The 57,671-nt window shown below is 70.0% G+C and carries 49 protein-coding genes (2 of these 49 only partly in view); 14 read left to right on the forward strand and 35 right to left on the reverse strand.

The annotated features are described in order from the left end of the window. The 14 genes from smc to UG56_RS02890 all read right to left on the reverse strand — a co-directional run. On the reverse strand, positions 1 to 1,967 hold the 5' portion of the coding sequence (gene smc, locus UG56_RS02825) for a chromosome segregation protein SMC (protein WP_071326844.1). Its footprint begins 1,573 nt before the window's first position; the window shows 1,967 of its 3,540 coding nt (coding positions 1–1,967); its start codon is at positions 1,965 to 1,967; its stop codon lies beyond the left edge, outside the window. 198 nt (positions 1,968 to 2,165) lie between these two features. Further along, positions 2,166 to 3,653, reverse strand: a complete 1,488-nt coding sequence (locus UG56_RS02830; RefSeq protein WP_143054884.1) for a glycosyltransferase family 61 protein — start codon at positions 3,651 to 3,653, stop codon at positions 2,166 to 2,168. 5 nt (positions 3,654 to 3,658) lie between these two features. Next, complete coding sequence (locus UG56_RS02835) at positions 3,659 to 5,320, reverse strand: glycosyltransferase family 2 protein (protein ID WP_177191411.1); 1,662 nt, start codon at positions 5,318 to 5,320, stop codon at positions 3,659 to 3,661. A gap of 67 nt (positions 5,321 to 5,387) precedes the next feature. Continuing rightward, positions 5,388 to 7,238, reverse strand: coding sequence for a glycosyltransferase (locus UG56_RS02840; RefSeq protein ID WP_084100385.1), 1,851 nt, complete (start codon positions 7,236 to 7,238; stop codon positions 5,388 to 5,390). Positions 7,239 to 7,245: 7 nt separating this feature from the next. Then, complete coding sequence (locus UG56_RS02845; RefSeq protein ID WP_045548399.1) at positions 7,246 to 9,282, reverse strand: acyltransferase family protein; 2,037 nt, start codon at positions 9,280 to 9,282, stop codon at positions 7,246 to 7,248. Between the two features lie 300 nt (positions 9,283 to 9,582). Further along, positions 9,583 to 9,780 (reverse strand): hypothetical protein, encoded by a 198-nt coding sequence (locus UG56_RS02850; RefSeq protein WP_045548398.1) that lies wholly within the window; start codon positions 9,778 to 9,780, stop codon positions 9,583 to 9,585. Between the two features lie 181 nt (positions 9,781 to 9,961). Continuing rightward, positions 9,962 to 10,756 (reverse strand): DUF6576 domain-containing protein, encoded by a 795-nt coding sequence (locus UG56_RS02855; RefSeq protein ID WP_045548397.1) that lies wholly within the window; start codon positions 10,754 to 10,756, stop codon positions 9,962 to 9,964. 85 nt (positions 10,757 to 10,841) lie between these two features. Further along, positions 10,842 to 12,017, reverse strand: coding sequence for a glycosyltransferase family 2 protein (locus tag UG56_RS02860; protein WP_084100388.1), 1,176 nt, complete (start codon positions 12,015 to 12,017; stop codon positions 10,842 to 10,844). A 444-nt stretch (positions 12,018 to 12,461) separates the two neighbouring features. After that, positions 12,462 to 13,331 carry a bifunctional DNA-formamidopyrimidine glycosylase/DNA-(apurinic or apyrimidinic site) lyase gene (gene mutM / locus UG56_RS02865; protein ID WP_045548396.1) on the reverse strand — a complete coding sequence of 290 codons (870 nt, stop codon included), beginning with the start codon at positions 13,329 to 13,331 and terminating at the stop codon, positions 12,462 to 12,464. Between the two features lie 9 nt (positions 13,332 to 13,340). Continuing rightward, positions 13,341 to 14,039, reverse strand: coding sequence for a ribonuclease III (gene rnc / locus UG56_RS02870; RefSeq protein WP_045548395.1), 699 nt, complete (start codon positions 14,037 to 14,039; stop codon positions 13,341 to 13,343). A gap of 20 nt (positions 14,040 to 14,059) precedes the next feature. Next, a complete protein-coding gene (rpmF, locus tag UG56_RS02875; RefSeq protein ID WP_008358292.1) occupies positions 14,060 to 14,245 on the reverse strand; it encodes a 50S ribosomal protein L32 in 186 nt (61 codons plus the stop codon). A gap of 68 nt (positions 14,246 to 14,313) precedes the next feature. Continuing rightward, positions 14,314 to 14,868: a YceD family protein gene (locus UG56_RS02880; protein ID WP_045548394.1), complete on the reverse strand. Its 555-nt coding sequence runs from the start codon at positions 14,866 to 14,868 to the stop codon at positions 14,314 to 14,316. A gap of 40 nt (positions 14,869 to 14,908) precedes the next feature. Further along, positions 14,909 to 16,291 carry a hypothetical protein gene (locus tag UG56_RS02885; protein ID WP_045548393.1) on the reverse strand — a complete coding sequence of 461 codons (1,383 nt, stop codon included), beginning with the start codon at positions 16,289 to 16,291 and terminating at the stop codon, positions 14,909 to 14,911. Beyond that, on the reverse strand, positions 16,243 to 17,250 hold the full coding sequence (locus UG56_RS02890; protein WP_052693458.1) for a lysylphosphatidylglycerol synthase transmembrane domain-containing protein: 1,008 nt from the start codon (positions 17,248 to 17,250) through the stop codon (positions 16,243 to 16,245). The genes UG56_RS02885 and UG56_RS02890 overlap by 49 nt, the downstream gene beginning before the upstream one ends. Positions 17,251 to 17,344: 94 nt before the next feature. On the opposite strand from UG56_RS02890, the gene UG56_RS02895 reads away from it, so the two are divergent. The 5 genes from UG56_RS02895 to UG56_RS02915 all read left to right on the forward strand — a co-directional run bounded on the left by UG56_RS02895 (position 17,345) and on the right by UG56_RS02915 (position 24,256). After that, positions 17,345 to 18,451 (forward strand): glycosyltransferase family protein, encoded by a 1,107-nt coding sequence (locus tag UG56_RS02895; protein ID WP_045548392.1) that lies wholly within the window; start codon positions 17,345 to 17,347, stop codon positions 18,449 to 18,451. A 23-nt stretch (positions 18,452 to 18,474) separates the two neighbouring features. Next, complete coding sequence (locus UG56_RS02900) at positions 18,475 to 19,230, forward strand: class I SAM-dependent methyltransferase (RefSeq protein WP_045548391.1); 756 nt, start codon at positions 18,475 to 18,477, stop codon at positions 19,228 to 19,230. Positions 19,231 to 19,320: 90 nt separating this feature from the next. Beyond that, entirely contained in the window at positions 19,321 to 22,089 is a 2,769-nt protein-coding gene (locus tag UG56_RS02905) for a YfhO family protein (protein WP_045548390.1), read from the forward strand. Positions 22,090 to 22,235: 146 nt separating this feature from the next. Then, positions 22,236 to 23,288, forward strand: coding sequence for a glycosyltransferase family 2 protein (locus UG56_RS02910; RefSeq protein ID WP_045548389.1), 1,053 nt, complete (start codon positions 22,236 to 22,238; stop codon positions 23,286 to 23,288). Next, positions 23,285 to 24,256 carry a lysylphosphatidylglycerol synthase domain-containing protein gene (locus UG56_RS02915; RefSeq protein WP_071326845.1) on the forward strand — a complete coding sequence of 324 codons (972 nt, stop codon included), beginning with the start codon at positions 23,285 to 23,287 and terminating at the stop codon, positions 24,254 to 24,256. Before UG56_RS02910 ends, UG56_RS02915 begins: the two co-directional genes overlap by 4 nt. Here the strand turns inward: UG56_RS02915 and UG56_RS02920 are convergent. The 8 genes from UG56_RS02920 to UG56_RS02955 all read right to left on the reverse strand — a co-directional run bounded on the left by UG56_RS02920 (position 24,165) and on the right by UG56_RS02955 (position 35,240). Next, on the reverse strand, positions 24,165 to 25,706 hold the full coding sequence (locus UG56_RS02920) for a phospholipid carrier-dependent glycosyltransferase (protein WP_052693455.1): 1,542 nt from the start codon (positions 25,704 to 25,706) through the stop codon (positions 24,165 to 24,167). The two genes, UG56_RS02915 and UG56_RS02920, sit on opposite strands and share 92 nt — an antisense overlap. A gap of 133 nt (positions 25,707 to 25,839) precedes the next feature. Continuing rightward, positions 25,840 to 27,591, reverse strand: a complete 1,752-nt coding sequence (locus tag UG56_RS02925; protein WP_045548385.1) for a hypothetical protein — start codon at positions 27,589 to 27,591, stop codon at positions 25,840 to 25,842. An 84-nt stretch (positions 27,592 to 27,675) separates the two neighbouring features. Further along, on the reverse strand, positions 27,676 to 29,424 hold the full coding sequence (locus tag UG56_RS02930) for a hypothetical protein (RefSeq protein ID WP_143054885.1): 1,749 nt from the start codon (positions 29,422 to 29,424) through the stop codon (positions 27,676 to 27,678). 15 nt (positions 29,425 to 29,439) lie between these two features. After that, positions 29,440 to 30,138 carry a class I SAM-dependent methyltransferase gene (locus UG56_RS02935; RefSeq protein WP_045548383.1) on the reverse strand — a complete coding sequence of 233 codons (699 nt, stop codon included), beginning with the start codon at positions 30,136 to 30,138 and terminating at the stop codon, positions 29,440 to 29,442. Between the two features lie 90 nt (positions 30,139 to 30,228). Further along, entirely contained in the window at positions 30,229 to 30,720 is a 492-nt protein-coding gene (gene coaD, locus UG56_RS02940; protein WP_045548382.1) for a pantetheine-phosphate adenylyltransferase, read from the reverse strand. Positions 30,721 to 30,757: 37 nt separating this feature from the next. Beyond that, a complete protein-coding gene (gene rsmD, locus UG56_RS02945; RefSeq protein WP_045548381.1) occupies positions 30,758 to 31,321 on the reverse strand; it encodes a 16S rRNA (guanine(966)-N(2))-methyltransferase RsmD in 564 nt (187 codons plus the stop codon). 9 nt (positions 31,322 to 31,330) lie between these two features. Next, positions 31,331 to 33,595, reverse strand: coding sequence for an ATP-dependent DNA helicase RecG (locus UG56_RS02950; protein WP_084100400.1), 2,265 nt, complete (start codon positions 33,593 to 33,595; stop codon positions 31,331 to 31,333). 13 nt (positions 33,596 to 33,608) lie between these two features. Further along, positions 33,609 to 35,240, reverse strand: coding sequence for a DAK2 domain-containing protein (locus UG56_RS02955; protein ID WP_071326847.1), 1,632 nt, complete (start codon positions 35,238 to 35,240; stop codon positions 33,609 to 33,611). A 238-nt stretch (positions 35,241 to 35,478) separates the two neighbouring features. Between UG56_RS02955 and UG56_RS02960 the strand changes: the two genes are divergently transcribed. Together UG56_RS02960 and rpmB are read left to right on the forward strand one after the other, a co-directional pair. Continuing rightward, a complete protein-coding gene (locus UG56_RS02960) occupies positions 35,479 to 36,507 on the forward strand; it encodes a class I SAM-dependent methyltransferase (RefSeq protein ID WP_045550406.1) in 1,029 nt (342 codons plus the stop codon). Positions 36,508 to 36,631: 124 nt separating this feature from the next. After that, a complete protein-coding gene (gene rpmB, locus UG56_RS02965) occupies positions 36,632 to 36,817 on the forward strand; it encodes a 50S ribosomal protein L28 (RefSeq protein WP_045550407.1) in 186 nt (61 codons plus the stop codon). 184 nt (positions 36,818 to 37,001) lie between these two features. On the opposite strand, the gene UG56_RS02970 is transcribed toward rpmB, so the two are convergent. Then, the gene (locus UG56_RS02970) at positions 37,002 to 37,958 is read right to left on the reverse strand and encodes a thiamine-phosphate kinase (protein WP_045550408.1); all 957 of its coding nucleotides are present in this window, start codon (positions 37,956 to 37,958) and stop codon (positions 37,002 to 37,004) included. Between the two features lie 154 nt (positions 37,959 to 38,112). Between UG56_RS02970 and UG56_RS02975 the strand changes: the two genes are divergently transcribed. Both UG56_RS02975 and UG56_RS02980 read left to right on the forward strand, forming a co-directional pair. Continuing rightward, the gene (locus tag UG56_RS02975) at positions 38,113 to 38,349 is read left to right on the forward strand and encodes an Lrp/AsnC family transcriptional regulator (protein ID WP_008358330.1); all 237 of its coding nucleotides are present in this window, start codon (positions 38,113 to 38,115) and stop codon (positions 38,347 to 38,349) included. 139 nt (positions 38,350 to 38,488) lie between these two features. Continuing rightward, on the forward strand, positions 38,489 to 39,445 hold the full coding sequence (locus UG56_RS02980) for a D-alanine--D-alanine ligase family protein (protein ID WP_045550409.1): 957 nt from the start codon (positions 38,489 to 38,491) through the stop codon (positions 39,443 to 39,445). A 131-nt stretch (positions 39,446 to 39,576) separates the two neighbouring features. Here UG56_RS02980 and UG56_RS02985 read toward each other — a convergent pair whose 3' ends face one another. From UG56_RS02985 to UG56_RS03000, 4 genes are all read right to left on the reverse strand, one after another. Continuing rightward, positions 39,577 to 40,530, reverse strand: a complete 954-nt coding sequence (locus UG56_RS02985) for a hypothetical protein (protein WP_143054886.1) — start codon at positions 40,528 to 40,530, stop codon at positions 39,577 to 39,579. A gap of 238 nt (positions 40,531 to 40,768) precedes the next feature. Next, positions 40,769 to 41,884 (reverse strand): hypothetical protein, encoded by a 1,116-nt coding sequence (locus UG56_RS02990; RefSeq protein WP_045550411.1) that lies wholly within the window; start codon positions 41,882 to 41,884, stop codon positions 40,769 to 40,771. Between the two features lie 20 nt (positions 41,885 to 41,904). Further along, on the reverse strand, positions 41,905 to 43,395 hold the full coding sequence (locus UG56_RS02995) for a UDP-N-acetylmuramoyl-tripeptide--D-alanyl-D-alanine ligase (RefSeq protein WP_045550412.1): 1,491 nt from the start codon (positions 43,393 to 43,395) through the stop codon (positions 41,905 to 41,907). Positions 43,396 to 43,418: 23 nt separating this feature from the next. Continuing rightward, on the reverse strand, positions 43,419 to 44,156 hold the full coding sequence (locus UG56_RS03000) for an alpha/beta fold hydrolase (protein WP_052693924.1): 738 nt from the start codon (positions 44,154 to 44,156) through the stop codon (positions 43,419 to 43,421). Positions 44,157 to 44,244: 88 nt separating this feature from the next. On the opposite strand from UG56_RS03000, the gene UG56_RS03005 reads away from it, so the two are divergent. Further along, the gene (locus UG56_RS03005; RefSeq protein WP_045550413.1) at positions 44,245 to 45,312 is read left to right on the forward strand and encodes a trans-sulfuration enzyme family protein; all 1,068 of its coding nucleotides are present in this window, start codon (positions 44,245 to 44,247) and stop codon (positions 45,310 to 45,312) included. On the opposite strand, the gene ggt is transcribed toward UG56_RS03005, so the two are convergent. Continuing rightward, complete coding sequence (gene ggt / locus UG56_RS03010) at positions 45,309 to 47,135, reverse strand: gamma-glutamyltransferase (protein ID WP_045550414.1); 1,827 nt, start codon at positions 47,133 to 47,135, stop codon at positions 45,309 to 45,311. The genes UG56_RS03005 and ggt overlap by 4 nt on opposite strands. A 173-nt stretch (positions 47,136 to 47,308) precedes the next feature. On the opposite strand from ggt, the gene UG56_RS03015 reads away from it, so the two are divergent. After that, on the forward strand, positions 47,309 to 48,946 hold the full coding sequence (locus UG56_RS03015) for a glycosyl hydrolase family 18 protein (protein ID WP_045550415.1): 1,638 nt from the start codon (positions 47,309 to 47,311) through the stop codon (positions 48,944 to 48,946). 70 nt (positions 48,947 to 49,016) lie between these two features. On the opposite strand, the gene UG56_RS03020 is transcribed toward UG56_RS03015, so the two are convergent. Beyond that, positions 49,017 to 50,027 (reverse strand): NAD(P)H-dependent glycerol-3-phosphate dehydrogenase, encoded by a 1,011-nt coding sequence (locus tag UG56_RS03020; protein ID WP_045550416.1) that lies wholly within the window; start codon positions 50,025 to 50,027, stop codon positions 49,017 to 49,019. Between the two features lie 79 nt (positions 50,028 to 50,106). After that, positions 50,107 to 50,865 (reverse strand): lysophospholipid acyltransferase family protein, encoded by a 759-nt coding sequence (locus UG56_RS03025; RefSeq protein ID WP_045550417.1) that lies wholly within the window; start codon positions 50,863 to 50,865, stop codon positions 50,107 to 50,109. Positions 50,866 to 50,924: 59 nt separating this feature from the next. On the opposite strand from UG56_RS03025, the gene cofC reads away from it, so the two are divergent. Beyond that, positions 50,925 to 51,566, forward strand: coding sequence for a 2-phospho-L-lactate guanylyltransferase (cofC, locus tag UG56_RS03030; RefSeq protein WP_071326848.1), 642 nt, complete (start codon positions 50,925 to 50,927; stop codon positions 51,564 to 51,566). On the opposite strand, the gene UG56_RS28195 is transcribed toward cofC, so the two are convergent. Then, positions 51,563 to 52,264, reverse strand: a complete 702-nt coding sequence (locus UG56_RS28195) for a hypothetical protein (protein ID WP_052694220.1) — start codon at positions 52,262 to 52,264, stop codon at positions 51,563 to 51,565. The genes cofC and UG56_RS28195 overlap by 4 nt on opposite strands. 251 nt (positions 52,265 to 52,515) lie before the next feature. On the opposite strand from UG56_RS28195, the gene UG56_RS03040 reads away from it, so the two are divergent. Then, complete coding sequence (locus UG56_RS03040; protein ID WP_045551813.1) at positions 52,516 to 53,715, forward strand: hypothetical protein; 1,200 nt, start codon at positions 52,516 to 52,518, stop codon at positions 53,713 to 53,715. A 111-nt stretch (positions 53,716 to 53,826) separates the two neighbouring features. On the opposite strand, the gene leuD is transcribed toward UG56_RS03040, so the two are convergent. After that, entirely contained in the window at positions 53,827 to 54,432 is a 606-nt protein-coding gene (gene leuD, locus UG56_RS03045) for a 3-isopropylmalate dehydratase small subunit (protein ID WP_045551812.1), read from the reverse strand. A gap of 5 nt (positions 54,433 to 54,437) precedes the next feature. Further along, positions 54,438 to 55,850 carry a 3-isopropylmalate dehydratase large subunit gene (leuC, locus tag UG56_RS03050; protein WP_045551811.1) on the reverse strand — a complete coding sequence of 471 codons (1,413 nt, stop codon included), beginning with the start codon at positions 55,848 to 55,850 and terminating at the stop codon, positions 54,438 to 54,440. 143 nt (positions 55,851 to 55,993) lie between these two features. Here leuC and UG56_RS03055 point away from each other — a divergent pair, with 143 nt between their 5' ends. Then, positions 55,994 to 56,716, forward strand: a complete 723-nt coding sequence (locus UG56_RS03055) for an IclR family transcriptional regulator (RefSeq protein ID WP_008358359.1) — start codon at positions 55,994 to 55,996, stop codon at positions 56,714 to 56,716. Positions 56,717 to 56,831: 115 nt separating this feature from the next. Here UG56_RS03055 and UG56_RS28200 read toward each other — a convergent pair whose 3' ends face one another. Together UG56_RS28200 and UG56_RS03065 are read right to left on the reverse strand one after the other, a co-directional pair. Beyond that, positions 56,832 to 57,272, reverse strand: a complete 441-nt coding sequence (locus UG56_RS28200) for a hypothetical protein (protein ID WP_045552163.1) — start codon at positions 57,270 to 57,272, stop codon at positions 56,832 to 56,834. Further along, positions 57,272 to 57,671, reverse strand: partial view of a methylated-DNA--[protein]-cysteine S-methyltransferase gene (locus UG56_RS03065; protein ID WP_045552164.1) — the 3' portion only. 80 nt of this gene lie beyond the right edge of the window; the window shows 400 of its 480 coding nt (coding positions 81–480); its start codon lies beyond the right edge, outside the window; its stop codon occupies positions 57,272 to 57,274. Before UG56_RS03065 ends, UG56_RS28200 begins: the two co-directional genes overlap by 1 nt.

Consider the following 57,671-nt stretch of genomic DNA (forward strand, 5'->3'; position numbering starts at 1 on the left):
TCGATCAGGCTCGGTACGCTGGAGGAGCCGCCGGCGGCGAAGTGGGCGCCGATCAGGTCGCCCTCGCGCGTCACGGCGGTGAGGCCGGGTTCCGCGGCCACGAGCGCCTGAGCGGCGGCAAGATCCTCGACCACCGCGACCTTGTCGAGCAGCCGCGCCACCGCGGGCCGCAGCACCGGCTGGCACTCCACCACGTCCAGGGCGTACGCCGCACCAGCAGGCAACGAGGGCCAGCCGCCGGTCTCCTCGGGCGCACCGCCCAGGAGCAGCCCGGCCCGGCCGAGGTCCTCGGTCTTGAGATGCTCGATCGCCCCGATGGCCTCCTCGGAGGAGGAGACGACGACCGCGTCCGACGCGGTCCCGAGCGCCGCGGCGACCGCGGCCTCGTAGCCGGAGCGGACCGCGAGCAGCGACGCGACCGACCCCAGGACGCCCGGCAGCGACGAGGCGAGCAGTGCGCCGGCGCCGTCCTTGCGGTTCAGCCCCATCTCCAGCGCGTCCTTGCGGGCAGCCAGCGTCGAGCGGTCCCGATCGGCCTGCGACGCCTCGGCCTGGAGCTTGGCCAGCCGCTCCTCGATGTCCTCCAGCGCGGCGGCAGCGGCCTCGTGCTCGGCGTCGAGGCCCTCCTCCCCCGCATCCAGCCCGGCGACCTTGGTCTCCAGGGCGGTGAAGTCTCGCTGGGCCCGCTCCGCGCGCGCCAGCGCCTCCTCGCGAGCGGCGGTCAGCCGCCCGACCTCATCGTCGGCGGCAGCGGCCCGCGACTTGAGCGCGTTGACCTGGCCGGCCAGCCGGGCCAGCCCCTCGCGACGGTCGGCGGCGGCACGCTCGAGCCCCTTGACCCGGCGCTCCTCCTCGGCCGCGGCGTCCTCGGCCTCCTTGCGAGCCTCGACCGCCTCCTCGAGGGAGTAGCGGAGCTCCTCGACCTCGGCGTCGGCGGTCTCCTCCTGCTCGCGCGCGATCTCGGCCTGGGCCTCGAGCTCTTCGGGGTCGCGTCCCTGACGCACCTCGAGGTCCTCGGAGCCGGCCGCGTTGCGCACCCGCTCGGAGGCCAGCGACTGGGTGCCCCGCAGCCGCTCGCGCAGCGAGTTCAGCGCGAACCAGGTCTCCTGCGCGGCCGCCAGGGCCGGCAGGTCCTCGCGCAGCGCGGCCTCGAGCACGGCCTCCTGCTCGCGACCCTCCGCGATGGTCTCCTCGACCTCGGCACGCCGGGCCAGCAGCGCGCCCTCGTCGGCGAGCTCCTTGTCGAGCTCGGTCTTGGCGGTGACCAGGTCGTCGGCGTAGATGCGGGCCTTGGCGTCGCGTACGTCCATCTGCACCGTCTGCGCCTGCCGGGCGACCTCCGCCTGGCGGCCGAGCGGCTTGAGCTGGCGGCGGATCTCGACGAGCAGGTCCTGGAGCCGGTCCAGGTTGACCTGCGTGGAGTCGAGCTTGCGCAGCGCCTTCTCCTTGCGCTTGCGGTGCTTGAGCACACCGGCGGCCTCCTCGATGAAGCCGCGGCGGTCCTCGGGGGTCGCGCGCAGGATGGTGTCGAGCTGGCCCTGGCCGACGATGACGTGCATCTCGCGGCCGATGCCGGAGTCCGAGAGCAGGTCCTGGACGTCGAGCAGCCGGCACGGACTGCCGTTGATCGCGTACTCCGAGCCGCCGTTGCGGAACATCGTGCGCGAGATGGTGACCTCGGCGTACTCGATCGGCAGCGCGCCGTCGGTGTTGTCGATCGTCAGCGAGACCTCGGCCCGGCCCAGCGGGGCGCGCCCGGCCGTGCCGGCGAAGATGACGTCCTCCATCTTGCCGCCACGCAGGCTCTTGGCACCCTGCTCACCCATGACCCAGGCGAGCGCGTCGACGACGTTGGACTTGCCCGAGCCGTTGGGGCCGACGATGCAGGTGATGCCCGGTTCGAGCTCGAGGGTCGTGGCGGAGGCGAACGACTTGAAACCCTTCAGCGTCAGACGCTTGAGGTACATCGACTTCTCCCCCGGCTCAGGACCACGTGGTCGTACACAGTTCGCAACACATCAGCGTGGCTGAGGTGAGCCAGCAAATCTAATCGTCGCTGCTCAGGGGAACCTCAGCGGGTCGAGGATAACCCGCTGAGGGCGCTCAACGACGGACGTCGAGCTCGTGCCTGTCGTCGGTCACCCGTCACAGGTGACGCCGCGCCTTCAGCGCCGCGCCGACCACGCAGCCAACCACGCCGGGGCCCACGGCCGGTCCACACGCCCGACGAGCTGGAGGAGAAGGCCCAGATCGACGGTGTTGTCGGATACGACCATGGCCCGATAGTCGACCCCGAGGTGCTTGGATCTGAGATAGAAGTTGGGTTTCACGAACGTCGAGGGGAAGAGCTCCACGAGCCGGGTGCCCGGTCGGGAGAAGACCAGATTGGTGAGGCCGGCTCCGTGCGGGGCGACGATGACGTCGGCGGCGCCGAAGACATGTGCCTGCTCGTCGACGTCCAGGTCTTCGGCGTAGACGATGTGGTAGCCGAGGCGGGCGAGGGCGCTCTCGACCTCGGCCTCGTTGTCGAATGCGCGTACCGACCGGGCCCGGGAGAGGTAGACGCGGCGGTAGCGGCGGTCGATGTCGCCCGACCCAAGTCGGCCGAAGAAGTCATAGACCCAGCGCGCCCATAGGAACGGCGGCGGGTCCGGCCAGTAGGCACAGGCGACGAGGGTGCTCTCGAGATCCTTGGCCGCGACCAGACGGGACGGGTCGAGCCCGAGCCGCTCGAAGACGAAGGGCAGGACACCGAAGCGGTCCTCGACGTAGACGATCGGGACGTGGTTGGGCACCCGGTGAACGCTACGCAGGCCAGCCGCCGTCTCAGCGATCGCGTGATAGTAGTTCACGTAGTTGTGCGCGAACGGCAAGACGTACGCAGCGGGGATCTGCTCGGTGACGGGCGCCGCGACGTTGAGGCTGCTGGCCTTGGCGTACCGAGAGGCGCGGATCGCGCGGGTACGGCGCTGTCCGGTGAAGGCCGTGGCGACGTCCTCGTCGCTGATGCAGAGACGCACGTCTCGGGCGAGGAAGATCCGCTCGACGTCGGTCTCGGTGTGTCCCCGGTCGAACCCTGCCGCCAGCAGGGCATCGCGCTGGTCGGCCGGCAGGTCGGCGAAGTCTTGGTCGAAAGTGGACGGCTGGTCCGCGATCCTCGACCCGGTCTGGAAGCAGACCAGGTCTGCCTCGGTGTCGAGCGGAAGGCGATCTGGCATCGGACGACGCTCGAACTCGCGCGCTTCGGTGAGCCGGACGAACTCGTAGGCCCCGCTGTCGACGTGCTTGGCGAACTCCTCGAATTGGCGACGCACGCCGTCGATGACGCTCTTGGCGCTCTCCAACCTCTGGTCGCCGGCGGCGAGCAACCCGAGCTGCTCCACCTCGTCAACCACCCCGGTCGCCAGATCCCGCAGGCCGTAGAAGCTGAGGAAGCGGACAACAGCGTTGAACTTGCTTCCGTCAAAGGTTCCGTCCGATCGCACCAGACGATCGGCAACGAGACGACCGGCACCGTGCTGCAGTGCCTCGACGGCGATCAACAGCCCCTCGTCAGGACTGCGCCCGCTCTGCTGGCGCCATTCCTCGAGCGCGGCTGCGGCCCGGCCGACGTCCCTGGCCTCGACGAGCCCTTGGATCTGCTCCTCGGTCATCCCGTTCACGAACGCCGCAGACCGCGCGCAACCCGCCCGACCTTGTTGCGCACGCGACGCTTGATGCCCAGTGCCTCGGCACGCGCCTCGGCGATCTCGGCGCGCTTCCGGTTGGCATGTGCCCGGTTCCTGACGTTCTCGATACGCTGGCGAGCCAACGCCAACTGTTCCCGCAGATCGGCCATGGCCAGATCACTGTCCCCCCGGGTGATCTTCTTGACCGGCTCGGCCGTGCGAAGGTCGATGAGACCGAGCTCCTTGCTGGAGCGCCACTCGACCCCCCACACGGCGTCTAGAGCCTCGATGGGGCTGACCGTCTCGGACGCGTATCGCAACGCCCGGCTGTAGGCGTGGGTCGGCCTGATCGTGAGGACCTCGGACTGCTCGACACCCTCGGGCGGGAAGTAGTTCACCACGCCGAGGTCGTTGCCGTAGACGTCCCGCATGATCTCGTTCAGGGCGCTGGGTCCGAGGCCGAGGGTGACGGGTACGTCGAGGCGGTAGGGCGAGGGGAAGACGTCGTCGACGTCGTCCTCGACCATGGTGACGCGGCCCTCGCATCGGTACCACTCCTGCAACAGGTGAAGCTCGACTGCCGCGTCGGCGAGCACCCGACGCCGCCCGGTCTCCAGCGTCGACCAGGGACCGACAAGCAGCACCTGCAGGTCGGACTCGGTCTGGTTGAGCAGCATGTCGACGCATCGCCGGGCCATCTCGGCGGTGTCGACGTCGACCTTGACCACCGCCGTGACGAACGGCACCTCCCACTGCCGGTTCGTCGCGGCACGCCGGTAGCGCGGGATCGGCATCCGCTGCGCGAAGTGGACGTCGTTGAAGTGAGCGACCTCGCGGCCCTTGTCCTGCACCGTCGCACGACCCAGGTGATAGGTCTGGGCCGACTGCACCGGGATGAAGACCGCGCCCCGCTGCCAGATCTGGTAGGCGATCTCGGTGTCGTCTCCGAGCTTCAGCTCTGGACGCTGTCCGAAGGTCTGCTCGTAGACCGAGCGGGTAACCGTCGCGCACGCCCCCATGTGCGTGGAGTAGTTGCGACCACCGCTGGCGTTGAGGTCGTCGGTCTCCTCGTAGATGTCCAGCGACCAGTGCCGGTGCAGGGTCTCCAGGTCGTGGTGCTTGCGGATCTCGCCGGATCTGACCTCCTCGAAGACCTGCTCGGGAGTGAAGTCCCACTCCTCGACGAAACCCTTGTGACCGATGGTCGCCGCCTCGGGGATGAAGTGCGCCCACTTCGCGTGCTCACGCACGTTGTCGGAGAAGAGGATCATGTCCGAGTCGACCCAGTAGATGATGTCGCCGTCGGAGGCCTCGATGCCGATTCGCAGCGCGTTGGAGCGTCCCCAGCCCTCGCCGAGTTCCTCGTGAACTCGGATCAGTCGCGTGTTCTTCGGGGCGTACTTCCCTATCTCGACCGCCGGCTCACTGCCGTCGTCGATGACGATGACCTCGAGGAGCTCTTCGGGATAGTCCTGCGCCGCGAGAGAGGCGAGGGTGAGATCGAGGGTCTTGGAGTTGAAGGCGGCGGTGACCACCGAGACCTTCAGCGTCGGCTCCCAGCCATCCGGGACGGTGCCGTCGAACACGTCGCGCCATTGGTTCTTGAAGACGACGTCGCTGAGCGCGGGATTGAGGGTCAATGACTTCGGCATGGAGTCCTTCTCTGGGCCTTCTGTGGGGGTTTCGCTAGGAGTTCCGGGCGGTCGAGCGCGTGAACGCTCAACCTTCGACGATCTCGGGCATGAAGCGTGGCCACTGTTCATAGGAGCCGGCGACCAGGCTGGAGTCGTCACGCCGCCAGGTGTGTCCGTCGGCGTGACGGATGTAGATGTAGCCGAGCCCGTGGGTGCGGTAGCCGATCGCACCCGCGTTCCCAGCACGGATCAGCACCGACCGGTCGGTCGAGTTGGGCGTCGGCCGCCACCCACCGATCTCGTTGAGCATCCCGGTGGAGAGCATCATCGCGCCGCCGGCGAGCTGGTAGTGGTACGCCTCGGTCGCGAAGGTGCGGTGGACGGTGTGGTCGAGCGCCTCGAGATAGAGGTACTCGGTCGTCTTGCCGACCATGTCGGCACCGGAGTAGAGGTAGGCGAGTACCAGGTCGCCGATCACCTGCGGGCCGTAGATGTCGTCGTCGTCGATCTTCACGATCAAGTCCCCCGACGCCGCCCGCGCCGCGTCGGCCAGGACGGAACCGAACGCCTTCGCCTTCTCGTGGCGGGTGACGATCGCGCCGGTCGCTGCGATGACCTTCTCCAGCCGCGGCGGAAGCGGCCCCTCGGCACCGTGGACCGCGACGATGATCTCCACGTGCGGATAACGCTGAGCGGCGAGTGCCTCGATCACCCCAGCTACCCGGCCCGGCCGCATGGTGGAGAGGACGGCGCTGACCTTGGGGAGCAGCCTGTGCCCGTGCTCCTGGGTGTGGCCGGCGAGCTCGAAGAAGCCGCCGAAGCGCTCCATCGCCTCGCGTCGCTGGGGCACCGACCGCAGCTCGCGCACCAGGCCGCTGCCCGGTCGGTGCGGCAGGCGCAGCATCGCAGCCAGCTCCTTGCCGAGTACGTCCTCGGCGAGCCGCATCGCGGCGGGGAGCGAGTGCAGGATGACGCCGGTGGCCGCCAGTTCGGCCAGTCGGCGGTAGACCGCGCGCTCCTCGTCGGCGTCGGCGACCTCGAGCCCGGACAGGTCGACCGACTCGATCCGGCGCAGGCTGCGCACGTGGGCGGCGCGCAGCGGCTCGGTCAGCGCCTGAGCGAACCCCGTCGCCGCGGAGCTCGAGGTAGCAGTCGGCTCGAGGCGCAGCTGCCCGCCGGCGAGGGTCGCCGTCAGCCAGCCGTCGGGGTCGTACCAACCCTGGAACCGGCCGACCGGGTTGTGCACGTTGAGGTCGACCAACGGCGCGATGCCGCGGTCGGAGACGACCAGGTGTCCGGTCATGGCATCGACGGCCAGTGGGTGCCGGAAGACCGTGTCGGACGGGTCATCCTTGACTGCGGTCAGCTCCGCCAGCCGCGACCGGTCGCTGACCAGGCCGAAGTCGGCCAGGCTCAGGCCGACGCCGCTGAGGTGGTCGACCGGCAGCTCAGGGATGCCCGGGGCCACCGGCGTGGGCAGCAGCCCGAGCCCGGCGGGCACGAGCGCGTCGGTGCCGAGCTCGACATGCCCGTAGCCGTGCTGCCCGCGCGTGACTGCGAAGAGCGGGTAGACGGCGCGAACGATCGCGGCAAGCGAGATCGGCTCGCGCAGAACGATCTCGACCTCGGCGGCACCGACGCCGCTGCGCGGATAGCGCACCTCGTGGCGAAGCACTCCAGGCGCCCAGCCGAGGCGGCCGTTCCACCGACTGTGCGGGGACTCCCACCGTTCGATCCGCATCGCGAACCGTTGCGCGGTCACCTCCGGGTCGGCGAGCGTCAGGACACGGACCAGGTCCACGTCGGCAACCACGATGGACACCTGACCGGCTGGCCGCGGCAGTTGGGCGAGAAAGGTCCGTACGTCCTCGGTGCTCGCCAGCACCTCGTCCGCACGGGGCTCGGCTGGTGCACTTGTCACGGGATGTGTGGGCATGGGTCCTTCAATTTCCTAGGGCTGCCGTCGTGGCCGCGTCGAGGCGGCCCGTCAGACTCTTCACGTATGTCGCGGTCACGTGCGAGCGGTCGTAGTAGGCCACCACCCCACCGATCGTCGCGTAGCACCTGCCGTCACGGCAGAAGTCGGTGGTGGTGTCGAGCACCTCGACACCGTCCAGGGGCGAGGTGCGGGCGACGGCCGCCATCGGGTCTGGTGAGGCGGTCTGCTTCAGGCTCCCATCGCACGCGCCGAGATCACGCGGGTTGGCGGCGACGCAGTTCGGCGTGTTCGGCGTGGGCGGCGTGGGCGGGTCCTCGATCACCAGCACCCTCTTGTCGGCGGCCACCCAACGCTTCAGCACCCGGCGGGACGCCTTATGGGCCAGCTCGAGGCTCGCGCCCCGATCACCATGGGCGGCAGCCATGGTGCGGTAATAGCGGTTGCTCACCACCACGAGCCGTTCTCGACCACCGGCGACCCGGTCGACGACATGGGTGTTCCAGTCGGCGCACGCTTTCGTCGCCGCCTGGTCTGGCAACTCAATCGGCCGGTCGACGGTGTAGCACTCGTACATCAGATAGGCCGTCACCTGCCAGTTGTGCTCCCGGGCGACGAGCTCCAGCGCCGGCGCCCACATCGCGGCATGCGAGTTGCCCACCAACGCGACCGGGGTCGCGTCGGGTGCGTCGCTCCCGAAGGTGCAGGTGCGCCGGGACGTGTCGTCCATCTGCAGGACGCATCCGTTCTCGAAAAGGCGAGATTTGTCGTCGACCGCAGCCAGCGGCGGCAGGTAGAGGTCCCCCGAGCCGTGCGGGTCGCACGATCCCTGGGACAGGGCTGCCGCCGCGTAGCAGGGGTCCTCGGTGGGCGAGGGCGCAGCGACCTGCCGGGCCTGCGCCTCGGACTCGCGGTGGAGCGCGAACCCGCAGCTGCCGATGACCAACGCCCCGGTCAGTGCGAACACGAAGCTGCGGCGCAGTGGAAGGCCGAGCGGACGCCGCCCACGCAAGGGGTCTTCCACATAGGTCTTGGTCGCCCAGGCGGCCAGCACGACAGCACACAGGCCGAGGAGCTTGACCACGCCTGGAACCGGACCGTCCAGCGCATAGGGCAGCAGGACGACCAGCGGCCAGTGCCACAGATAAATCGAGTAGGAGAGGTCGCCGAGCACCTGCAAGGGGCGCCTTGCCATCAGCCACAGCGGAGACAGGGGACCGCGGCGCACGTCGGCGGCGATGACCAGAGCGGCACCGACGACCGGGACCAGCGCAGCGGCGCCGGGAAACACGGTGGCGTGATCGAACTCCACCGAGGCGTACGTCACCAGCCCCAGCCCGCTCCAGACGAGCGCCAGGCGTACGACGGCCGGCAATAGACTCAGGCGCGGTGCGGCGACCGCGACCAGGCCGCCCAGGCCCAGCTCCCAGACGCGTGTCTGGGTCACGAAGTAGGCCGAGGCGTCGGTGATGAGGACCGAGCAGAGCAGCGAGCCGGCCACGAGGAGCGCCACTGCCACGCCTGCGACGCGGCGGACCGAGATCCCGCGGCGGCGGGCGACCACGCCGACGGCGAGCAGGAGCACGGGCCAAAGAAGGTAGAACTGCTCCTCGACCGAGAGCGACCAGTAGTGCTGCACCGGCGTGGCGGCGTTGTCGGCAGCGAGGTAGTCGACTGCCTCCCTCGCGAGGAACCAATTCTGCACGTAGACGGCGGAGGCGACCGCCTGCCGGGCCGTACCGTCCCACAGCGTCGCCGGAGCGATCCACCACGTGGCCGTCAGCGTCACCGCGATCACGCTCAGCCCGGCCGGGAGAAGCCGCCGGATCCGCCTCCCCCAAAACTCACCGAGGTCGCGCAGCGAGGACGGGGCGTGGTCCAGCAGGTGCGAGGTGATCAGGAAGCCCGAGATGACGAAGAAGACGTCGACGCCGACGTAGCCGCCGGTGAGCCGGTGCGGCCAGAAGTGGTAGACGACGACGAGCGACACCGCGAGGGCCCGCAGCGCCTGGATGTCGATTCGCGGGCCCGGACCGCCCTTCATCGTGCGGCTTCTGGTGGTAGCAGCGCGCACGCCGAGTCCAGGGCATGGCACAACGGGTACAAGGGACGAGCTCCTGTGGGGGAGGATGCGAATGCCCGCCGTCGGCGGCGAACCGCGCGATCTTAACCAAGTCGGTTGTTCCTCGCCACCTGAAGGGTCAATTTCGAGGGCACGCTCCACAACCAGCGAGTGCTCCGCTCGAAAAGGTCGAAACCGACCCTGTCACCAGAGTCGGTTCCCCCTGAACGAGGCCAGCGTCGAAATAGCTCTCGCTCGTGGTGTTGCAGAGTTGCCCGCAGGTCAGGCGGGCTGCATCTCCTGCATCGAGGTGTCGAGGTCCGCGGTGTGGGCCGCGACCAGTGCGTCGTTCTCAGTCTTCAGCGACAGAACGAGATCCTCGAGCTCACGCACACGCGCACGAAGCCGAGCATTCTCGGCCGTGAGGTGGGCGGGAGTCCGCAGGTCGCTGCTCATGTAACCGATCAGCGCCTTCGCCATGAATACGTTTCCTTCGTTGGAATCACTAGAAGTTCCCGCGATACCGGGCCGTCTACAAGAGTGACACCGTAATCGGCGAGCGTCAACGTCGCGCGTCCAAAGCCGGGACCTCCGACCGTGCGATCCGGCGGATTCCGCCGCATTTCCGACAAAACCTGAGTGCATCGCACTCAACTTCGGGTCAGTTGCGGCGGCGGCGCTCACGCAGCTGCATGAGCTCCTTCTTCTCCTTGCTGGTCAGCGAGTCGGCGCCCTCGGCGTGGATCTTCTCGAGGAGCTCGTCCATCCGCTGCTCGTCCTTGGAGACCGTGGAGGACTCCCAGGGTCCGGTGACCACGGTCGGGCCCGACCTGCGCTTCTTGGCCTTGGCCGGCTTGGGTGCCTTCGGGCCGGAGCCGGCCACCTGCGGGATCCAGGCGAACCGGTCGAGCAGCCCGAACTGGCGCGCGACGAACGCGTTGACGGCCAGTCCGACGACGAAGACGAGCAGCATCACCCAGCTGCGGTAGCCCAGGTACTGGATCAGCTGGATGCCGACCAGGATCACACCGAAGAGCCAGGCCGGGATGTTGAACATGAACATCCGGTCGGGCCACTGCGCGATCCACAGCAGCACCACCATCATCTCGAGCATGCCCAGGCCGAAGAGGGCGTAGGAGGGGTCGAGCACCGCACCGAAGAAGACGGCCAGGACCGAGAGCACCGCGGTGAACGCCACCAGCAGCCAGGCGAACCGGACCCGGCCGAGCTCGTTGCGCTCGAGGTCGGAGCCGAAGTACCAGAAGAAGAAGATCGCGAGTACGTCGAAGATGCCGAACTGCGGATAGGCGAACGGCCATGTCAGCAGCGTCCACAGCTTGAGCTCGGCGACGTTGGGCTGGACCAGGGCCAGCCCGGCCACGCCGGCGCCACCGAGGATGGCGAAGAGCACCAGCCCGACGATGCTCGCGAAGACCACGAGCCATGTCGTGGTCACCCCCAAGGAGCCGATGTGGAACCAAGGCTCGTGGGGGTAACGGCCGCCTGGGGTCAACCGGAAACGTTCTCGCACGGGGCCGAGCCTATCCACGCATTGGTTGCCGCGTCAGCAGGGCACTCCCACCGACTTTCTCGATCGCACGCAGTTCGGCGGGCAATGCCGGATCCTCGCGCCACGGATGCTGCCGGAACGCCCGGCCCGCGCCGTACCGGTCGATCATCCCGACCAGCGCGGCGAGGTCCTCGGCCCGGTCTTGCGCGACCAGCCACCCCATCAGCCGCTGAGCAGGCGGAACGGTCGTGGACTCGAACGGCACGCCGGCCTCGGACCAGAACTCCAGGACCGCGCCGCGCAGCAGCTCCCAGTAGCGGCGCGGCTCCTCGGTCTCGGGGTGGACCGCCGCACGGAAGTGCTCCCACATGTCGATCGGCAGGATCTCGGCGAGCAGCGTCTCGATGAGCCTCGCCGACCCGGCCGCACGGACCAGCTCGAGGGTCTGGCGCTTGGTGTCGATCCGCTCGGCGAGGTTGGCGATCTGCGCACGCTTCTGAGTCGCCGAGGACCTGTCGGCGCGAACCTGCCAGTCGTAGACGATCTCGGTCAGGACATCGAAGGAGTCGGCGGCGAGGAACACCTGCGTCAGCGCGACCTGGTCCTGGTAGCGCGTGCGTTCGGGAAAGGCGATGGCGTTCTTCGTCCAGAAGGACCGTCGGAAGATCTTGTTCCACACGAAGATGTCGGCGAGCATCAGCGGCGCGTCCTCGATCCGGGACCGGAGCCGCTCCTCCGCATGGTTGCGACGCATCAGCGGCGTCATGAACCTCCGCTCCACCCCGCCCTCGACGCTGACCCGCTCCGCGGCCCCGACCGCGAAGTCCGAGCCGGTACGCCGCAGCGACCGGATCATCGCGGACCACGCGTCCGGCGGAAGGATGTCGTCGGGATCGACGAACGTCAGCAGCTCACCGGTCGCCGCATCGATCCCGGTGTGCCGGGCCCTCGACACCCCCGAGTTCGGCTGGGTGATGACGGTGACACAGGCTTCCTCGGCGGCGATCCGCTGCAGGATCTGCGCCGACCCGTCGGTCGAGCCGTCATCGACGACGATCACCTCGAGCCTCGAGATCTCGCTCCGTGGCTGGTCGAGAACGCTGCGCAGGCTCTTCTCGACGTACTCGGCGACGTTGTAGACCGGCACGACCACGCTGAGCGTCGGCCTGATGCGGAGCAGCCCTCGCACCCAGCTGGCACCTGTCACCGTCGAAGGTCCTTTCCGGCCGGTCCCATGCCGAAGGTGTCGCTGTCTCCGCGGAGGTGCATGAGGCCCTGATCCTGCGGGCGCTTTGTGGGCGCTTGATCGGATACGGCGAGCTTGTGGGGAGCCACCTGTTGTCCTTGTCGAGCTTTGACCGCCCCGGTGGCTGGGAGTGTGGTTCACGCCGGTGCCGGTGGAGGAGGGCCTTGGTTTTTCATCCCCGAGATCCGGGTGACCACGTCGCCACCCGGCTTGACCGCCCGCCCGAACGCAGCGGTGTGTCGTCCGCCCTGCGGCCGATACAGATCCCTGCCCCCAGGAAGAACGACCCGAACCTTAACCCAGACGAATCCTGAATCCTTAACGAACGATGAGGAAACGCAGAACTGACATGCGCCCGCAACATCTGCGGAGGCCGAAGGGGCCGTGAGCAATAGCCCGAACGGACTATCCGGCCGTGATTCTCCGTACGCGAGGGGCGGGCTGACACTTCGGACAGAAGTAGGAGGAGCGGTTCATGAAGGCGATGCGGCGCATGGGCGTCCCGCACCGGTCGCACGGCTCACCCTCACGTCCGTACGCCGCCAGCGACCGCTCGAAGTAGCCGGACTCGCCGTTCACGTTGACGTAGAGGGCGTCGAAGGAGGTGCCGCCCTGGGCGAGCGCCTCGGTCATCACGTCGCGTACGTGGCCGAGCAGCTCGCGCACCTTCGGGGCGGTCAGCCGCTCCCCCGGCCGTTCGCCGTGCAGCTTCGCGCGCCACAGCGCCTCGTCGGCGTAGATGTTGCCGACGCCGCTGATCACGGTCTGGTTGAGCAGGATGCGCTTGATGCCGCTGGCAGAGCGGCGGACCCGGCGGACGACCGCCTCGGGGTCGTAGGCGGCCTCGAGCGGGTCGGGGGCGATGTGGGCGATCTCGGGCGGGAGCTCGGCTCCCCCGGGGCTGATCGAGAGGCCGCCGAACATGCGCTGGTCGACGAAGCGGAGCTCCCGGCCCTCGGCGGCGCCCTCGAGACGGATGCGGACGCGCAGGTGGCGCTCGTCGGGTGACTCGGGCGGCTGGACGAGCATCTGGCCGCTCATGCCCAGGTGGGCCATCAGGGCATCGCCCGAGTCGAGCGGCAGCCACAGGTACTTGCCGCGGCGCCGGGCGCCGGTGAGCACCCGGCCCTTCAGCTCGTCGGCGAAGGCCGAGGCACCGGCGAGGTGGCGGCGCACGGGGCGCGGGTGCAGGACGTCGACGGCGAGGATCCTCGCGCCGAGTACGTGGCGCTCGAGGCCGGCGCGTACGACCTCGACCTCGGGGAGCTCAGGCAACGACGGACCTCAGGCGGAGGAAGAGGCGGAGGCCTGGATCTCGCCGTAGGCCGTCTCCGCGGCGGCCTGCTCGGCCTCCTTCTTGGAGCGGCCGACGCCGTTGCCGTAGAGCTGGTCGCCGACCCGGACCTTCGCGGTGAAGGTCTTCATGTGGTCGGGGCCCTCGTCGGTGATGACGTATTCGGGAACACCCAGGGCCCGCTCGGCGGCGAGCTCCTGCAGGGAGGTCTTCCAGTCGAGGCCGGCGCCCAGGTCGGAGGCCGCCTCGATGAGCGGGTCGAAGAGCCGGTGGACGAGGACCGTGGAGACCTCGATGCCACCGGAGAGGTGGACCGCTCCGATCACCGCTTCGACGGTGTCGGAGACGATCGACGCCTTCTCGCGCCCACCGGTGGCCTCCTCGCCCCGGCCCAGCTTGATGTGCTGGCCCAGGCCGATGGCCTGTCCGACCTCGGCCAGGGCGCGGGCGTTCACAACCGCCGCCCGCAGCTTGGCCAACTTGCCCTCGGGCAGGTCGGGGTGGGTGCGATAGAGGGTCTCGGTGACCACGACGCCGAGCACCGAGTCGCCCAGGAACTCCAGGCGCTCGTTGGTGGGCAGGCCACCGTTCTCGTAGGCGTAGGACCGGTGAGTCAGCGAACGCTCAAGCAGCTCGGGGTCCAGAATCGGATCCCCGAGCGCTTTGCGTAGCTCGGCGTAGTTGGTCAGGAGACTAACCGCGTGTCAGATCAGAGGACCTGGCGACGCTCGGCGCGAGCGCCGTACTGGCCGCACTCGCCGCACGCACGGTGCGGGATGTGCTTGGCGCCGCAGGCGGGGTTCGCGCACGTCACCAGGGTCGGCGCGACGGCCTTCCAGGCCGAGCGGCGGTGGCGGGTGTTGCTGCGCGACATCTTCCGCTTCGGAACAGCCACTGTTATCTCCTCATAATTCGACCGGCCGGATCTCGACCGGCTACTGAAGCCTGTTGTGCTGGGTGATCTTAGTTGCTGGAGTCGTCTTTCAACGAAGCCAGCCCCGCCCAGCGCGGGTCGACCTTGTCGCCGTGGTCGTGCCCGGGCTCGTCCGCGAGCCGCGCCCCACACTCGGGGCACAGTCCCGGACAGTCGTCCTGGCACATCGGCTGGAACGGCAGCGCGAGCACCACCGCATCCCTGAGCACCGGCTCGAGGTCGATCAGGTCGCCCTCGGTCCGGCTGGTCTCGTCGTCCTCGTCAGGGTCCTGGCCGTCACGAGAGTCGTCGTAGACGTACAGCTCCTGGATGTCGACCTCGACGTCGTCCTCGATCGGCTCCAGGCACCGCACGCACTCGCCCTCGAGGCCGGCGATAGCCGTCCCCGTGACCAGCACACCCTCCATGACCGCCTCGAGCCGCAGGTCGAGCTCGACCGGCGATCCCTCGGGGACAGAGAGGACTTCGATACCAAGATCTGCCGGCGCCGGCACCGTCAGCTCGACGTGACGTTCGGACCCCGGGCGGCGGCCGAGCTCGCGGGTATCGAGCACGAGCGGCGCTCTCGGGTCCAGGCTGGTCACGTTTCACTTCCGGATGAGGGCACGACAGATCAGAGAGATCTTAACGGGATCGGGCGACCGCGACCAAAAGGACGGTCGCCACAGCGGCCACGCACGCGACCCCGGCCACGCCTGTCGCGATCCAGGCCGCCGACTGGAAGACCGGCGCCGTGGCGAGGTCGCCGCCGGAGGGGTTCGGTGGAGCGATGTGGGCGGCGAAGACGGCGAACGAGGCCGCCGCCCAGACCCCGACCGCCGGTCCCGCCAGGCGCGGCGAGGCGGTCAGGCCGAGCGCGGTGATCAGGCTGGTCACGATCGTGAGCGGGATCAGGTAGCGCCAGTACGCTCCCCCGCCGCCGGCCGCGTAGTCGAGCTGGATCGCGACGATGGTCGCGGTGAGGGCGAGCAGCAGGAGCGCCGTCGCGACCCGCACGGTCTCGCGCCGTTCCCCGGAGAAGGAGCGGACGCCGACGACCAGTCCGAGCACGAGGGGCCCGATCGTGAGCACGGCGCCGACGAGAACGTGCTCCTGCAGCGCCGGCGGGATGAGGAGCTGGCGCCAGATGTCGGGATCGGTGGCGACATCGAGCACGGAGCGCACCTCCCGTTCCTGCAGCGGGCCGCCGGGCTTGCCGACGAGGTCGGTCTGCATGCCGGACCAGTTGCCGGTGGCACGGAAGTTGCGGAGGTAGAACCAGGCGTTGGCGGCGACGGCGAGGAGCACGGCGACGCCCAGCCGCAGGATTCCCGCCCAGTCGCTACGTGGGCCGGTGAACAGCCAGACCAGGCCGAGGGTCGTCGCGCACAGGCCGATGAAGACGACACCGGGGAGCCGGGTGCCGAGGGCTGCGGCGGCGTACAGGCCGAAGAGCAGCAGCCCGCGGGTCCGTGGCTCGTGGCGGAGCAACCAGACGGTCTGCCCGACCAGGAGGGTGACCCACAGCACGAACAGGTTGTCGTTGAAGACGACCCCGCCGAGCCTGGTCAGCGCGGGGCTGAGGGCGGTGACCAGACCGGCTGCGATCGAGACCTCGGGGCGGCTCGGGACGATCTGTCGCGTCGTCCACATCACCGCGACCACGACCAGGCAGGTGATCAGCGCCGCGATGCCGCGTGCGGCCATCCCGGCGGCCAGCAGGTGGCCGGCGTCGGTGAGGGGCCCGACCACGGGCGCCAGCAGCAGGTAGAACAGCGGCGGGTGCTGGCCGGTCCAGTCGAAGGGCAGGGTGTAGCCCCAGATCTGCGGCATCCGCATCGGCTCGCCGATGCGGATCAGGATGCCGTGCCAGAGCTGGTAGGCGTGGTCGACGTGGGCCACCTCGTCCTTGGTGCCGTAGAGCGGCGAGGAGAGCGCGTAGCCGGCGCACACGCCGGCACAGGTGATGAGGTTGGCGATCAGGCCTGCGGTCCAGAGCTGCGGTGCGGTGGGCCGTGGGGTGGGCACAGAGATCTCCCTGGTGTTTCGTCGGCTGGGGGCTGGACATCTGGTGGAAGGTCACCGGTGCGGCGGGTCAGGAACGCCGCTACCAGCGCTACCACGACATCGGCCAGGACGGCGATCCCGCGGGCCAGCAGGGCGACCAGGAGCGCCAGCCCGGGCGACAGGACGCCGGAGAGGGCGACCACCAGGACCGCCTCGCGCAGCCCGGCGCCGGCCGGGAGCCCGATCGCGGCCATGCCCAGGCTGAACCCGAGGGCATAGCCGCCGACGCTGGCGAGCAACGACGGCAGCGGGTCGCCGCCCAGACCGACCACGACCACCCAGATCTGCAGGCCGAGCAGGAGCCAGACGACGCCCTGCAGCGCCAGCGCCCTGCCGATCCCCCGCCAGGTCGGCAGGACCTCGAGCGGCTCGCGCCGCACCAGCCGGAGCCCGGTGTCGACGACCTTCGCGAAGACCGGCGGATGCAGGGCCACCAGGATCAGCGGCAGGAGCAGCACCGCCCACCAGTAGCGCGCGAAGGTCTCGCGCCCGAGGAACGGCATCAGCAGCACCGAGACCATCACCCCGGCGCCGACGGCGATCGCGAGCACGAGGACACCCTGGGTCAGGGACGTACGCCGTGGCACCCGCTCCGCGCGGGCGAGCTCCATCTGGCCGACGATCGTCCACACCGAGCCGGGCAGGTACTTCCCCAGCTGGCTGACGTAGAAGATCCTGGCCGCAGGCACCCACGGCAGCGGCGAGCCGAGATCGGCCAGCACCACCCGCCACATCAGCAGCGCGACACCCTGGGCGAGCACGGTCAGCGCGAAGGCGACCCCCAGGACCCACAGCGGCAGCTCCTGGAAGCCCCGCACGAGCGCGTCCCAGTTGCGGTGGACGGCGTACGCCGCCACCACGACGACGATCCCGACGACCACCGCCTTGAGCGGCACCACCTTCGTCCAGCCTCGGCCCACAGGTCCTTCCTGGCAGCACTTTTCGGGTGCGGACATCTCGGTTGCGGGGTGTGCTGCTCGATCTTTCCTTGACTACGACCCTAACGTTGAGGTGATGCACATCGTCGCCTTCGGCACCTACGACGTGGCCTCCCATCCGCGGGTCGCGGTACTCATCGAGGGCTTACGGGCCTGTGGCGCAGAGGTCACCGAGGTCAACCGGCCGCTCGGCCTGGACACCGCGGCGAGGGTGGCGATCCTGCGACAACCGTGGCGGCTGCCGCTGCTCGTGCTGCGCCTGCTGGTCTGCTGGAGCGGACTGGTCGGGGAGTCGCTGCGCCGGCGCCGGGACCGGCGCCCCGACGCCGTCCTGGTCGGCTATCTGGGCCACTTCGACGTGCACCTGGCCCGCCTCCTCCACCCTCGCTCGACCATCCTCCTCGACCACATGGTCTCGGCGGCCGGGGTCGCCACCAACCGGCGGCTGGCCGGCTCCGGCGGCCTGAAGCTGCGCCTGATGAAGGCGATCGACGCGATGGCGCTCAAGCAGGCCGACGTGGTCGTCGTGGACACGGCCGAGCAGCAGCAGGCGCTGCCCGAGGACGTACGCCGGCACTCGGTCGTGTGCCCCGTCGGTGCCACCTCGGAGTGGTTCGACGCCGGCGCAAGGGCCCTCGAGCGGCCGACCGATGCGCCGCTGAAGGCGGTCTTCGTCGGCCTCTTCTCCCCCACCCACGGCGTCCCGGTGATCGCCGACGCGCTCGACATCCTCGCCGACGACGAGCGGATCGAGGTGACGATGGTGGGCCAGGGCCAGCAGTACGACGAGGCCCGGCGCCTCGCGGCCGGCAACCCGCGCGTCTCCTGGGTCGACTGGGTCGACGCCGAGGAGCTGCCCGACTTCGTCGCCGGCTTCGACGTCAGCCTCGGCATCTTCGGCACCGTCCCGCAGGCCCGCCGGGTGGTGCCCAACAAGGCGTTCCAGGGCGCTGCCGCCGGTGCGGTGGTCGTCACCTCCGACACCGCGCCCCAGCGCCGGATGCTGGAGAGCGCGGCCATGCTCGTCTCCCCCGGGAGCCCGGAGGAGCTCGCCTCGGCCCTGACCAAGCTCGCCGACGACCCGGACGAGGCCCAGCGCCTGCGTGAGGCGGCCTATGAGCAGGCGCGGGAGCACTACACCCCGCAGGCCGTCGCCTCTCCCATCCTCGAAGTTCTCAGCTGACCCGACCCCGACCCAGGAACCAGATGTCGCTCACCGCCACCGACCGCCCGCTGCCTCCGCTCGCACCCCGCGCCTGGCTCCGCTACGACGTCGTCAGCCGGATCATCGACCGGCTGGCGCCGACGACGGCGCTGGAGATCGGCTGCGGCCAGGGTGCCTTCGGCGCCCGCCTGGCCACCCGCGCCGACTATCTCGGGATCGAGCCCGACGCCGACTCGTTCGCGGTGGCGTACGAGAGGATCACGTGCATGGGCGGCAAGGTGCTCAACGCGATGTCCTCCGAGCTGGAGCCGGGCGCGACGTACGACCTGGTCTGTGCCTTCGAGGTGCTCGAGCACATCGAGGACGACAAGGGGGCGCTGGCCGAGTGGGTGACGCATGTCCGCCCGGGCGGCCGGCTGGTGCTCTCGGTGCCGGCGTTCCAGGAGCGGTTCGGGCCGATGGACCGGCACGCCGGGCACTTCCGCCGCTACAGCCCCGCAGAGCTCACCGCCCGGCTCGAGGAGGCCGGCCTGGTCGACATCGACATCACCGTCTACGGCTGGCCGCTCGGCTACGCCCTGGAGGCGGTCCGCAACCGGATCGACGCCCGGAAGCTGGAGAAGGTGGGCGATCTCACTCCCGAGGAGCTCACCCGGGCGACGGGACGTACGTTCCAGCCCAGCGGCCGGCTCAAGGGCGCCGCGATCGCGCTCGCGACCAGCCCGTTCATGGCGCTGCAGCGGCTGCGACCCGACACCGGCACCGGGCTCGTGGCCGTCGCGACCAGGCGTGACTGACCCGCTGCCCGGAACGCCCAAAGACAACTTGGCCGACCTCCCGCGCGCGCTACCGGCGCCCGGATCGGACTACTCATAGATTTTCGGCTTGTGTTCTCATCGGATCGGTGGCGCTCGGGCGTCGTACTGGCGCTTCTCGTCCTCTTCGTCGCGGTGACCTTCGGGCCCGCGCTCGTGGGGCGCGGGATGCTGCTCGACACCGGTTGGCTGCACGCGATGATGCCGTACGCCGCCGACGGCCCGATTCCGCAGGGAACGCTGTGGTGCCGCGGCGACACCTGGGACTACTACCTGCCCGGCGTCGAGAACATCGTCGAGGGCGTACGTCACGGCAACTGGCAGACCTGGGCGCCCTACGAGGTGGGCGGCGCTCCCCTGGCCTCGCTGCCGAACCACGCCGTGCTGAGCCCGGTCTCGTGGCCCTACTGGGTGATGCCGCTGTGGCTGGCGCCCGCGTGGGTGAAGCTGACCGAGCTGGTCCTCGTGCTGGCCGGGATGGTCATCTTCCTCGGCCGCCTCGGGGTGCGGCGCAGCATCGCGCTGGTCGCCGGCCTGGCCTTCTTCACCTCCGGGTTCATGATGATGTGGACCAACTGGCCGCACACCAAGGTCGCCTGCCTGGTCCCGCTGCTGCTGTGGGCGCTGGACCGGGCCGTCCACGAGCGCGGCGCGCGTGATCTTGCCGCTGTCGGCCTGGTCGTCGCCTCGATGCTGCTCGGCGGGTTCCCGGCGGTGACGATGTTCGCGCTGACGCTGGGGGCGATCTACGTGGTCGTCCGGGCGCTCGCGCTCCGGGACGTACGGCGGTTCCTGGTCGCCGGCGGGATCGCCGCCGGCGGGGTCGGGCTGGGGGTCGCGCTCTCCGCGGTCCAGGTGGTCCCGTTCGCGCTGAACATGAGCGCGCTCGGGATCGACGAGCGCGTCCCCAACCAGGTCAAGCCCGCCAGCCTCGTGCTCACCACCGTCGCGCCCGACGTCTACGGCACCTGCGTCGACGGTCTCTGGGCGGGCGAGGACAACCCGATCGAGTCGATCGCGTTCGTCGGCGTCGCGGCGCTGATCCTCGCGCTCTGTGCGCTGGTCGTCCGGCTCCCGAGCGGCCGGCGTCCGTCGACGCCGGCGCTGCTCGCGGTCGTCCTGGCCGCGATCGTGTGGCTGCTGTGGATCGGCGGGCTGCCGCTCGAGCTGCTCCAGAAGCTGCCGGGCTACAGCTCCAACAGCTTCGGGCGGGCGAACTCGATCTTCGGGTTCCTGTGTGCGGTCCTGGCCGGGATCGGGCTGGAGCGACTGGTCCAGCGGGCCGAGGCGTCGGAGACGTCGGGGTCGGATCGGGATGACCGGTCCTGGCGACCGAAGCTGGTGGTGTCGCTGGTCGTGCTGCTCGCGGCGGCCGGGGTGGCTGCGTACTTCCTGCATGCGGCGTACGCCTTCGTCGACGGCGCGCAGCGGCCGATCCCGGACATGGCCGCGAAGCTGCGGCTGCCGGTGCTGCTGCTGGTCGTCTCGGTCCTCGCAGTGACGGGGACGCTCCTGCTGCGCGGGCGGCTGCGGCTGCTGGGCCCGTCGGTGCTCGTGCTGGCCGTGGTCGCGCAGAGCACGATGTTCGCGCACGAGGTGCTGCCGCTGACCGACCGCGACGACTTCTATCCGGTCACCCCGGCGCACGAGTTCCTGAAGGGGAACCTCGGTGACGACCGCTACGGCGCCTCGGGCTGGGAGCACTCGGCGGTCGCCGACCACTACCGGCTGCGTACGCCGACGGGCCATGAGTTCACCTCGCCGGAGTGGAAGGCGCTGATCGCGGCGGTCAGCCCGGACGCCCAGCTGTCGGCGACCTACAGCGACTTCCCGGCCGGCATCCCCACCCCAGGGCGCCAGCCGGTGCTCGACCAGCTCTCGGTCCGCTACTGGGTGACCCAGCCGATGGAGGTCATCGGAGCCGTCCAGCCAGCGCCCGTGCCCGCCGCGCGGCGGCAGCTGCTGACCCTCGCACCCGGACGGCAGGCGACGTGCCAGGTGCCGAAGGGCGACCTGCGCGGGATCGAGGTCACCGTGCCCCACGGTCTGAAGCCGCGGGCGCAGACGCCGACGCTCGTCCGGGTGAGCGTCGGCGCAGGTGCCGAGAAGGTCACCTCCGAGCGGGCCATCGCCGTGAACCGGCCGCTCAGGCGCGGTGAGAAGCTGCGCGTCGCGGTGCCCGACCACCGCTTCACCTCCGGGCCGGTGCCGGTGACGATCACGTTCTCGGGGAAGCGGAAGCCCGTCCACCTCGCCGGCCGCAGCGACGGCTCCGCGGTCTGCGGGGCGGTCCGGCCGGAGAAGGGCGACGGGCTCCGGGTGGTGCACGCCTCGGCCGGCGCGGTCGTCTACGAGCGCGCGAGCGCGTTGCCCCGGATCCGCTGGGCCGGCACCAGCGAGGTCGTCACCGACGGTCCCACGCGGGTGCGGCGGCTGACCGAGGGCGTCGCCCCCGGCACCGTCCTCCTCGACGACTCCTCGACACCGGCCGCCACCGGCTCGACGGCCCAGGTCGACGTACGCCGCGACGAGCCCGAGACGATCTCGGCCTCGGTCACCGCGGACGGTGCCGGCTACCTGGTCGTCGCCGACTCGATCGCCCGGCCGGGCTGGTCGGCCACGGTCGACGGTGAGGAGGTCCCGCTCGTCGCCGGCAACCACGCCTTCGCCGCGGTGCCCGTCCCCGACGGCACCCACACGGTCACGCTCCGCTACGACGCCCCCGGGCTGCGTACGGGTGCCGTGGTCTCGCTCCTCGGCGCCCTGGTGACGCTGGGTCTGCTGCTCGTTCCGTGGCTGACGGATCGCCGCCGTGGCAGACGCCGCGTGGACCGGTCCTGAACGCCAGGTTTCCTTAGCACATACGCCGGATGACACCCGCGAGGGGGCGTGGGGCCGCGGAATCCACGCGGTAATGTGGCCGCTCAGAAGCCCCTCACGAACCCCGAATTTCTCTGTTCGGTCCCACTACTTGCCCTGAGGTCCCTGTGAAGCTTGTCGTTCAAGTCCCCTGCCTCAACGAGGAGGAGACGCTCCCGTCCGTCCTGGAGTCGATCCCGAAGCAGATCCCCGGCATCGACGAGATCGTGGTCCTGATCGTCGACGACGGATGCACCGACCGGACGGTCGAGGTGGCCAAGGAGCACGGCGTGCGCGAGTTCGTGCACCACTCCCGCAACCAGGGCCTCGGCCGGAGCTTCCACGACGGCGTGGTCCGCGCGCTCGAGCTGGGTGCCGACATCGTCGTCAACACCGACGGCGACAACCAATACCCGCAGGACCGCATCGCCGACCTGGTCCAGCCGATCATCAACGGCCAGGCCGACATCGTCATCGGCGACCGGCAGGTCGACCAGATCGAGCACTTCTCCGGGCTGAAGAAGAAGCTCCAGAAGGTCGGCTCCAAGGTGGTCAACATGGCCGCGGAGACCGACCTGCCCGACGCCGCCAGCGGCTTCCGCGCCTACTCGCGCGAGTCGCTGATGCTGCTCAACACCGTGACCCGCTTCTCCTACTGCATGGAGACGATCATCCAGGCGGGCAACAAGCGGATGAAGATCGCCTCGGTGCCGATCGAGACCAACGCCAAGACGCGTGAGTCGCGGCTGTTCAAGTCGATGCCCGAGCACATCATGAAGTCCGGCGCGGCGATCGTGCGCAGCTACATGATGTACAAGCCCTACGCCATCTTCGTCTGGCTCACCGCCTTCTTCTTCGTCCTCGGTGCGATCCCGTTCTTCCGCTACCTGGTGCTGTGGCTCAGCGGCGACAACGGCAACCACATCCAGTCGCTGCTGCTCGGCGGCGTGCTGATCAACCTGGCCTTCATGTCCGCGATGCTCGGCGTCATCTCCGACCTGATCCGCACCAACCGGGTGCTCATCGAGGACGACCTGGAGCACACCAAGAAGGCGCGCTTCGGGAAGTCCGGCACCGAGATGCTCCGCGACCAGACCTCGGTCGCCGAGTTCGACCTGCCGCACACGCAGACACGTGCGGCCTCGGCCCAGTCCGGCGAGACGTGGACGACCAGCCTGTGACAGCGACCAGCTCCGACCCGGTCTCCGCCACGGAGGCCGGGTCGTCGGCTACGCCCGGCCCCACGAGACCCAGCCTCGCCAAGCGGCTGCTCAAGATCGGGCTCGCCCTCGTGGTCGTGCTCGGCGGCGCCTACCTCGTCTGGCGCCAGCGCGCCGATCTGGCCACCGCCGTCCAGGAGCTGAGCCTCGGCCGCTTCGCGATCGCCGGGGTCCTCGCAATCGCCGGGACCATGCTGATCGGCCAGATCTGGGTGGCCCTGCTGCACGGCATGAGCATCCGTCCCTCGCTGCGCGACTCCCACTCGGTCTTCTACGTCTCCCAGCTGGGCAAATACCTGCCCGGCTCGGTGTGGCCGGTCGTCGCGCAGATGCAGTTCGGGCTGCGCTGGGGCGTCGCCCGCCGGACCATGCTGGGCGCCAACATCCTCTTCATGGGGGTCGTGGTCGCCAGCGGCATCGGCGTCGGCGCCCTCCTGCTCCCCTGGTCCTCCTCCGAGGGCCTGAGCCGCTACTGGTGGCTGCTGCTCCTGCTGGTGCCGCTGGCCGTGTGCCTGCACCCGCGCGTCGTCCCGGGCATGCTCGACTGGCTCTTCGCCCGGCTCGGGCGCGAACCCCTCGGCGTACGCCTCAGCGCGCGCGGGCTCTTCACCGCGATCGGCTGGGCGGTGCTCGCCTGGGTCGCCTTCGGCCTCCACCTGGCGGTGATGATGCAGTCGTACGCCTCGGTGGGGCTGCTCGAGGTCGCGGCCGCGACCGGTGGGATGGCCCTGGCCTGGGCCGCCGGGATCGCGTTCATCCCGGCCCCGGCCGGCGCCGGGATCCGCGAGGGCCTGCTCGCCCTCACTCTGGGCCCGATCATCGGGGTCCCGGAGGCGCTCACCGTCGCGCTCGCCTCGCGGGTCCTCCTGCTCCTTGCCGATGTGGTGCTGGCTGGTCTCGGAGCGGTCGCCGGGCGGCGTACGTCCTAGCGGGCCAGGCCGCGAGGCAGACGGCGGCCAGCCCGCACACCACGCCCACGGCCACCACCAGGTCGGCGCCGCGAGCGTCGGCGCTCGGAAGCCGGCCCACGTAGGTCGGCGAGTCGATGAACCAGCGGAAGATCAGGAACGCGTAGACACCCAGGGCGAGCGTGGTCGCGGCCGCCGCCAGGTCGGCCCGCGACTCGCGGCGGCCGACCGGGAGGACGTCGACGATCGCCATCACCCCGACCGCGAGCACCGTGGCCAGCAGCGGCATGAGCGGTAGCAGGTAGCGGTCGTTCGGGTTCCCGCCGCCCGCGACGAAGCCGACCAGGTTCGCCAGGACGACCACGGCGTGGACCGCGAGCAGCAGCCATCCCGGCCGGGACCAGGGATCCGCCGACCCGGTGATCCGCCGGCGGACGAGCAGCACGAGGAGGCCGATCGCTGCGACGATGCCGAGCAGGTCGGCGACCACCACGTACCCCTCGGCCAGCAGCGGCACCCACAGCCGCTCGTACCAGTCGACCCAGAGCGAGCCGTCCGTCAGCACCTGCCACCAGGTGCCGTTCGGCTCCCGGTCGAACTTGTCGAGCAGCGCACCCGTGCCGGTCGGGTCGCCGTAGAGGACGATGTTGCGGACGTAGAACCAGCCGGTGGCGAGCCCCGGAACCCCGGTGGCGACGGCCGAGGCCGCCAGCGCACGGACCACCCCGCGCCCGGAACGGTCCTTGATGAGCAGTGCCGCGGCGATGGCCGCTCCGCACAGGACGACGGTCAGCACTCCGGGCGCCTTCGCACCCGCCGCGGCGGCACCGGCCAGCGCGACCAGCGCCAGGCGCCGCGGGGACAGACCGCGGTTCAGGATCCGGATCGTGGCCAGCAGGGTCAGCGACGACGCCGCGACCGCGACACCGTCGTTGGCGATGTGCCCACCCGCGGTCACCAGCACGGCGCACGAGGCGCTGACCGCCGTCGCCAGGAAGGCGGTCGTCGCCCGCCGGGTCACCTCGAAGGCGATCAGACCCACCAGCAGTACGCAGAGCGCGGAGCCGACGGCATTGATCAGCCGCATCCCCACTGTCATCACCTGAGGCGCGTCGAGCGCCCCGGCCGCGGCGACGAACGGCAGCGACATCAGGTAGTAGAGCGGTGGGTGGTTGGCGGTCCAGATGTCGCGGTGCGGCTCGTCCACCATCGTCTCCAGCCCTTCGACGACCTGGGGGTAGCGGCGTGCGTCCGTGGTCACCGGGGTGTCGATCGTCGGCAGCCGTCCCGAGGCCAGCTCCACCGCGTAGCCGGCGTTCGGCCCCTCGTCGCGGGTCTGGTACTGCAGCGACCGGGTGAGAGCGACGTAGCTGCTCAGGCTCAGCGCGAAGAACGCCACCAGCACCATCGCCGCGAGCAGCCGCTTCGGGAGTCGTGCCCCGGCGCGGTCCTCGCGGGTGGAGCGGTGCATTCAGGACCTTCGGATCGGCTTGCAGAGTGATGGCGAGCCTATGTGAGATTCTCCGACGCTCTCGTCCTGTGGATGCGTGTCTCCCGAGATCGTTTGTGTCTTCGGTTGTATGTGCTGTTGTGCTGCCTGACGACTAGGGCAGCCTGCTGGAGGTTCTGCTGCCGTCTGGCCGGACCGTCACAGCCCGCTTCTCGAACGGCTCGAGCGAGCGGTGCGCCCAGATGCGGAAGAGCCGGTGGTCTTCCGCGATCCGGATCTCGGCGCACGGCTCGTAGTCCTTCTCGATCGCGGTCTCCACCCAGCCGCCGCGCGCCATCGCGGTCGTCTGCAGCACCACCGGGACCTCTCCGCCGGTCATCATCGCCGTCAGCTGCTCCTTGTTGCGGTCGAAGTCGTAGTGGAACAGGTAGAACGGCGTCGGGTTCTCCACCTCGAGGGCGTCGTACAACGACAGCTGGTTGCCCAGCACGAAAGCGGTACGGCCACCCTGCAGGCACCGTGTCATCTCGGGTCGGATGGCGTCCGCCCAGACATCGGCGGCCTCGAACTGACGACTGTCCCGGCTCATGTCGTGGACGTGATCGACGGCTGCCGCCAGGGGAACCATTCCCAGAACGACGCCGGCACCCGCAGAGACGGCGATCAGCCTCGCCCGCTGCTTCGCGCCGATCATCATGATGCTGACGAGGAGCACGAGGATCACCGGACCGACGAGGCTGTGGGCACCGAATCCGAAGGCCAGAGCTGCACCCACCCACGCCGCCCCCACCGCGAACCCCACGACGGCGGTCGCCACCTGCCAGCCGGACACGGACCTCGGCCGGATCGGCAACGAGATCTGGTCCCTGCGGTCGTACACGTCGCAGAGGACGAGGACCAGAGCCGCGAACACCAGCGCACTCACGGTCTCGGCATGCCCGGGCCCAGGACGCCGGATGGGGATGGTCGCGAGCAGAAGAGCACACAGCGCGAGGAACCGTGTCGGGTCGCTCGCCAGACGCCAGATGACCGGCACGAACATCAGCAGGAGGAGGAACGGATAGACAGCGACGATCTCGTAGCCCTCCCCGTCGGAAGGTACGTCGAAGAAGGGCCATCCGAAGTGCTTCGGAAACTGCTGGGCCTGACCGAAGACGACCTGGCGGTTGAGCTCGGCGAGGCTCATCCCGTAGCCGATCCGGTAGAACAGCACCTCCGACACGAATCCGGCCAGGATTCCGGCGGCGAGTGCGGCAGATCGTGCCAGTCGCTCCCGCGCCGATGCCTTCTCCCGCCCGACGAGCTCGTACAGCCCCGCCGCTCCGGTCAGCAGGATCGCCAGCTCGACGTGCTGCCAGAAGAGGGCGGCCGGCACCAGGAACCGCACGGCCAGCGACCACCGTCCGGAGTCGAGCCGGCCTCCGGGCAGGAGGATGAACGCGAAGACGACCGGGAGGACGTACTTCACCTGAGCGGGTGACGCGAGCGTCAGGACGGCCAGGGCCATGGCGACCATCGCTGCCGGATGTACGCGTCTGCGCAGCCCGATCGCGGCCACGAGGACGGCAGCCAGGGTGACGGCGAAGAACCGCCCCAGCAAGAACTCCCACCACAGCGGGTCACCGCCGGCCAGGCGATAGATCAGGCTGTTCACCCACCACGAGCCGGCGTTCCAGCCGTGCTGGAAGTCGACCAGCGGAACCGCGCCCTCCGCCGTGAGCTTGCCGAGGTAGTACTGCGCTCCCCTGTCCCCGGTCAACGGCTCCATCTGCGCGGTGAGGGTGTAGGCGGCGTCCACGACGGCGACGACCACGATCACCGCGAAGGTCGCCCACCTGACCGGGCCGACGGGCTCACCCGCTCGACCTCCGTACGAGGGGGTTGCCGTGGTCTCCGCATCGAGCATGGTCCGAAAGTACGCGCTGCCGCAGGCGACCGGGGGCGGATCGCCGGGACGTACGTCCTGAAGCAGTGCTCGACCGGGGCGAGGTCAGCCCTTCGGAGTCGGGATCGCCTCGCCCTGGCGGATCGTGAGGTCGCGCTGGTCGATCGTGCCGCGGGACTTGTGGGTCCAGATGGTGACGGTGGTGGCCTGCTTCTCGATCCTCACGATCGAACAGGGCACGTAGTCGGCGTGGATCGCATCGGTCAACCACGGCTGCGGAGTGTGCAGCGGCATCGTCTCGATGATGACCGGGATCGAGCCGTCCTCGAGCTGAGGCACCAGCACGTCCTCGTACTGCGCGAAGTCGTAGTGGAACAGGTAGTAGGGCGTCGGGTTGGTGATGTCGAGGGTGTCGTAGAGCTGGAGGTAGTTGGGCATCACCAGGGCCTCGCGGGTGCCACCGCTGCAGCGTTCGTACTCCGGGCCCGCCCAGCGGGTGATCGCGTCGGTCACCTGGAAGGACTTCGCGTCGCGGCGCATGTCGTCGAGGTGGTCGACCGAGGCGAGAGCGGGTACGCCGCCGAGCACGACCAGCGCACCGGCGGAGACCGCGGCGGTGGCGCCGCGCAGGAACGCTCCACCCGCGACGGCGCCGGCCACCGCCAGGGCCACGAGGAGCACGGCGCCCGCCATGCTCTGCAGGCCGAAGCCGATCCAGAGGGTGGCAGCCGCCCACAGGACGCCGGCCCCTGCGAGCGGTAGCGCGATGAGGGACCGGGTTGGTTTCGACACCGACTCGCTCGTGCCTCGCGAGTCCGGCTCGACCAGCGGAGGGCGACAGAGCTCGGCGACGACGAGCACGACGGCGAGGAGGACGAGGGCGGAGACGGTGGTGGTGTGGGGGTTGTCGACGCGCCGGATCGGGACGACGACGAGGACCAGCCCGGCCAGCGCGATCAGCCGGGTGGAGTCCGAGATCCGCTGCCACACCAACGGCACGAACGGCAGCAGGAGCGCGAACGGGTAGAGCGCCAGGATGAAGTAGCGCCCCGACTCCGTCGGCAGGTCGAAGAAGTTCCACACGGCATACTGCGAACCCTCGTGCGTCGCCGTCTGGCCGAGGATCACCTGCCGGTTGAAGTCGGCGAAGGAGAGCCCCCACAGGACCTTGTACGCCGCCGCCTCGACGACGAGACCGAGCACGAACCCACCGGCCAGCTGCACGCAGCTGAGGATCCGGGTGCGCCAGGGCGCGCCGCGCCGCGCGAAGAGCTCGAAGAGGCCCGAGGCGCCGGTGAGGAGCACGGCCAGCTCGACGTACTGCCAGAAGACCAGCGCCGGGAGCAGCACCCGCGCGGCCGCGGCCAGGCGCGGCCGCGACTCGAGCCGACCGGTCGGCAGCAGGACGAAGACCCACAGCAGGCAGATCGTGTACTTGATGTGCAGCGGGGTCGCCAGCAGCAGCACCCCGAGCGCGACCGCGACCATGACGGCCGGGTGCAGCCGCAGCCGGAGCCCGATGGCGGCGGCGAGGACGGCGCCGAGGCCCGCGCCGAGGAGGCGGCCCCAGAGGAAGTACCAGATCGTCGGCGACCCGGAAGCGATCGCGTAGAGGACCGCGGAGACCCAGAAGGAGCCGGCGTTCCAGCCGTGCTCGAAGTCGACCAGCGGGATCGCGCCGTGGGCGGTGATCTCGGCGAGGTGGTACTGGGCGCCGAAGTCCTGGGTCAGGAAGGTGCCGTTCTGGGCGCCGACCGAGTAGGCCGACCAGACCAGCGCCAGCACACACACCCCGGCGAAAGTCGCCCAGCGCACGATCCCCACACCTTCGGTCTGCTCCCCCGATGTCGCCATGAGGAGGACCCTAGATCACCCCTTGGTCAGGACCGACGTGCGCTCCGGGTAGGGCAGGGTCGGGGTGAGGCCGGCGTGGATGGCCTCCTTCATCCCCGAGGCGGCGATGGCCTCGATGTAGCGCTTGCGACGGCTGTTGTCGAAGACGATGATCCCGCCGGGAGCGAGCCGGTCCTTGGCCTTCTCCAGGCAGGCCTCGCGGGCGCGCCCGTCGATCACCACGAGGTCGAACTCGCCGTCGACGTCGTCGATGGAGTTGACGTACGCCTCGAAGTCGAGGCCCGCGTGGCCCTCCTTCTGCGAGGGGACGACAGGGTTGTCGCTGGGGACCGGCTCGATCACCCGCAGCGAGATCTTCTCCTCGCCGGCGAGCTCGGCCTGCATCATCTCGCCGAAGCCCTTGTGGTGCTCGACGGAGTGGATCTCGTCGGCGCGGCGGGAGAGCCAGATGGTGGAGGCGCCGGACCCGTACTCGTAGACCCGGATCGGGCGCTCCCGCTCGCTCAGCCAGGCGTCGACGGCGGTGATCGCGTCGTAGGTCCACCACGGCACGTCCAGCTTCGCCATCGCCAGGGAGTCGTAGACCTTGGTGAGCGAGTGGGCCCAGTGGCGCCAGCGCTGCTCGACCGGCGGCGCCGTCTCCTTCGCGAGCCCCGTCTTCGTCAGCCCGCGACCGACGGCCTTGAGGGAAGCGGCGTAGGACTGCTTGGCCAAGGACAGAGGGGAACGGCCTGAGGTGGACATTGATCTCCAGAGAAAGAATGACGGGCAGCGCTGATAGACGATACCGGCGAACCGTGCCCGTTACTCGGAACGTTCCGCCAAACGCTTGGTGAGTCGCGCGAGAACATCCGGGGGCAGGAAAGCGGACACATCCCCACCGAAGGTGGCCATCTCCTTGATCAGCGAGGAGGAGACCGCCGCCCAGCGCGGGTCGTTGAGCAGGAAGACCGTCTCGACGCCGGTCATGTGGGCGTTCATCTGCGCCATCGGCGCCTCGTACTCCAGGTCGGGTGCCCCGCGCAGGCCCTTCACGATCGCCTGGGCGTCGATCTCGACGCAGAAGTCGGTGACCAGGCCGGTGAACCCCTGGACCCGTACGTTGCCGAGCGAAGCGGTCATCTCGGAGATCATCTCCATCCGCTCCTCGGGCGTGAACAGGCGCTTCGACTTCGACGGGTTGACCCCGACCGCGACGACGACCTCGTCGAACATCGCCGAGGCGCGGGTGAAGATGTCGAGGTGGCCGAACGTGGGCGGGTCGAACGACCCGGGGCACACCGCGCGACGCGTCATTGCTTCATCTCTCCTTGTTCAGATCCGGTCGGTCCGGTCACTCCGGCGCCGTGCCGTACCAGAGGGTGGTCTCGCCGTACTTCTTCGACCGCTGGTCGGTGAAACCGTCGGGCCAGACGGGCTCGGGGCTGCGGGCGGAACGCTCGACGACCACCAGCGCGCCCGGCACCAGCCAGCCGTGCTTGACCAGCAGCGCGATGTCCTCGGAGACCGCGTCGTCCGAGAGCGGGTAGGGCGGGTCGAGGAAGACCATGTCGTAGGGAGCCGCCGGCGGCGTCACCAGGGTGCTCGCCACGGTGGCCGCGACCACGTCGGCCCGCGGGAAGCCGAGCTCCTTCGCGTTGGAGCGGATCACCCCGGCCGTACGCCGGTCCGACTCGACCAGGGTCACCACGCCGGCGCCGCGCGACCATGCCTCCAGCCCGACCGCGCCGGTGCCGGCGTAGAGGTCGAGGAAGCGCAGGCCGGCCAGCGAGCCGTAGGCGGACTCGATCGCCGAGAAGAGCGCCTCGCGGACCCGGTCGGTGGTGGGACGGGTCCGCACCCCTTTGGGTGCGAGCAGGCGCCGCCCTCCTGCGACGCCTCCGATGATCCGAGTCATTGGGACACCTTAGGACTTCTCGAGGTAGTCGGCCGAGGCGGACTCCTCGATCTCGGCGACCCGCTCGGCCAGGAGCGGCGCGGTGGTCAGATCCGCGTCCTGCTCCAGGAGGGACTCGGCCGCCTCGCGTGCCTGCAGGATGGTCTCCTCGTCGCGGAGCACGCGCAGGCTCTCCAGGCTCGACCGCCGTCCCGACTGGGAGGCGCCGAGCACGTCTCCCTCGCGGCGCTGGTCGAGGTCGACGCGGGAGAGGGCGAACCCGTCGGTGGTCCCGGCGACCGCGTCGAGGCGGGTCCTGGCCGGGGTGCCGGCCTCGGCGTGGGAGACCAGCAGGCACAGCCCGTGCAGCCCACCACGGCCGACCCGGCCGCGCAGCTGGTGGAGCTGGGAGACACCGAAGCGGTCGGCGTCGAGGATGACCATGGTGGTGGCGTTGGGTACGTCCACGCCGACCTCGATCACCGTGGTGGCGATCAGCACGTCGATGTCGCCGGCGGCGAAGGCGCTCATGGTGCGCTCCTTCTCCTCGGCGGGGAGCTTGCCGTGGAGCTTGGCGACGTTCAGCCCCTGCAGCGGACCGCTGGTCAGCTCCTCGGTGACCTCGTCGACGGCGGAGAGCTGGCCCTTGACGGAGGCGACCTCGTTGCCGTCGGCGTCGAAGTCGCGCTGGTCGCTCTCGCCCTGCTCGGACTCGTCGCCGCTGATCCGCGGGGCGACGACGTAGACCTGGTGGCCCTTCTCCACCTCTTCCCGGACCCGTTCCCAGACCCGGGCGATCCAGGCGGGGTGGTCGACGAGCGAGACCAGGTTGGTCTGGATCTCGGCGCGGCCGGCCGGAAGCTCGGTCAGCGTGGAGACCTCGAGGTCGCCGAAGACGGTCATCGCGACCGTGCGCGGGATCGGCGTCGCGGTCATGACCAGCAGGTGCGGCGGGGTGCCGGCCTTGTCGGTCAGCGCGGCCCGCTGCTCGACGCCGAAGCGGTGCTGCTCGTCGACGACCACCAGACCGAGGTCGTCGAACATCACCTGGTCCTGCAGCAGCGCGTGGGTGCCGACGACGATCCCGGCCTCGCCGGTGGCGATCCGGCTCAGCGGCCCCTTGCGCTGGGTCTTGGTCATCGAGCCGGTGAGCAGCTCGACGTGGGTCTGCTCCTGGTCGCCCGCGAAGAGCCCACCGGCCAGGCCGCTGGCGGCCAGGTCGCCGAGCATCGCGGTGATGGAGCGGTGGTGCTGCTGGGCGAGCACCTCGGTCGGCGCCAGCAGCGCTGCCTGGCCGCCGGAGTCGACGACCCGCAGCATCGCCCGCAGGGCGACCAGCGTCTTACCGGAGCCGACCTCGCCCTGCAGCAGGCGGTTCATCGGGTGCGGCTGGGCCAGCGCGGTCTCGAGCTCCTTGCCGATCTCCTCCTGTCCCCGGGTGAGGGTGAACGGCAGCCGCTCGTCGAAGGCCTCGAGCAGGTGATGGACCCCGCCGGTGCGAGCGGTCGTGCCCAGCGCCTGGAGCGCCCTCCTCCGCCGGCCGAGGACCAGCTGCAGCCCGAGCGCCTCCTCGAACCGGAACCGGTGCTGGGCGCGCTGGACGTCCTTGAGCTCATGGGGCGCGTGGATCAGGTCGAGGGCCTCGCGCAGCCCCGGGACGGCGTACGTCTCCCGGAGCTGCTCCGGGAGCACGTCGGTGACGTCCTCGACGACCTGCCGGGCGAACCGCACCGCGCGCATCACGTCCCAGTGCTGGAGCCCCGCGGTGAGCGGGTAGATGGGGAAGAGCTCGGTCAGCTCCTCGACGGCCATCTGGTTGTCGGCCGCCTCGGCGGCGTTCTCGGAGTCGGAGGGGTCGCCGAAGACGACCATCTGCGGGTTGGCCAGCTGCCACTCGCCGCGGAACGATCCGGCCTTGCCGACGAAGACGCCCCGGACACCGGGGGCGAGCACGCCCCGACGCCACTCGGCGATCCGCTGCGACTTGGAGAAGAAGGTGAGCTGCAGGTCGGCGTCGCCGGCCTTGAGCTGGGTCTCGACCCGGTAGGCGGGCCGGCCGGTGCGGCGGTCGGTGTGCTGGCGGACGACGCTGCGGACCACCTCGCCGAGCACGGTGAGCATCTCGCCCTCGTGCAGCTGGGGCGTCTGGCTGAGGTCGGCGGTGCGCAGGTAGCGCCGCGGGAAGTGGTAGAGCAGGTCGCCCACGGTGCGCAGCCCGAGACCCTTGGTGAACTTCGTGGCGTGCTTGCTGTTGCCCAGCACGGCCTCGATCGGGGACTCGAGGGTGATCGCCACCGTCTCTGCTCCTCTACTCGACCGACATCAGGAGGGGGTAACGCTCCTGGCCTCCGTCGTACACCATCACATCAACGGCCGGATGGTTGGCAGCCAGCCACGCCGCCACACGCTGGGCGAGCTCGCCGGTGGGGTCCTCCAGGCCGGAGACCAGCGTGACCAGCTCGCCACCACCGCCGATGAGCCGGGCGAGGACGTAGGTCGCACATTTCTCCAGGTCCTGGCCGACCTTGACGAAGTCTCCGTCGAGCACCCCGAGCGCGTCGCCCGGCATGCACGGCCCGGCCATCGTAATCGCTCGGGTGTTCGAGATGGTGACCGCACCGTGCCGCGCGTGTCGCGCGGTGGCCGTCATCTCCAGCACGTCCTTGTCGAACTTCCGGCCCGGCTCGTGGACCGCGATCGCCGCCAGCCCCTGCACCTGGCTGCGGGTCGGGATCACCGCCACGTTGATGTCGAGGTCGTCCTCGGCGGTGCGCGCGGCGGCCTCGGCCGACTGCCGGGTCGGCGCGTCGTTGGGGAGCACGATCACCTCGGAAGCACCGGAGGCGGTGATCGCCTCGAGCAGCTCCGAGGTCGTCGGCCGCCGGTGGGGGCCGCCCTCGATCACGATCGCGCCGGCACCGCGGAAGAGCTCGGCCAGACCCGGCCCGGCCGCGAACGCGATCACCGCCCGGCCGCTGCGGGTGGCGTGCCGGTGGGCTTGGCCCGCGATCTGCTCGGCGAAGTGGGTCACGTGGATCCGGTGCGGCCGCCCGGCGCTGATCCCGGCCTCGATGGCGGCGCCGACGTCGTCGACGTGGACGTGCACGTTCCAGATGCCCTCGCCGCCGACGACGACCAGCGAGTCGCCCAGCGGCTGGAGCCGCTTGCGCAGGTCGGGGATCGCGGCGTCCTCGGCATCGAGGAGGTACATCACCTCGTAGGCCGGACCACCGGGCTCCAGCAGATGGCCGTCGCCCGCGTCGACGCCCGCCGCCGGGATCGGGATGGGGATGTGCGGGGCCTGCGGGCTCGGGCGGCGCCCGGTCAGCGCGGTGTCGAAGGCGTCGAGGAGCACGCAGATCCCGCGGCCGCCGGCATCGACGACCCCGGCGGCGGCGAGCGTGGACAGCTGCTCCTGCGTACGGGCGAGAGCGGCGCGGGCCGCGCTGGCGGCCACCGACATCACGTCACGGGTGCGCGCGGTCTCGTCGATCTCGACACACGCCTCGGCCGCGTCCGCGGCGGCGCGGAGCACGCTGAGCATGGTGCCTTCCTGGGGCTCCCCCACCGCGGCGTACGCAGCGTTGGCGGCCTTGCGCAGGGCGTCGGCGAAGACCGCGGCGGTGCGCTCCTCCTCGGTGGCCTGGATCAGGCGGCGCAGCAGCGCGCCGATCATCTCGGCCAGGATCACGCCCGAGTTCCCCCGGGCGTCCAGCAGCGCGCCGCGCGAGAAGGCGCGCAGCCCCTCGCGCCAGTCGGTGCCGGTGAACTCGCGCAGCCGGTCACGGGCCGCGGCGATGGTCAGGTAGAGGTTGGTGCCGGTGTCGCTGTCGGGCACCGGGAAGACGTTGAGCGCGTCGATCTCCTCGCGGTGCGACGCGAGCGCGTCGGTCGCCAGGTCGCCGAACCGGCGGAACAGATCGAGCTTGACCTCGGCCACGCTGCCCTCCCTACTCCTCGACACCCCTACACACAGCCAGACGCCGTGACGACGGACACATCGTCCGGCATCGCGGCCCCAAGGTTAGGCGGTGCCTGGGTACGGGGTAAACGACGGGTGAACAAATCCAAGGCTGCAGCAAAGACACGAGCGAGTAACAAGTTGTGCCGCGTCACGCCCCACGCGGGTGACGATCCATCCCTAGTGTGGAGACTTCCCTACGCCGAAGGACCCCCGGATGTCGATTCCGACCACGACCCCACGCGCCCGTCGCGTCGCCGAAATCTTCGACTTCTCCGCCGGCCGCGGACTGGAGATCGGACCGCTGCACAAGCCGCTCGTCCCCCGTGATGCGGCCGACGTGTCCTATCTCGACCTCTACGACCGCGACCGGCTCTACGAGACCAACATCGACAACCCCAACGTGACCCGGGAGGCCATCCCCGAGATCGACCACCCGATGTGGGACGGCACCAGGATGCGTACGCTCGAGGAGGCCGCCAAGGAGGGCGCGCCCTTCGACTGGGCACTGGCCAGCCACGTCGTCGAGCACGTGCCCGACCTGGTGGGCTGGCTCGGGCAGGTCGAGGCCGTCATCGCGCCCGACGGCGCCCTCGTTCTCGTCGTCCCCGACCGGCGCTACACCTTCGACGCGCACCGCCCGCCCACGACGACGGGCCAGATCCTGCAGGCCCACGAGGCCGGCGACACCATCCCGTCCGTGCGCGCCGTCTTCGACCACCACCGCTCAGCGGTCAGCCACGACCCCAAGCGGCTCCACCACCGCGGGCCCAGCGAGGCCGAGACCTGCATCCACGACCTCGGTTACACGTTGGCCCAGGTCGAGCGGGCCCGCCGCGGCGAGTACGTCGACTGCCACGTCTGGACCTTCACCGACCGCTCGTTCCCCGAGATCATCGCCGAGCTGCGCCGCCTCGGGCTGACCGGCTGGTCCGTCGAGTCCCTCCTGCCCGTGCCCGAGAACGACATCGAGTTCTACGTCGTCCTGCGACGTGGCCTCTCCCCCGAGCTCCCCTCGGTGCCCGCCGTCCCGGACTGGGTAGAGCAGGGCCTCGAGCTGCGCGACGAGGTCGCCCGGCTCCGTGAGGTCGTCGCGGACCAGCGGCGGCGGCTCGAGTCGCAGCGCAAGCAGTTCGCCGGTCAGCGTGCCGAGATCGACGATCTGCGCGGGTCGAAGCGGTGGAAGCTGGCCACCGCGCTGGCCTCGCCGCTGGACAGGTGGCGCGATCGCCGCTCGGGCGAGTGACGATTTCGCCGGGCACAGCCGGACGGGCTACGCTTGTTCGGTTGTCTCGGCTGGGCAGCCGTTCATCGCGCTCGCCGGCAATATCATTCGACCTCGATCATCTATTCAACCTCAGGAGTTCACGGTGGCTGCCGTCTGCGACATCTGCGACAAGAAGCCGGGCTTCGGCAACAACCGGCCGTGGTCCAAGAAGGCGACCAGGCGCCGCTTCGACCCCAACATCCAGCGCGTCCGTGCCGTCATCAACGGCACCCCGAAGCGTATGAATGTCTGCACGACCTGCATCAAGGCCGGCAAGGTTTCACGCTGAGGCAGCACGAAGGGCCCCGCGGCAGCGCGCAAGCGCTGTAGCGGGGCCCTTCTGCTGTCTCATGAAAGGCGCCGACTCGGCGCAAACGGACCGGAGCGAAGCGAGGACCGGATTGCGCCGCGTCGGCGCAAACCCGACGTAAGCCGGACCGAAAAGACCAAGCCAGACACGGATCTCTGGTCTTTCAGAAGTGTGTCCATCCCGCCGGCCCCTCGTAGACCTCACCGTCGACCGTGACCGGTTCCCCACCCGGCTCGCCGATCGTCCCGATGACGGTCCACCCCTGCGGCAGCTCGACGTCGGGCGGGAACGCCGCGAGCAGCGAGTGGTCCTCTCCCCCACCCAGCACGAACGCGAGCGCGTCGGCACCGGTCGCCGAGGCGACCGCGTTGAGCTCGTCGGGGATGGTCAGGGCCGCGGTGTGCACGTCGATGGAGACCTCCGAGGCCTCGGCGATGTGGCGCGCCTCGGACAGCAGACCGTCGGAGACGTCGATCAGCGCCGAAGCGCCGGCGGCCGCGGCGGCGGGGCCGGCTGCGTACGGCGGCTGGGGGCGGCGGTAGGCGTCGACGAGCACGCGCGGTGACCGGAACCCCCGCTTGAGGATCGCCAGGCCCGCTGCGGCCCATCCCTGGCGGCCGCACAGGGCGAGTACGTCACCGGGCTCCGCCCCCGAGCGGAGGACCGGAGCCTGGGCGACCGCGCCGATGGCGGTCACCGAGATGACGATCTGGTCGGCGCCGGTGACGTCGCCGCCGACGACGGAGGCGCCCACCAGCGAGCACTCCGCGGCGAACCCCTCCGCGAAGTCGACGGCCCACTCCGCGGGCAGATCCGACGGCACCGCGAGCCCGAGGGTCATCGAGTGCGCCACGCCGCCCATCGCGGCGATGTCGGCGAGGTTCTGCCCCGCCGCCCGGTGGCCGATGTGGGAGGCCTCGGCCCAGTCGCGCCGGAAGTGGCGGCCCTCGACGAGCAGGTCGGTCGAGACCACGACGTGACCCTGCTTGACCCGCAGCAGCGCCGCGTCGTCGCCGGGGCCGACCAGCACGTGCTCCCCCTGTGCGAAGTGCTTGGTCATCTCGGTGATCAGCCCGAACTCACCGACGTCGGCGAGTGTCGTGTCCCTCGGAAAAGCCATACCTGTATCCAACCCTCCCGGCGATGCGCGGAGATACCGGGACACGCATCACTCGTCTTATCCCCAGGGTCGGTGTAGGTCGAGCGACAGATAACGCGATAGGTTACATGCCTGACGTTGTGCCAAGGAAGGCACGGAGAACAGGAGCAGCACCATGGTCGTACAGGCGTACATCCTCATCCAGACCGACGTCGGCAAGGCCGCAGAGGTCGCCACCGAGATCGGCAAGATCCAGGGCGTGACCCTGGCTGAGGACGTCACCGGTCCGTACGACGTGATCGTCCGCGCCGAGGCCCGTAACGTCGACGAGCTCGGCAAGATGGTCGTGGCTCGCGTCCAGAGCCTCGAAGGCATCACCCGCACCCTGACCTGCCCGGTCGTCCACATCTGAGATTCCGAGCCTTGTCCGGAGCTTGCTCCGGACAAACGCGAGGAGGTCGAGCGAGCGCGCGGCTGAGCTTGCGAAGCCGCGACTGCGGGTCGAGACCCGCGTTTCCAATAACTCTTTCGCCGTCTGTTAGAACGAACTCATGAGCACACCTCCTCTTTCCGGACCCGTCGCCGTCATCGCCGGTGGGTTGAGCCACGAGCGCGACGTGTCGCTGGCCTCGGGCCGCAACCTCGTGCGCGAGCTGTCGGCGCTGGGCGTGGAGGTGGCTGCGTACGACTTCGACCGGGCGCTGCTGCACAACCTCGAGCGCGACAAGGCGGTCGTGGCGCTGCCGGCTCTGCACGGCCAGTTCGGTGAGGACGGCGAGATCCAGACGCTCCTGGAGCTGATCGGGATCCCGTACGTCGGCACCGTCTCGACCTCCTGCCGCGTCGCGTTCGACAAGACGGCCGCCCGCGAGCTCCTGCGCCGCGGGGGCATCCCGGTGCCGGACTCGGTCTCGCTGTCGTCCACGACGTTCCGCGACGTCGGCGCGCCGGTGCTGATGGAGCACGTCATCTCGCGGCTGGGCGAGCGCGTCGTGGTCAAGCCCTCGCGCGGCGGCTCGGCCCTCGGCGTCACCGGCGTCGACGGCCTCTCCGCCCTGCCCGCGGCCCTGGTCAAGACGTACGCCTACTGCGACGAGGCGCTCATCGAGCGTTTCTACGCCGGGATCGACGTCTCCGTGGTCGTCCACGAGACCGACGAGGGCACCAAGCCGCTGACGCCGATCGCCATCGACTTCAGCAAGGGCCACGAGTTCGACTTCGCGGCGCGCTACACCGCCGAGTTCGTCGGCTTCGGCCGCCCCGACCTCCCCGACGCGCTGATCGCCGAGCTCGGCGAGACCGCCGTACGCGCCCACGAGCTGCTCGGCATGCGCGACATCTCCCGCACCGACTTCATGGTCACCCCCGACGGCAGCTTCGTCGTCCTCGAGGTCGCCATCACCCCCGGTGCCACCGAGACCAGCGTCTTCCCCTTCGCCGCCAAGCACGACGGCACCTCCATGGGCGAAGTCACCCTCGCCCTCCTCAAGCGCGCCCTCTCCCGCTGACGCGGGCGGGCGTGGGATACCCGGCCGGCCGGGTATCCCTGGACTGGGCAGGCACTGAAACACCCGCCAAGTCCACGAAGTGCCCGTCATGTGTCCCCGAGAATCTCGCCATTCGGCTGTCGGGGTCTGCGTCAAGCCGCCGAGCGCGCAAAAGCAGCCCGAATCTTGGCGGCAACCCGCTCCGGGTTGGATAGGTCAGCCCAGGTCAGTCGAATGCACCGCCAACCGGTGAGGTCCTCGATCATCTCCTGTCGACGTTTCTCTCTCAGCACGACGTCGGTGGCCGACTCGCCCTCGCGCAGCAGTTCCTGATACTTGATGCGCCCGTCGAATTCGACCCAGACTCCGTGCTCAGGCCACGCGAAATCGAGCCGAGCGACGATGTTTCCGGACTCGTCGTTCACCTCGTACTGAGGGCATGGCATGGGTAGGCCTTGAGCAAAGCACAGATGGAGCACCCTTCCTTCACCGACCGACTCGATGCGTCCGTCCGCGAGCCGGAGAACCAGATCAGTAGTCAGAGTCTGGGGCCAGCGATCAATCGTGCCGGCGTACCGCTGGACGAGCTGTTCCATCGTGACCAGCCTGCGATGGAGGAAGCAGCTCGCCAAGACGAGGCCGACCTCAACTCGTGCCATGGTGGTGACCTCGAGCAGCGCCCGCACCGGCGAAGTGACGTCGACATCACCGAGGCGAATGACATCACTCTCGATCAAGCGCCCACGGTGCTGCTGGATGCCGGCTTCCTTGCGCCCACTTCTTCCATCTCGCCTCGTCAGGTGCAGGTGGTGCAGGTCGAGCCCCCAGGTCGGGACCGTTTCTGGGTAGAGGGTGATCGCAGAGGCGTGGGAGATCACCACCTCCGTCTTCGCCTGCTTCACCGCGGCCCTTGCACGCACGGCATGCCTTGAGCGCTCATCGAGTGCCGCGTACGGCGCAGCGTTCACATACGCCCCGCGGCGGGCGCGAGAAAACTGGCCTGATCGGACTGCTCGCAGGATCCCGGCATCGTCGTATCCGGACGCGAGCAGTTCCCGCCGCAGCTGGATGGGCATGAGACGTACATCATCTGGTTCGAGATTCATGCCGCTCACACTGGCGATGACCTACGACATTTTCGGGCTGCCAAACTGCCGCTGTGGATAACTCGATCTCCAGATGGAGCTGTGGAGACCGATCGGCCCACGACCCACGGAGTTGGGCCACAGGTTGAGACGTTCAGAGCAACATGACAGTCACTTCATGTACTTGACGGCCGTTTCAGTGCCCGTCATGCCTAGGGATACCCGGTCAACCGGGTATCCCTAGCCCGCCGACTCGGCCTCAGCTCAGGCCGGTGAGCTTGCCGGCGATGCCGCCGGCGGCCTTGAGGGCGACGCCCTCCTCGAAGTTCCGGGTGACCTGGGGGACGTGCTTCTCGGCCTCGGCGATGGCGCTGGTGAGCACCTCGGAGGCCGGGGTGTCGGGCCACAGGTAGAGCGAGAGGGCGCCGGGGATGGAGTTGACCTCGTTGATGTAGACCTCGCCCTTGCCGTCGGAGAGGAAGTCGATGCGGAGGATGCCGGTCAGGCCGGTGAGCTCCACGACGCGTACGGCGAGGTCCTTGATCTGCTTGGTGACCGACTCCTCGACCTGGGCCGGGAACTCGCGCGGGGACGAGGAGAGACCGTCGGTGTGGACGTACTTGGCGGAGTAGTCGTACATCTTCGCCTCGTCCGAGCGCAGCGGGCGCTCGATGTCGCTCACGGCGACCTCGGGCGCGGTGCGCACCGAGGCGTTGAGGTCGAAGAGGTCGGGACGGTACGGCTCGACGACCGCGCCGGCACGCAGGTGCGGCGAGGTGTTGAGGAGCGCCAGGCCGGTCTCGTAGTCGTCGACGACCTCGATGCCGATCGAGGAGCCACCGAAGCGCGGCTTGACGATGTAGGGGCCCTCGAAGGACGGGGCGGCGTAGCGGGAGAGCAGCTCGCGCTGAAGGGACGGCAGGCCGGCGTTGAGCATGACCGCGCCGAAGGCGAGCTTGTCCATGCCGAGGGCGGCCGAGGCGGGGGTGGCGCCGGTCGCCTTCAGCCCGGCGAGCTCGAAGAGCCACTGGATGCCGCCGGCCTCGCCCGCGCCGCCGTGGAAGGCGGAGAGGATCGGGCCGGTCTCCAGACGCTTGCCGCCGCCGAAGCCGCCGACGGTGTAGAAGCCGTCGCCCTTCTCGGTGCCGAGGCGGAACTCGACGGCCTTGGAGCCCTTCGGCTCGCCGCCGAGGAAGTCACGCGCCTCCTGCTTGGCGGGCACCAGGAACCACTTGTCCGAGCGCGCCCAGTAGAGGCACGTCACCTCGACGCCCGCACCGGAGAGGACCCGCTCGGCCTGCAGGCCGGTGAGGATGCTGATGTCGTGCTCGGCGCTGGGACCGCCGAAGACGATGGTGGCCTTGGTTACGCTCATGGTGAAAGCTCCTGGGGGTCCTACGCGTAGTGGTCGGGGAGGTCGTTCTCGTACAGCACCACGTCGCCCTCCTTGGCCGCGGTCAACGCGTGATCCGCTGCCGCCTTACGGCTCTCGAACGCAGTGGTTCGCGCAGGCTCCCCCGCCCGCAGCGCTTTTCGGTTGGTGCGACCGACGATGCACAGGCGCATCTTGTCGGAGGCCGTGGCAGCCTGCGCGAACTCCATGTTGCGCGCGGCCTGCTCGGTGCCCAGCTCGACCATACCGGGCGTGATGGTCCAGACCGTGCCCGACTCCCCTGCCAGCCGCTTCGCCTTCGCGAGCGCGGCGGCGGCGCCGGTCGGGTTGGAGTTGAAGGTGTCGTCGATGACCCAGACGCCGCCGGGGGTCTTGTTGGCCTCGGCGCGGTGGGGCGTGCCGGGGATCGAGGCCAGCCGCTGGGTGATCGTCTCGATCGGGACCTCGACGGCGAGGGCGAGGCCGACGGCGATCGCCACGTTTATCGGGTGCCCGACCTCGTCGGGGAGCTCGACGGCGTACGTCTCGTTGTTGATGGTGAGCGCGCCGTCGGTGACCACGACCTCGGCGGCGGTGCCCGGGATCGCGGAGCAGGCGATGACGCGCTTGCTGGCGCGGAGGTTCTCGGCGATGAGGGCGAGCTCGGGTACGTCGATGTTCAGCACCACCGTGGAGGCCTTCGGAAGGATCTCCGACTTGGCCTTCACGATCGTCTCGCGCGACTTCATCCGCTCCAGGTGGGCCTCGCCGATCGTGGTGATCGCGGCGACCTCGGGCGGGAAGATCTCGGTCAGCTCGGCGATCTCGCCGGGGCCGTACGTCCCCATCTCGGCCACGAAGATGTCCGTGCCGGGCTGGAGACGGTCGTTGACCGCCCGGGAGAGACCCATCGCGTTGTTGAAGCTCGCCGGGGAGGCCAGCGTCGACCAGCGGCCCTGCATCAGGTGGGTGGCGTAGTTCTTCGTCGACGTCTTGCCGTAGGAGCCGGTGATCGCGACGATCTTCGGGTTGACCTTCTTGATCGTGGCAGCGGCCTGCACCTGCCACTTCTTCGCCATCGCCTTCTCGATCGGCCACATGATCGCCAGCGCGGCCTCGGCCAGCGGGACCGCGAGGATCGGGAGCAGGCCGGCCGCGGCCGGGACGAACAGCGCGATCAGGACGGTGACGACGGCGTGCAGCACGAGGAGCACGCCGGCCAGGCGCTTGACGCGGTCGGTCCACACAAGCCGCTTCGCGCCGGTGAACGACATGCCCACGGGCCAGCCGAGGAACAGCAGCGCCCCGATGACCGCGCCGTAGGGCAGCACGAACGAGGCCAGGCAGACCACGATGACCGCGCCGAGCAGGATCGCCTCGACCGGGCGGGCCTTGATCCAGATCCACTCGATCGCGAACAACCGCGTCGGCTCGTAGTGCTCACGCTGAGCGACCCGCAGCCAGCGGTAGTAGGAGACCAGGGTCAGCGCGGAGGTGACCAGGACGATCCACATGCTTCTTCTTCAGCCCCTCAGATTCAGTTCGTACGAAGTTCGTCGATGGCGCCTCGAAGGCTCTTGACCAACCCGGCGTCGAGCAGGTGCGCGGAGCCCGGGACGATCTCCAGGGTCGCGTTGTCGCCCAGGATCTCCATCGCCTCGCCGGGCATCCAGACCGGGGCGGCGGTGTCGTTCTCGCCCCAGATCAGGCGGACCGGGAGGTCCTTCGGGATGGCCGCCAGCTGGTCACCGTAGGACTCGTTGACGACCTTCACGAAGATGTCGCGGACGATGCCCTTGGCGTTGCGGTAGTCGGTCGAGCCGTACTTCTCGCGCAGCGCCTCCATCCTGGCCTCCGGGATCAGTCCCTTGCCGTGGAGCCAGCGGCCGATCCGGTAGGCGAGCTTGGGCTTCCCGCCGGTCTTCGGACGGAACAGCGGCACCCCGGTGAGGACGACGCCGCGGACGAGCTCGGGACGGGTCGCGGCGAGCTGGATGGCCACCCGGCCACCGAAGCTGTGACCGACGAGCACCGGACGGTCGAGGGTCTCCAGGATCTGGGCGAGCCACGCGGCGTAGTCCGCGGAGCCCCAGACCTCGTCCGGGGCCGGCGTGGCGCCGAATCCGGGCTGGTCGAGCGCGAGCGCGTCCAGGCCGGCGAGCGTCGAGCCCCAGTCGCTGCGGTTGCGCGCCCAGCCGTGCAGGGCCACGACGGTGGCAGCATCCTTGCCGTGCTTCTCACCGAAGGCACGTCCATCCAGCAGGGTCGTCAACACGGCCGCAACCTTATCCGGGACCGCACGCCGACCCGTAACCGCGCGGCGTGTGAGACCCGTCGACGGAGGGGGCAATAGGGTCGAAGGCATGGATCACAAGCCCGCCACGATCGCCGTCCACGCCGGGCGGCCGGCCCACGAGCCCGACCAGCCGCTCAACGTACCGATCACGATGGCCTCGACCTACGTGGCCGGCGGCGACAAGGAGTACGGGCGCTACACGAACGACGCGTGGGTGGCGTTCGAGGAGGCGCTCGGGAGGCTCGAGGGCGGGCGGGCGCTGTCGTTCGCGTCCGGGCTGGCGGCGGTCGCGACGCTGCTCGACCTGGTCAACGACTCGGTGGTCCTGGCGACCGAGCAGAGCTACCTCGGCACGATCGGCCAGCTGGCCGACCTCGAGGCCCGCGGCCGGCTGACGGCTCGCCTCGCCGACTTCTCCGACACCGCGGCGGTCGTGAAGATGCTGAAGAAGCTCGACGGCGAGGTCGCGCTGGTGTGGGTCGAGACCCCGACCAACCCCGGGATGCAGGTCGCCGACCTCCCGGCGGTCATCGCCGCCGCCCACGAGGCCGGCGCGCGGGTCGTGGTCGACAACACCTTCGCCACTCCCCTGCTCCAGCAGCCGCTCGCGCTCGGCGCGGACATCGTCATCCACTCGGCCACCAAGTTCATCGCCGGCCACTCCGACGTCGTCATGGGGGCGGTCGTGGTCTCCGACGACACCCTGTGGGACGTGCTCAAGGCCCGTCGCGACCTGCTCGGTGCGATCCCCGGCCCGTTCGAGGCGTGGCTGGCGCTTCGCGGGCTCCGTACGCTGCACCTGCGCGTCGAGCGCTCCGCGGCCAACGCGGCGACCCTCGCCGAGCGCCTGGCCGCGCACCCGGCGGTCGCGGAGGTCCGCTACCCGGGGTTCGGCGGGATGCTGGCGGCCGTGCTGCCCACCGCGGAGCAGGCCGACCAGCTCACCCACTCCACCTCGCTGTGGGTCCATGCGACGTCGCTCGGCGGCGTCGAGTCCACCTTCGAGCGGCGGCGCCGGTGGAAGACCGAGTCGTCGACGGTGCCCGAGGGGCTGGTGCGGATGTCGGTCGGGATCGAGGACGTCGACGACCTCTGGGACGACCTCTCCCAGGCGCTGGCGCAGCTGGAGGGCTAGTCGGCCGGGACCACTGGGTTCACCACCAGCGCGGAGCCGCCGCCGCGGCGCCACGGCTCCGCCGTCGAGGTCAGCAGCCCGTCGGGACCGATCTCGATCGCGGTGGCCGCACCGAGCTCGGCGGTTGGGGCGAAGCGGTGTCCCAGCGACGTCAGCGGCCCGCCGTACGCCTCGATGAACGCCGGCTCGGCTCCAGTGTTCGCGGCGTTGCGCTGTGAGACGCGCGGCGCCGCCATCGCCTCGGGCAGGGTGCGGTCACGCGCGAGTCGCTCGACGAGGATCTGGAGCACCGTCGTGATGATCGTCGAGCCGCCGGGTGAGCCGACCGCCAGCACCGGACGGCCGTCGGAGAGGACGATCGTGGGCGACATCGAGCTGCGCGGACGCTTGTCGGGCTCGATCCGGTTGGGGTCGTCGGGCCGATAGGTCGTCGAGAAGTCGGTCAGCTCGTTGTTGAGGAGGAAGCCACGCCCGGGGACGGTGATGCCGGATCCTCCGGTCTGCTCGATGGTCAGGGTGTATTCGACGACGTCGCCCCACCGGTCGACCACGGTCAGGTTGGTGGTCTCCAGGTTCTCGGTGTCCTTGGCGGTCTCACCGGCACCGGCGGGAGCATCGCAGACGCCGTCGTAGTCGTACGCGTTCCCGGCCGCCACCGGCTTCGGGCGGGCCGCCGCCGGGTCGATCCCGCACGCCCGCTCGGCGGCGAAGGTGTCGTCCAGGAGGGCGTCGACGGGCACGTCGACGTGGTCGGGATCGCCCAGGTAGGCGCCGCGGTCGGCGAAGGCGATCGCGCTCGACTCGATCAGATGGTGGTAGGCCTCGGTGTTGGTCATCCCGGCCAGCTCGTAGCGCTCCAGGATGTTGAGCGCCTCGCCCACCGTGGTGCCGCCGGAGGACGGCGGCGCCATCCCGTAGACGTCCAGGTCCTGGTAGGTCGAGCGGGTCGGCTCGCGGTCAGGGGCGGTGTAGGCGGCGAGGTCCTCGGTGGTGACCCAGCCGGGCGGAACCGGCAGATCGGTGTCGTCCGTCTTCGGCGGCTCGGCCACGGTGGCGGCGATCTCGGCCGCCAGCGGGCCGCGGTAGAAGGCCTTCACGCCCTTGCGTCCGAGCAGGTCGTAGGTCGCGGCGAGGTCCGGGTTGCGGAAGCGGGTGCCGACCTCCGGCGCGGATCCTCCGGGAAGGAATAGTTCCGCAGTGGAATCGATCGCTGCGAAACGTTCCGCGTTGTCGACGGTCTGCTGCCGGAAGGTCTCGTCGACGACGAACCCCTGCCGGGCCAGCCTCGCGGCCGGCTCGAGCGACTGCGCGAGCGAACGCGTGCCCCACTTCCGCAGCGCCTTGTCCCAGGTCAGCGGGGTGCCGGGCACACCGACCGCCGCGCCGCTGGTGACCATGTCCGGGAAGAACGGGTACTCCTTCCCCGTCGCCGGATCGATGAACGCGTCGTGCGGCATCGCGGCCGGCGCCTTCTCCCGGCCGTCGATCGTCTCGACCTCGCCGGTGCGCGCGGAGTAGTGCACGAAGAAGCCGCCACCGCCGATCCCGGCCGAGTAGGGCTCGGTCACGCCCAGCGCGGCGGCCGTCGCGACCGCGGCGTCGACCGCGTTGCCGCCCTTGCGCAGCACCTCCAGCCCGATCCGGCTCGCATCGGCGTCGACACTGGCGACCGCGCCGCCGTAGCCCACCGCGGTGGGCACCTTCGGTGGTGGCTCGAGCCTGTCCTCCGGGGCGGCGGTCGCCCCGGCGTACGGGACCAGGGTGGCCAGCGCGAGCGCCCCTCCGGTCAATGTGGCAACAACTGCAGAGCGGCGTCCGAGCATGGCGATCTCCCAGAATTGGCGGCTCGTCGAACGTACTACTTCCGCGCCCACCTCGAATTACGTTCTGAAATTCCTTAATTAGTAAGGGTTGCTTACAAATACCAGGGCTGCCACCATCGAAAGGCGATCGGGCGCCTGGTGCCCGAGCAAGCCATCACCTCGGAGGTGTCACCATGCATGTCGCCTTGCCCCCACGGAGATCACGCCGGATCATCGGCCTCCTCATCGGCGCCCTCGCCGGAGCACTCGCCCTCACCGGCACGCTCGCCCTCACCAGCAGCCCGTCCAGCGCCTCGCTGCAGACGGCCGCCGCGGAGCCGACCGCGATCAACGGCTACCGCAACGTCGGCTACTTCGTGCAGTGGGGCGTCTACGGCCGCGCCTTCAAGCTCAAGCAGCTGGAGACGTCCGGGGTCGCCGACGACCTCACCCACCTCAACTACGCCTTCGGCAACATCCACCACCAGACGCTGACCTGCTTCGAGGCCAACAAGGCCCAGGGCGAGGGGCCGAACGGCTCCGACGGCGCCGGTGACGCCTACGCCGACTACGGGATGTCGTACGCAGCCGACGCCTCCGTCTCCGGCACGGCCGACACCTGGGACCAGCCCCTGGCCGGCTCCTTCAACCAGCTCAAGCAGCTCAAGGCCAAGCACCCCGGCCTGAAGGTGCTCCTGTCCATCGGCGGCTGGACCTGGTCGAAGAACTTCTCGCTGGCCGCGGCGACCCCCGAGTCGCGCCGTACGTTCGTCTCCTCCTGCATCGACCTCTACATCAAGGGCAACCTGCCGGTCATCGACGGCCGCGGCGGCCCCGGTGCGGCGGCAGGTGTCTTCGACGGCTTCGACATCGACTGGGAGTGGCCGGGATCGCCCAACGGCAACACCGGCAACCACGTCGACCCGGCCAACGACCGCGCCAACTTCAAGGCGCTCCTGGCCGAGTTCCGCTCCCAGCTGGACGCGCTCGGTTCGACCACCGGCAAGGACTACCAGCTCTCGGCGTTCCTCCCGGCCAACCCGCAGGACATCACCGCCGGCGGCTGGAACGACCCGGCGATCTTCAACTCCCTCGACTTCGGCAACATCCAGGGCTACGACCTGTGGGGCGCCTGGGACCCGACGCTGACCGGCCACCAGGGCAACCTCTACGCCGACCCCGCCGACCCGCGCCCCGACGGCAAGCGGTTCAGCGTGGACGAGTCGGTCCGGAAGTACCTCGACGCCGGCGTCTCACCCTCCCAGCTCGGGCTCGGCATGGCGGCGTACGGCCGTGGCTGGCAGGGCGCCACCTCCGCCGATCCGTGGGGCCCGGCGACCGCCGCGGCACCCGGCACGTACGAGGCCGGCAACGAGGACTACGACAAGCTCAAGACCCGCGGCACCGACCACTACGACGCCGCGACCGGCGCCGCCTGGCGTTACGACGGCAACCAGTGGTGGAGCTACGACAACACCCGGACGATCTCCCAGAAGGCGTCCTACGCCATCTCCAAGCGCCTCGGCGGCGGCATGTGGTGGGAGCTGTCCGGTGACCGGCAGGGCGAGCTGATCGGCACCTTCGCCGACGCCATGCGCAACGGCACCGGCGGCCCGGTCGAGCCGGATCCGACCACGTCCCCGACCCCGACGCCGACCCCGACGCCGACCGATCCGCCTGCGGGTGCGGCGGCGTGGTCGGCCACCACGGTGTACGTCGCCGGTGACCGCGTCACCTACGGCGGCCACCTGTGGGAGGCCAAGTGGTGGACCCAGGGCAACACTCCGGGTACCGAGGAGTGGGGTCCGTGGAAGGACCTCGGCACGGCCTGAGATCCGTTCGATGCGGTGCGGCCCCGGAGCGATCGCTCCGGGGCCGCACCGCATCGACAGATTTCGACCGCTACTCGGTCTCCGCCTTCGTCGGCCGCTCGAGCATCTCGTCCATGATCTCGCTGACCGTCTTGGCGCCGGAGACGACGTCGTCGACGTACTGCGCCAACGGCACGTCCACGCCGACCTTCGCCGCCAGCTCGCGCAGCGAGTGCGACGACTTGGCGCCCTCGGCGACCTGGTGACTGGAGGCGAGGATGTCGGCGGTGGTCATGCCCTGGCCGAGCTTCTCCCCGAACGTACGGTTGCGGGACAGCGGCGAGGAGCAGGTCGCGGCCAGGTCGCCCAGGCCGGCCAGACCCATCAGGGTCATCGGGTTGGCGCCCAGCTTCATCGCCAGCCGCGCGGTCTCGGCGAGGCCACGGGTGATCAGCGAGGCCTGGGTGTTGTCGCCGAAGCCCATCCCGGCGGCCATCCCGGTGGAGATGGCGACCACGTTCTTGTAGGCCCCGCCGATCTCGCAGCCGACCACGTCGGTCGAGGTGTAGGGGCGGAACGCGGGCGAGTGCACACGCGCCTGGATCGCCTTGGCGACCTCCTCGTCGGCGCACGCCACCACACCGGCGGCAGGCTCGCGACGGATGATCTCCTTGGACAGGTTGGGGCCGCTGACGACGGCGATCCGCTCCGGTCCGGCACCGGTGACGTGGGCAATGACCTCGCTCATCCGCTCCAGGGTGCCGAGCTCGACGCCCTTCATCAGCGAGACCAGCGGCACGTCCTTGGGCAGGAACGGCGCCCAGTCGGTGAGGTTGCCGCGCAGCGTCTGCGACGGCGCCGCCAGGACGACCATGTCGGCTCCGTACGCCGCCTTCTCGATGTCGTGGGTGGCGCTGATGTTGCGGGGCAGCTCGGTGCCCGGGTGGTAGTCGGGGTTCTCGTGGGTGTCGTTGATCGCCGCCGCGACCTCCTCGCGCCGCGCCCACATGGTCACGTCGTTGCCCGCGTCGGCGAGGATGACCGAGAACGCGGTGCCCCACGAGCCCGCGCCGAAGACCGCTACCTTGCCCGATCCGCTCACGCCGCCACCTCCGTAGCGCAAGCGCCAGAATACGGACGCGACGGCGTGTTGCCTCCATGGTTCGCTCGCTGGCGCTCGCTCACTTGGTGTTCCTCTTCTTGTCGGGGTTCCCGGTCGCGTTCACACCGGCCTTCTTCGGGTCGAAGAGCTCGCTGGGCGGCTCCTCCTGCCGGATGTCGGCCACCAGGCCGACGATCGCCTTCATGATCCGGTCGGTCGCCTGGTTCACGACCGCCGGCGTGTGCTCCTGGACCTCGAGATCCTTCAGGTCGACCGGGTCACCGATCTTCATCTGGATCAGCTTGCGACCGATCAGGTGCGGCTTGAGAGAGTACGCCGGAAGCAGCTCCTGGGCTCCCCACTGTCCCACCGGGTAGACCGGGGCACCGGTGGCGAGCGCGATCCGGGCCGCACCGGACTTGCCGCGCATCGGCCAGCCGGTCGGGTCCTTGGTGATGGACCCCTCGACGTAGACGACCACGATGCTGCCCTCGTTGACGGCCTTCACGGCCTCGTCGAACGCCGACGCACCGGCCGTCCGGTCCACCGGGATCTGCCCGGCGGCACGCAGGTACTTGCCCAGCGCACCCTTGAACAGCCCGGCCTTGGCCAGGTAGCTCGGCCGCCTGCCGTAGTCCCACACGATGTGCGCGGCGGTGAACGGGTCGATCTCGGAGACGTGGTTGAGCGCGATCACCGCTCCCCCGCTCTCCGGGATCTTCTCACCGCCGACCCACTGGTGCTTGGTGGTGGCGAGAAGGACGGGCTTCACGATGCCGACCGCCACGACCCACGGCCAGCCGAGCTTGCCCTCCTGGAACTTCCGGTACTTTCCCACGCAGGCAGGCTACCGGGCCCTCACCTCGCGGTTGTGAGATACCTGTCAGGATCTACCCTGTGCCTGCACCTGCACCCGGTTACGTCGTCCTGCTGCCCGTCAAGCCTCCGGCGCGTGGCAAGTCCCGGCTGGTCGGCATCGAGTCGCACGAACGGGCCGATCTGGCCCGCTCGTTCGCCCTCGACACCACCGAGGCGTGCCTGGCCGCCGACGGCGTCGGCGCGGTGCTGGTGATCACCGACGACTCCTACTTCGCCGCCGACGTCGCCCGCCTCGGCGCCGCGGTGATCCCGGACGGGGTCAGCGGCGACCTCAACGAGACCCTCGTCCAGGGTGCGCTCGAGGCCCGGCGCCGCTGGCCGGCGCTCCGCCCCGCGGCCCTGTGCGGGGACCTGCCGGCGCTCCGCTCGGCCGACCTGGATGCGGCGCTGGCCGCCGCGACCGGGTCGAGGGCTGCGTACGTCGAGGACGCGGCGGGTGGAGGCACCACCCTCTACACCGCGCCCCACGACCTGTTCCGGCCCGCGTTCGGGCCCGGGTCCGCCGCCGCCCACCGTGACGGCGGCGCCCAACCGCTGGCGGGCGACCTCCGCTCGCTGCGACACGACGTCGACACCCTCGAGGATCTCGAGACCGTACGCGGGTTGGGGCTCGGGCCGCGTACGGCTCTCGCGTCGGTGCGGGTCGGAAGTCTCGGCTAGGAGTCGCCGGACGGCTTCTCGGAGCCGGTCGACGGGGTCGTCGGGGTCCCGTTCGCCGGGGCCTTCTTCGCCGGGGTCTTCTTCGCCGTCGTCGTCTTCTTCGCCGCAGTCTTCGCCGGGGCCTTCTTGGCCGTCGTCTTCTTGGCTGCGGTCGTCTTCTTCGCGGCGGTCGTCTTCTTCGCGGCGGTCGTCTTCTTCGCGGCCGTCGTCTTTGACGGGGTCGTCTTCGCCGGGGTCGCCGTCGAAGGAGTCTCCGTCGCCGAGGTCGCCGTCGGGGTCGCCGTCGCGGCGGAGGTCTTCTTCGCCGCAGGCGTTTTCTTCGCGGTCGTCTTCTTGGCGGCGGTCTTCTTGGCGGTCGACGTCGTGGCCGCCGGGGCCTTCTTGGCCGTCGTCTTCTTCGCCGGGCTCTTCTTGGCCGCCGTCGTCTTGGCAGCGCTCGTCGCGGTCGGGGTCGTCTTCACCGGCTCGGGCTTCTCGGCCGGAGCGGGCTTCTCAGCCGGGGCGACGGTCTCCGCCTTGGTGACCTCGACGGCGGGCTTCGGCTCGACGACCGGCTCCGCGGCAGGCTTCACGACGGGCTCAGCGGCCTTGGCCGGCGCCTTGCGTCCGGGCCGCGGCACCTTGACCTTCGGGACGGAGGGGAGCTTGACCTTGCCGGTCACCACGTCGGTGACCAGCTTGCCCGCCGTCTCCTTCACCGCTTCGACTACTTTTCCGGCCTGTTTGCTGGCATCAGCTACTCGTTTTCTCACCACCTGATCGACCTTAGGCCATCCCCGCTCGTTCCGGACATACCGACGGCATGTGAAAACGGACTGTTCACCTGATCTCTCCTGATTCCGACGCCTCGGCGTGGTTACCGTGGAGAGACTCGGGGCACGTCGGCAGCACCGCTTCGACATCACAGGCCAACGGGTGACAGGACGAGGAAGGTACGACCATCACCGACGTGCACATCGACGAGGAACAGCAGCCCGTGGTGCTCGAGGAGCAGCCGACCACCGTGAGGCACAGCCGCGCCGGGATCCTCTTCTCGGCCTGCATCGTCCTCGCCCTGATCGCCTCCGTGGCCTGGCTGGCCGTCCACACGACCCGGCTCGCCGAGGGCCGCACCGGCGCCAACGACCCGACGCCCGCGCCGCCCGCTCCGACGGTCCGCAACAACGCGCCCGCCATCCCCGCGACGTACGCGGATCTGCCCGTGGGTCCCGCGACGACCCTGCCGTTCGTCGACCGGGCCGGGCGGCTCCAGCTCGGCGCGAAGCCGCAGAAGGTCTTCGGCTCCCGGATGAGCGTGGCCGGGTGGACGGTGCTGATGTACGAGCGCGCCGACAAGCCCGGCCCGGTGTGGATCGCGCGACGCGGGCGGACCATCCAGGTCCCCGGCCTGTGGATCCAGCCGGTCCTGAGCAAGGACGGCAACCGGCTCTTCGCCCTGCAGCAGACCGGCGACGAGACCTCCGCCCTGGTCGCGGTGGATGCCGCGACCGGCAAGGAGACCGATCGGCTCGACCTCGAGGGCACCCCGGCCGCCACGGCGATCCTCGGCACCGACCGCACCCGGGCCTACTTCCGCACCGGCATCGTCCAGGCCCCTCCCGCCGTACCCGGCAACTACGGCGAGCTGACCGTCTCCCGGCCGCCGGTGACGGCATGGGATCCCGGCCACGCGACCCAGCGGATCTCCCTGCCGCTCGGCTACCAGCAGCTGATCCCGCTGCGCCGCGGCGTACTCCTCCACAACCCCAGCGAGTGGGAGGCCCGCTTCGCCGCCATCGAGGCCGACGGCAGCCTCACCCAGCCCGGCGTCCACGCGCCGCTGCCCGGCTCGTTCGCCGACTCCCCCGACGGCTCGATCGTCGTCATCGCCCGCAACCCCAGCGACCCGGGCATGATCAGCTACGGCGCGGAGCGCGGCATCGCGGTCGACATGAGCACGTCGGAGCACATCGACCTGCGCGTACCCGACTCCGTCGAGAAGGTCTACGTCGCCGGCTTCGAGTCCGACCGCAGCGTCGTCCTCTACACCGCGGCCCCCACCGACTCCTGGTACCTCCGCTGCTGGGTCGACACCGGCTCCTGCGACCGCATCACCGGCTCCCAACGCGACCCCGACGGCCACCAGATCCGCTACCCCTCCCTCCCCTGACCGCCGAGGCGTCAGGTACGTCGGCCGAATCGGCACCTGTGGAGGCCGAAAAAGCAGTTGTGGGCGACGAGAGTGCACTCTCGTCGCCCACAACTGACGATTCGATCTTCCTCAGGCGTGCTGGGTGACCGGCTTGAAGGAGGGCCGGGTGGCCTCGTACGCGGCGATGTCGTCCTCGTGGGACAGCGTGATGCCGATGTCGTCGAGGCCCTCGAGGAGGCGCCAGCGGGTGTAGTCGTCGATGTCGAAGGAGTCCTCGATGGCGTCGACGCCCTCACCTGCACGGACGGTGCGCGACTCCAGGTCGACCGTGATCTGGGCGCCGGGGTTGTCGTCGAGGTAGTCCCACAGCTTCTGGACGACCTTCTCGTCGACCTTCGCCGCGAGCAGGCCGGCCTTGCCGGAGTTGCCGCGGAAGATGTCGCCGAAGCGGCTGGAGATGACGACGCGGAAGCCGTAGTCCATCAGGGCCCAGACGGCGTGCTCCCGCGAGCTCCCCGTCCCGAAGTCGGGGCCGGCCACGAGGACGGAGGCCCCGGCGTACGCCTCGTTGTTGAGCACGAAGGCCGGGTCGTTGCGCCAGGCGGCGAAGAGGCCGTCCTCGAAGCCGGTGCGGGTGACGCGCTTGAGGTAGACCGCGGGGATGATCTGGTCGGTGTCGACGTTGCTGCGGCGCAGCGGTACGCCTACGCCGGTGTGGGTGGTGAACTTGTCCATGGTTCTCAGGCCTCCACGAGAGTCAGGTCGGCGGGCGAGGAGAGGGTGCCGCGTACGGCGGTGGCGGCGGCCACCTCCGGCGAGACCAGGTGGGTGCGACCGCCCTTGCCCTGGCGACCCTCGAAGTTGCGGTTGGAGGTGGAGGCCGAGCGCTCGCCGGGGGCGAGGGTGTCGGGGTTCATGCCCAGGCACATCGAGCAGCCCGCCCCGCGCCACTCGGCGCCGGCGTCGATGAAGATCTTGTGCAGACCCTCCTCCTCGGCCTGGAGACGCACCTTGGCCGAGCCCGGCACCACCAGGAAGCGGGTGCCCTCGGCGACGTGGTGGCCCTGGATGATGTCGGCAGCCGTACGCAGGTCCTCCATGCGCCCGTTGGTGCAGGAGCCCAGGAAGACGGTGTCGATGTGCACCTCGCGCATCGGGGTGCCGGCCTCGAGACCCATGTAGGTCAGGGCCTTCTCGGCGGCGATCTTCTCGTCGGCGTCCTCGAAGTCGTCGGGGCTCGGCACCGAGGCGCCCAGCGGGACGCCCTGGCCCGGGTTGGTGCCCCAGGTGACGAACGGGGTGACCTCGGCGGCGTCGAGGACGATCTCCTTGTCGAAGGTCGCGTCCTCGTCGGTGACCAGCGACTTCCAGTGCGCGACGGCCCGGTCCCACTCGGCGCCCTTGGGAGCCTCGGGCTTGTCCTTGATGTAGGCGAAGGTGGTCTCGTCGGGAGCGATCATGCCGGCCTTGGCACCCCACTCGATCGACATGTTGCAGATCGTCATCCGGGCCTCCATGGAGAGCTCCCGGATCGCCTCGCCGCGATACTCCACGATGTAGCCCTGGCCACCGCCGGTGCCGGTCTTGGAGATCAGCGTGAGGATCAGGTCCTTGGCGCTGACGCCGTCGGGCAGGGTGCCGTTGACCGTGACCGCCATCGTCTTGGGCTTGTCCTGCATCAGCGTCTGGGTCGCCAGCACGTGCTCGACCTCGGAGGTGCCGATGCCGAACGCGATCGCACCGAACGCACCGTGCGTGCTCGTGTGGGAGTCACCGCACACGATCGTCATGCCCGGCTGGGTGAGCCCGAGCTGCGGGCCGACCACGTGCACGATCCCCTGCTCCGCGTCGCCGAGCGGGTGGAGGCGTACGCCGAACTCCTCGGCGTTCTTGCGCAGCGTCTCGACCTGGGTGCGGCTCACCGGGTCGGCGATCGGCTTGTCCCAGTCGAGGGTCGGGACGTTGTGGTCCTCGGTGGCGATGGTGAGGTCGGGGCGACGCACCTTACGGTTGGACAGGCGCAGGCCCTCGAAGGCCTGCGGACTCGTCACCTCGTGGATGAGGTGAAGGTCGATGTAAAGGAGATCAGGCTCTCCTGCGGTCGACCGGACGACATGCTCGTCCCACACCTTCTCCGACAAGGTCCTGCCCATGACACGTTCTCCATCTGGCATCTTTGGTCTGTAGTGGCCGGTGGCGGTTCGAGCGTCGATTCGCGATGTCAGATCCGCCACTTCCAGTCTGCTTCTCCGAGCGTAACGTTGCATCTCAGGTTCTGAGAAGTTAGTCTTGCGATATGGACAGTTCCAGCGGTGTGGGTGTGCTCGACAAGGCCGCCCTTGTGCTCACAGCTCTCGAATCCGGCCCGGCGACCCTCGCGGGCCTGGTGGCCGGCACGGGTCTCGCCCGTCCGACCGCACACCGTCTGGCGGTCGCTCTCGAGCACCACCGTCTGGTCGCCCGCGACATGCAGGGACGCTTCGTCCTCGGGCCGCGCCTGGCCGAGCTCTCCGCCGCCGCCGGCGAGGACCGGCTGCTGGCGACCGCAGGGCCCGTCCTGGCGCGTCTGCGCGACATCACCGGCGAGTCCGCCCAGCTGTGGCGGCGCCAGGGCGACTTCCGCGTCTGCGTCGCGGCCGCCGAGCGTCCCTCCGGCCTGCGCGACACCATCCCCGTCGGCTCGCAGCTGACGATGCGCGCCGGGTCGGCCGCTCAGATACTGATCGCGTGGGAGGACCCCGAGCGCCTCCACCGTGGCCTGCAGAACGCCGCCTTCTCCGCGGCCGCCCTCTCCGGCATCCGCCGCCGCGGCTGGGCGCAGTCGATCGGCGAGCGTGAGGCCGGCGTCGCGTCGGTGTCCGCGCCCGTCCGCTCCCCCGGCGGCAAGGTCATCGCCGCCGTCTCCGTCTCCGGCCCCCTCGAGCGCCTCACCCGTCAGCCCGGGAAGATGCACGCGCCGGCTGTCCTCGCCGCCGCCGACCGGCTCTCGGAGTCGCTGCGGCGGGCGGCTGCGGAGTAACTGCTGTCACTCCAGCCCCAGGAATACCCGGTTGACCGGGTATTCCTGCACTTCTCAGGCAATGCAACACCAGAGAAGTGCAGGTTTCACCGGTCAACCGGGTATCCCTGCAACCTCAGCCGCAGATCTCCCGAACCGCCTCCCGCACGGTCTTGAAGTCCTCCGCACGCGTCTGCTCCCCGGACAACCCGACGATCACGGCCACGTGGTAGTCGTCGAAGAGCCGGGGCTCGGCGTCCTCGAGATCCCCGGCGACCAGCACGACGACCCCGGCGGCGGTGCTCTCGGCGAACCGCACCGACCAGGTCGGCTGCTGGAGCCCACCGACCCGTTCGATGGTGTTCTTCGCCTCGTCGCTCGACACGTCCTGATCGCACGTCACCCGGCCGTTGAGCAACAGCTCGCCGCCACCCCCGCTCCGGCTCACCCCGGTCGCGGGCGCTGCGGTCGCTGCGCCGGACGAGGGCTCGGCCGGCGCCTCCTCACCGCACCCGGCGAGAGCGGCCACGAGCACGGCAGCCGCCAGCGGCGTACGCCACCACGTCGGTCTCGCCATCAGAAGAGCGCACCGCTCTCCAGACCCAGCAGCGTCGTCTTGCGGTCCAGGCCACCGGCGTAGCCGGTCAGGGAGCCGTCGGCGCCGACCACGCGGTGGCACGGGATGACGATCGGGATCGGGTTCTTGCCGTTGGCGAGCCCGACGGCGCGGGCGCCGTGGCCGGTCATCTCCAGGCGGCCGGCGATCTGCCCGTAGGAGCAGGTCGTGCCGTACTCGATCTGCCGCAGCTGGTCCCAGACCCGCACCTGGAACGGCGTCCCTGCGGGAGCCAGCGGGAGGTCGAAGTGGGTCCGGTCACCGGCGAAGTACTCGGCGAGCTGCCGGGCACATTCGACGAGCAGCGGGTCCGAGTCGGACCGCTCCCCGCGCGGGCGGTTCTCGGCGTAGAGAGCCGGC

Source organism: Nocardioides luteus, from assembly GCF_000960475.2.
GTDB lineage: Bacteria > Actinomycetota > Actinomycetes > Propionibacteriales > Nocardioidaceae > Nocardioides > Nocardioides luteus_A.

Coding starts and splice junctions, on each gene's coding strand:
- UG56_RS28200 (WP_045552163.1), bottom strand. CDS start 57,272: ATGGCGAGACCGACGTGGTGGCGTACGCCGCTGGCGGCTGCCGTGCTC.
- UG56_RS02980 (WP_045550409.1), top strand. CDS start 38,489: ATGAGCACACCTCCTCTTTCCGGACCCGTCGCCGTCATCGCCGGTGGG.
- UG56_RS02970 (WP_045550408.1), bottom strand. CDS start 37,958: ATGGCTTTTCCGAGGGACACGACACTCGCCGACGTCGGTGAGTTCGGG.
- UG56_RS02925 (WP_045548385.1), bottom strand. CDS start 27,591: ATGCTCGATGCGGAGACCACGGCAACCCCCTCGTACGGAGGTCGAGCG.
- ggt (WP_045550414.1), bottom strand. CDS start 47,135: ATGCTCGGACGCCGCTCTGCAGTTGTTGCCACATTGACCGGAGGGGCG.
- UG56_RS02835 (WP_177191411.1), bottom strand. CDS start 5,320: ATGCCGAAGTCATTGACCCTCAATCCCGCGCTCAGCGACGTCGTCTTC.
- UG56_RS02990 (WP_045550411.1), bottom strand. CDS start 41,884: ATGAGCGTAACCAAGGCCACCATCGTCTTCGGCGGTCCCAGCGCCGAG.
- UG56_RS02895 (WP_045548392.1), top strand. CDS start 17,345: ATGCACATCGTCGCCTTCGGCACCTACGACGTGGCCTCCCATCCGCGG.
- UG56_RS02920 (WP_052693455.1), bottom strand. CDS start 25,706: ATGCACCGCTCCACCCGCGAGGACCGCGCCGGGGCACGACTCCCGAAG.
- leuD (WP_045551812.1), bottom strand. CDS start 54,432: ATGGACAAGTTCACCACCCACACCGGCGTAGGCGTACCGCTGCGCCGC.
- UG56_RS02985 (WP_143054886.1), bottom strand. CDS start 40,530: ATGAATCTCGAACCAGATGATGTACGTCTCATGCCCATCCAGCTGCGG.
- UG56_RS02900 (WP_045548391.1), top strand. CDS start 18,475: ATGTCGCTCACCGCCACCGACCGCCCGCTGCCTCCGCTCGCACCCCGC.
- UG56_RS02840 (WP_084100385.1), bottom strand. CDS start 7,238: ATGCCCACACATCCCGTGACAAGTGCACCAGCCGAGCCCCGTGCGGAC.
- UG56_RS02995 (WP_045550412.1), bottom strand. CDS start 43,395: ATGTGGATCGTCCTGGTCACCTCCGCGCTGACCCTGGTCTCCTACTAC.
- leuC (WP_045551811.1), bottom strand. CDS start 55,850: ATGGGCAGGACCTTGTCGGAGAAGGTGTGGGACGAGCATGTCGTCCGG.
- UG56_RS02960 (WP_045550406.1), top strand. CDS start 35,479: ATGTCGATTCCGACCACGACCCCACGCGCCCGTCGCGTCGCCGAAATC.
- UG56_RS03015 (WP_045550415.1), top strand. CDS start 47,309: ATGCATGTCGCCTTGCCCCCACGGAGATCACGCCGGATCATCGGCCTC.
- UG56_RS03005 (WP_045550413.1), top strand. CDS start 44,245: ATGGATCACAAGCCCGCCACGATCGCCGTCCACGCCGGGCGGCCGGCC.
- UG56_RS02845 (WP_045548399.1), bottom strand. CDS start 9,282: ATGAAGGGCGGTCCGGGCCCGCGAATCGACATCCAGGCGCTGCGGGCC.
- coaD (WP_045548382.1), bottom strand. CDS start 30,720: ATGACGCGTCGCGCGGTGTGCCCCGGGTCGTTCGACCCGCCCACGTTC.
- rsmD (WP_045548381.1), bottom strand. CDS start 31,321: ATGACTCGGATCATCGGAGGCGTCGCAGGAGGGCGGCGCCTGCTCGCA.
- UG56_RS02830 (WP_143054884.1), bottom strand. CDS start 3,653: ATGACCGAGGAGCAGATCCAAGGGCTCGTCGAGGCCAGGGACGTCGGC.
- UG56_RS02850 (WP_045548398.1), bottom strand. CDS start 9,780: ATGGCGAAGGCGCTGATCGGTTACATGAGCAGCGACCTGCGGACTCCC.
- UG56_RS02930 (WP_143054885.1), bottom strand. CDS start 29,424: ATGGCGACATCGGGGGAGCAGACCGAAGGTGTGGGGATCGTGCGCTGG.
- UG56_RS02975 (WP_008358330.1), top strand. CDS start 38,113: ATGGTCGTACAGGCGTACATCCTCATCCAGACCGACGTCGGCAAGGCC.
- UG56_RS03055 (WP_008358359.1), top strand. CDS start 55,994: ATGGACAGTTCCAGCGGTGTGGGTGTGCTCGACAAGGCCGCCCTTGTG.